This is a genomic window from Kitasatospora sp. NPDC028961 (genome assembly GCF_055564815.1).
Genome location: NZ_JBVHVO010000041.1, coordinates 1 through 55,274, shown reverse-complemented (window position 1 = coordinate 55,274; position 55,274 = coordinate 1). Strand labels below are relative to the sequence as shown.

Here is a 55,274-nt window from a genome sequence, read left to right as displayed (position 1 = left end):
CCCCCCCCCCCCCCCCCCCCCCCCCCCCCCCCCCCCCCCCCCCCCCCCCCCCCCCCCCCCCCCCCCCCCCCCCCCCCCCCCCCCCCCCCCCCGCGCCCGGGATCAGACGCCGTGCTCGGCCGGGAGCCGGCCCGCCCGGACGGCCGTGACCAGGTCGGCGTGGTCCGCCTCGGTCCGGTCCGCGTACGCCACCGCGAAGGTGGCGACCGCCTCGTCCAGCGCCTCGTTCTTGCCGCAGTAGCCGGTGATCAGGCCCGGGTCGGCGGTGTGCGCATGGGCCCGGGCGAGCAGGGCGCCGGTGATCCGGGCGTAGTCGTCGAGCTGGGCGGGCAGCAGCGCCGCCGGGTCCACACTGCCCTTGCGGTTGCGGAACTGCCGTACCTGGTAGGGCAGTCCGTCCACGGTGGTCCAGCCGAGCAGGGTGTCGCTGACCACCTGCATCCGCTTCTGGCCGAGGACCACCCGGCGGCCCTCGTGGCCCTCCGGCGCGGTCACCGGGTACCCGGCGCGGGCCAGGTGCGGCAGCAGGACCGACGGCCGGGCCTCCTTCACCTGGAGCACCAGCGGCTGCTCCCGGTGGTCGGTCAGCAGCACGACGTACGAGCGGGTGCCGACGCTGCCGGTGCCCACCACGCGGAACGCCACGTCCTGCACCCGGTAGCGGGCGAGCAGCGGGTGCAGCTCCGCGGGCACCGTGCCGACGTAGGGGCCCAGCGCGGCGGCCACCGCGGCGGCCGTCGCGTCCGGGACCTCGCTGAGCACCGGGGGCGCCGCGGTGAACCGCAGGCCGCCGTCCTGCGCGCGGACGGTGGACTTGGCCGCGAACCTGGCGCTCGTGTTGCCCAGCGCCTTCGCGCCGACCTTCTGCAGGGCGTCGGCCAGGTCGTGCGCCTGCGCGAACGAGACCAGCTGGTCGTCGGCGACGGCGTTCCAGGCGTCCAGGACGGGCAGCTTGGCCAGCGCGCGCATGGTGCGGCGGTACGAGCCGGCGGCGTCGAACGCGGCCTGGCGGGCGGTGGTCTCGTCGGCCCCGACCTCGCGGCCGGCCAGTACCAGGCTGGCGGCGAGCCGCTTGAGGTCCCACTCCCACGGGCCGGGCACGGTCTCGTCGAAGTCGTTGATGTCCATCACCAGCTGCCCGCGGGCGTCGCCGTACAGGCCGAAGTTGGCCGCGTGCGCGTCGCCGCAGAGCTGGGCGGTGATCCCGGAGGTGGGCGTCGGGGCGAGGTCGGCGGCCATCAGGCCGGCCGAGCCGCGCAGGAAGGCGAACGGCGTGGCCGCCATCCGGCCCAGCCGGATCGGGACCAGCTCGGTGATCCGCCCGGCGTTGGACGCCTCGATCGCCGCTATGGCGGTCGGACGGCCGTCGGCGGTGGCGAACTCGGCGTGCCGCTCGCGCGGGATGCGCTCGCGCAGGGCCTTGCCGCGCTCGCGGGAGCGGCCGTCGTGGTGCGGCGCGAACCCGTCGACGGCGAACCGCCGCCCCCGGCCGGCCGCTTCCGCCCGCACGCCGGACTCCTCCACCGCTTCGGTGAGCTGCGTCATGGTGCCCCGCCCCGTCCTCTGTCGTTCCCGCCCGCGACCTGCGCGGACCCGGCCCGTCGGCGGGCCGGGCAGCAGGTTACCCGCCCGCCCGGACAACCCGTCGGGAGGGAGGGGCGCCCGGGGCGGTACCGCGGTTGCGGGGGCGGGGCGCGGCGTCAGCCCCCGAGAAGTGCTTTGTGGGCGCCGTACGCCTCGATGAAGCCCTGGACGGCCCGCAGGTCGCCCGGGAAGGACGCGGACCGCCACTTCGCCTTCGTGCCGTCGCGGTACTGGAGGTCGATCCACACGGTGAGGTTCACCATGGTGCTGTCGGAGAAGCTCTGCCCCCTCACCTGGAGGGTGATGTCGGTGAGGGCGTAGAAGTCGACGACGGCCGGCGGGTGGCGCTCGTCCGTGTACTCGACGGTGCCGTCCGGGGTGATGACCAGCAGCGGGTCCGGATCGTCCGACGTCCCCCGGAAGAACCCCTTCAGCTTGCCCCGCCTCTTGGTGAAGACGTGCCAGTCCGTCGGCACGGGGCCTTGGCGTGCCTGCCAGAGGATCGTGCGCGGATCGGTCATGTCAGCTCCGGATCGTGCCACCACCGCCGACCGGTGGACGCCCCCGAGGAGGCGCGCGCGTACGGGTCGGCGACGGCGCCCGCCGACCGCGCGCGGGGCGGCTCCGGACCAACCGGGACCACCAAGGATTCTCCGTCCCCCACCGACCGGGCGCCACCGCGGCACCGGGTGGTCCCCGGCTCGTGACCGGCCCGCCGGGTGACCGTCGGGGGTGCGGCGGGGCCCGGGGCGACGAGCCGGGCGGCGCGCGGTGGTCGGGGCAGCTCCATAGCTCAGCAGTCGAAGCGCGGGTCGGCGGCGTCGTAGCGGTACATCCGGGACAGCACGTGGGCCACCTCGGCCTCACGCTGGGCCGAAGCCCAGCCGTCGAGCAGCGCCAGAACCGCGCCGTGGCGCTCGGCGACTTCGCGCAGCGGGACGACGACCTCGGCGCACACCTCGCCGTCCCCCACCGCGACGGCGTTTCCGTCGGCGTCCGCGGCCCAGGTGCCGCCGTCGTCCACCGCGGTCACGCGGACCCGGCGCGGTGCGCGGGGCATTGCGGGGAGGGGGGTCAACCGGACGAAATAGGAGCCTTCGAAGAAGTAGAAGTCGACGGTCTCGCCGTCGAGCGCGCCGGCCACGGCCCGCCCCAGCGAGCCAACCACGGAGAGGGCCGAGTCGCTCCACCGGGCTGCGGGGAACTCCCGGCCGTCCATCGTCAGCCATACCCGGCCGTCGACGAACAGCGGCCGACGCGAGTCCACTCGGAGGTCGTCGAGAGGGACGTGCAGATCGAACATGTCACCGTTCCCGAGGTGAGGATCTGACCCGTGTCCCGGGCGCCGTCCAAGCCTAGACCCGGCCGACCGGTCGGCACGAGGTTCGGCCGCCGTCCGCTCACTTGCCCAGGAGCTTCCAGGGCGACTTGGGATACAACGACCGGATCAGGCCGCCGCCCTTCGGGATCTGGAACTGGATGACCACACCGTTGACAACGGCGGTCGCCTGGATCATGCGGCTGTCCGGGTCGAAGCCGATCACCGTCGGATTGTTGTTCAGCAGCTGCTGGCCGATCCACTCCAGCTCGGTGTCCGTGATCTCCGCCGGCCAGAGGTCGGAGCGCGGGTCGACCGCGCGGCCGCCCGGGACGTGCCGGTCCCGGGTGTGCGTCAGGTCGACGCCCTCGAAGCCCCTGGGCAGCTTGACGTTCTTGAGGTCGTTCGCCCCGCGCTTCATCGGGCAGTTGTGGACCAGGACCGGCGCAGTTCCGGCCAGGACGTAATAGGTGTGCAGCTCGTCGACGGTCAGGTTGAAGGCGGGCTGGACCACCTTGTGGTCCCGCACCGCGGAGATGACCACCTGTCCGCCGGTCGGGGTGCGGAGGGCGTCGCCGGCCCGGAGCCGGTCGGCATCGGTCCATGCCCGCTGCTCCACCGACCAGAACGGGTGGTGGTCGGTGGCGGTCAGGCTCCCGGCCCCGTTCTCCCCGGCGACCGTCAGGTCGGTGAAGTCGTCGTCGTCCGGGGTGTAGATGGTCGCCCCGACCCGGCGCGCGCCGGTCACCCCGGTCTGTGGATCGGTGGCGAGGACCTGGTCACCGACCCGGACCTGCTCGATCGGCTTGGTCGAACCGTCGGCCAGCAGGACCCTGGTGCCGGCCGGGAAGCTGTTCTTGGTGAGGCACGTCCCGGGGATCTTGTCGAAGAGCTTCTTGAGGAAGTCCATCACCTTCTTCCCGCCGGGGATCTTCTCGGCCCACTTGGCGAGCTTGGCGACGGCTGCGGCGTCCCCGGCGAGCGGGATGGCACCGACGCAGGACAGGATCGCGTTCTCGACGTCCTTCTGCAGGGCGTAGATCCCGCAGTTGATGAGGTCCGCGATGTCGGCGAACCCGGGGGCGAATATGCCTCCGATGCCGCCGACGAGGTCGAGCAAGCCGTGGGTGATGTCCAGGGCGGTGTCCAGCCAGTCCGACTTGTCGTTCTTGGCCTGTTGGCGGAGCGTCTCCTCCAACTCATCGACGGCCGCCTTTTTCTCAGCCTCGGCCTGCTGCTTCGCCTGGGCCTCGGCGGCCGCCACGCGGGCGGCTTCCTGCTCGGCGGCGACCTTGGTCCTGTAGGACTCGAAGGCGTTGTTCGCCGCCCGTGCCGCCGTCTCCTTGTCCTGGCCTGCCGCCGCCGCGTCGGCGCGAGCCTGGGCGGCGGACTGGTAGGCGTCCGAGGCGGAGGCGCGTGCCGCGTTGGCGGAGTCCTGAGCCTTCGCCGCCGAGTACGAGGCCGAGGCGGCCGAGTGCCGGGCGGAGGCCTCGGCGGCGGTAGCGGTCTTCGCCGACTCGGCGGCTTTCTGGGCACTGACGGCGGCCGCGTCGGCCTTGTTGCGCGCCTCGGTGGCGTAGCCGGCCGCGGCGTTGGCGGCCGCGTTGGCCTGGGCGGAAGCGGTGCCGGCCTCGTCGGAGGCGTTGCGGGCGAGGGCGGCCACCTCGACCGCGAGTGCGGCGCTCTGCTGGGCGTACGCGGTGACTGCCGATGCCTCGGCGATCATGCGCTGGATCTCGGCCACGTGGGTGGCGGCCAGCGCGTCTTTGCGTGCGGCGGTGTACTGCCCCGTCTCGGCGAAGGCGCGGAGCACCTCCGGTGGGCCTTCGAGGGCGATCTGGGCCGCAGCCTTGACCTCGGGGCCACCGGACTGGCGGAGCCCGGCAGCGACGACCTGGTCGTCGGAGAGCTGGGCCAGGTGGCGGCCACTGGTGAGGAAGTCACGCAGCGCGCTGACGCTGCCGTTGAGCGCCGCGCGGCCGGCGGCCTGGACGCCGGGGCCGGCGCCGTTGACGATTCCGGCCACGCTGACCTGGAAGTCGGCTGTGGCCGACTGGTACTGACCGGTGTTCAGGAAGGTCGCGACGACGTTCGCGTCGCCCTTGAGGGCCTGGGTCGCGGCGTCACGGACGGTGGGCAGCTCGGAGCCGATGGCGAGGTTCGACACCCGGTCCCGGTTGTCCAGGTCGATCGCCTGGCCGCGGCCGGTGCGGACGAAGGCCAGGACGGCCTCGTCGTCGCCTGCGAGCGCCGCCTGGGCCGCGGCGCTCTCCCAGGGTCCGGCGATCTTCATGGACAGGATCGCGAGCTTGCGGCCGTCACTGGCGATGGTCGCGGTGTCCGGGTTCGCCTGGGTCAGTGCGGCGGCGAGGCGGTCGGCCTCGTCCTTCGTCCGGCGTAGGTCCTGGACGGCCTGGCCGATAGCCACCTGCTTGTCGTCGTACGCGGCCTTGGCGGTCCTGGCCTTCTCCAGGGACGCGGCGGTACGGGCTGTCAGGTCCTCGGCCTCGGCACGTCGCGCGAGGTCCTGGATCCGGTTGGCCTCGTCGACCGCGTCCTTGGCTGTCTGCGCGGCCAGCACGGCGGCGTCGGCGTGGGCCTGGGACCGCTCGGCGGCCTGGGCGGCCTCACCGGCGTGCTGTGCCGCGTCCTGGGCGGCCGCCGCGGCGTTCCGGGCGTGCGTGGCCGCGGAGTTCGCGAGCACCTTGGCCTGGGAGGCGGCCTGGGCGGCCTCACCGGCCAGGGCCTTGGCGGCGGTGGCTGCCCGGGAGGCCTCCTGGGCCTGACGGCGGGTGGCCGCCGCAGCCGCCTTGGCCTTCGCCGACTGGGCGCCCGCCGCGTCGGCGAAGCCTCCGGCCTGGTCGGCCGCGACGGAGGCGGCCAGCGCGTTGCCGCCGGCGCTCAGGGCGGAGTCGGCGGCCTGCTGGCTGGCGGTGGCGGCCGCGTTGGCCTGGGTCAGCGCGCCGGAGGAAGCCTCGGCGGCCTTCGCCGCGGTCTCGGCGGCGACTGCGGCCTGGGCGGCGGCGTCGGCCTTGCCCCGGTCGGTCGCGGCGCCGGCCGCCGCGTTGCGGGCCGTCGTCGCCGCCTGAGCCGCACCCGCGGCCGCGTAGGCGGCCTGGGTGGCCGCGCTGGCCGCGGTGCGAGCGGAGTTGGTCGCCGACCGGGCGGCCTTGACCGCGGTCTGGGCCGCGTCCGCTGCCCGTCCGGCCGCTGCGGCGGCACGATCGGCGGCGGCACCGGCCTTGACCGTGTCGTTGCGTGCCGCCTCGGTCTCCGCCGCCGCCTTCGCCGCCGCTTCCTTGGCCAGTTGGGAGGCCGCGACCGCCTGGGCGGATGCCTCCTTCGCGAGCTCCGTCTCCTGGACGGCCTGCGCGGACGCCTCCTTGGCCTGCTGGGTCAGCTGCGCGATGCTGGTCCGTTCGACGTCCCGGGCCCTGGCGACGTGCTGGCCGACCTCCAGGAACTCCCGGATGTCGTCGATCGACCCGTTGAGGGCCAGCCGCGCGGCGGCCTGGGTGTTCGGGCCGCCGTCGCTGAGGATCTGGACCAGCTTCACCCGGTCGTCGGCGTCCTGGGCGGCGTACCGGCCCTCGTTGAGGAAGGCCTGGACGTCGTCAGGGGTGCCGTTCAGGGCTGCCCTCGCAGCCTCTTGGACCCCGCGGCCCGCGCCGTTCATCAGCGACGCGGCCTTCACCTGCTGGTCGGCCCTCAGGGGCTCCTGCCAGCCGCCGTCCAGGAAGAGCCGGAGGTCGTCGGGGGTGCCGGCCAGCGCCTTGCGCGCCGCCTCCCGCACCCCGGCTCCGCCGAGCGTGAAGATCTGCGCCGTGCCGACCTGGTCGTCCTGGACCTGGGCCAGCAGGCGGGCGTTGTCCAGGAACGTGCGCACATCCGCGTCGGAGCCGGTCAGGGCCGCCTCCGCGGCCGCCTTCACGGCGGCCCCGCCGTCCTTCCAGTACGCGACCACCCGGCCGCGGTTCGTGAGGGGGATCTCCGCGGTCGTCGGATCCGCCGCCACGGCGGGCGCGACGCCCAACAGGCCGGCCACGAGGGCCAGGGGCAGCAAGCGGAGGCTGACCGCCGTCGCCGTGGACGGCCTGTCCCCCCTTCCCCGCCTGGACCGGATCAATATTCCACCCACCGGAATCCCTCCCGACCTCATTTCGCCGAACGTCGGCGCGGATTGGAGCATAACCAGATTCGGCGAACCGTCAGCAGGTCGATTACCGGCCATCCGGAGGCAAAAAGATCCCAAAGATGGAGAATTGGCGTGAGGTCAGCTTCTCCATGATTCGTAGGTGTCCGTTCTGATTTGTGCGGGAGGAGTCGGACAAACTGGCTGTCGCCGACCGCACTACCGTGACCCTGGTTCGCCGACGCGGCCCGGATGATGACGTTCGAGCCAATGCTGTAAGTGATATGAGGATCAATCAGCCGTGTCCTAGACTGCGCTTCGCAAAGTCGGGCGAGGGGTCGGCCAGTGAGCGGCGATGGGTGCGCGGGTTCTTCCTGTCGCGCGTGTTCGTCGAATTCGAGCGGCTTCGGAGCATTTCTCCGGACCGGTCGTGCCATATCGCCCGGCGGTGTGGTCACAACCAACGCGAAAGGAAGTCGAGATGAAGAGCGGCATATCCCGCTGGCTGATCGCCGGTACCTTCGCGGCGGCAACCACCTTCGGTGCCACCGCGCTCGCCACCGCCGACACGGCGCCCGGAGGTGACACCGACACCCCGCCGCCGGCGGTCGAGGACTTCGTCTACCCCGGGGCCTCCCCGTACCCGCAGCTGAAGCTTCTGCGCGGCGACGGCCACATCATCCTGGCCGACTGCAACACCGTGACCCAGATCCAGCTCTGGAGCCGGGCCGTGCTGAGCCCCAGCGGTGGCCCCGGCGTCTGCTTCAAGGTCACCGGCACCACCGGCTACCTGGCGCTCGAACTTCCGCAGACGTTCATGATCCAGGCCGGTGACCGGGCGGTCCGGGCCGACCTCGTCGCCGACGGCGTCCAGCAGAGTGTCGAGGTCGCCAAGGGCGGCGCGGCCGGCGTGGGTGAGGCTCTCGGGCAGAAGCCCACCATGCTCGTCGAACTACGCGTCACCGGCTGACCCGTACGACGGGAGCGCCGCCGTTCGTTGACCTCTCGACCGATCCGGGGAGACCCATGAGACACCGCGTCCGCGGTTGGGCGGTGACCGTTGCCGTGGCCGCTGCCGGACTGCTCGGCGTGACCGCACTCGCCGTCGCCGACACCGCACCGCCGCCAGCGCCCACCGACAACTCCACGCCGCCGCCGGCGGTCGAGGACTTCGCCTATCCGGGTGCGGCGGTCATCACCAACGTCAAGCTGCTGCGTGGGGACGGGCACATTATCCTCGCCGACTGCGCCAAGCCGTCCCAGATCCAGATCTGGACCAGGGCACCCGGTAACCCCGGCAACCAGGTCTGCTTCACCGCCACCGCCACGACCGGCTTCCTCACCCTGGAACTGTCGGACGTCTTCGCCGTCCAGACCGTCGGACGCGCCCTGCACGCCGGGCTCACCGCGGCCGGCGTCTCCCAGGGCGCCGACGTGCCCAAGGACGGTTTCCAGGGTGTCGGCGAGGGGTTGGGTCGGCCGACGACGACCCTCGTGGAGCTCCGGGTCACCGGCTGACCGGTCGGCGGTGCGTCGCTCGGTGGGCGAACCCGCGTGCACGGCCGGTGCACCGGGGGCGGGTGGGAGTTCGCGGCGGGTGATCCCGCCTTCGCACGTCCCGCCCGCCGTCGGTGGGGCGCCGCCCCGGCCGGAGCCGCCGTGCGCCCGGCGGCTCCGGCCGGGGCGGACACTAGGCTGGCCCGATGGGTGAGCTTCGGGGGAGTGGCGGTGTCCGGGCGGTGGCCGGGGTGGCGGCGGTGCTGGTGGTGGGGGCCGGGCTCGGGGTGCGGGCGGTCGGCGGGGGCGAGGTCGCCAAGTACGCGGGCGACGCGCTCTACACGGTGCTGGTGTACGCCCTGGTGGTGCTCGTCGCGCCGCGGCTGCGTCCGGTGGCCGCCGGTGCGGTGGCGGCGGGGCTGAGCTGGGCGGTGGAGCTGTTCCAGCTCACCGGCGTCCCCGACGACCTGGCGCGGCGCAGCACGGTGGCCCGGCTGGTGCTCGGGTCCACCTTCAACGCGCCGGACCTCTGCTGGTACCTGGTCGGCGCGGCGGCCGCCGCGCTGCTGCACGCGGGGGCGGCCCGGCTGGTGCGGTCCGCTTCCGTGGGGAGGGGGACCGCACCCGGCCGGGCCTGACGGTTCGTCAGAGCGGGAGCAGCTCCGGCCGCTTCGCCTCGACGTGGTCGCCGGAGGACTCGCCGCGCAGTCGGCGGCCGACCCACGGCAGCAGGAACTCGCGCGCCCACTGGAGGTTCTCCCGGCGCTGGTCGGCGGCGGACTGGTACGGCAGGACCGGCCAGGGCGCCTCCGGGTCCTGCTCGGTGCGCAGGCCCAGCGAGCGGGCGGCCAGCAGGGCGACCCGCTGGTGGCCGTCGGGCGAGAGGTGCAGGCGGTCCTCGCTCCACGCCCGGCGGTCCTGCACCGCGCGCAGCGACCAGAGGTCCGCGACCTTGCAGCCGTTGCGGTCGGCGACGGCCCGCATGTGGCCGTTGTACGTGGCGATCTTGCCGCGCAGGTGCTTCAGCAGCGGCACGCCCCGGGTGTCGAAGCCGGTGCAGATGAGCACCGTCCCGGCGGACTCGGTGAGTTGGACGATGGCGCGCTCGAAGCGCTCGGCGACCTCGTCCGGGTCGCTGCCGGGTCGCAGGATGTCGTTGCCGCCGGCGCAGAAGGTCACCAGGTCCGGTTGGATGCGCCGGACCTGCGGCACCTGCTCCGCCGTGACCTGGTCGAGCAGCCGGCCCCGCACCGCGAGGTTGGCGTAGCGGAACTCGCCCGGCGGGCGTCCGTCGGCGAGCAGGCCGGCGAGCCGGTCGGCCCAGCCGGCGAAGGCGCCCCCGACGCCGGGGTCGTTGAGCCCCTCGGTGAAGCTGTCCCCGAGGGCCGCGTACGAACTGAGGTCAAGAGTCTCCTGGAGGTTCGGCATGAAGGAGATAGTTCACTGTCTCAAGTGACCTACGCCACCGTAGGTGGCCCTCGGGGGGACGTGAGATGGACCACGTACGGATTCAGCAGGTTCCGGGAATATCGCGGGGGGCGGGGCGCGCCGGGGGCGGCGGGCGCTCGAACCGACCTGATGGCCCGTCAGGGCGGTGACCCAGATAGCTCCGTCGGAGAAATGACAAGATCGCGACCCCCTTCCGCTTCCGGTCCGCCGGTGCCCACCCTGGAAGGGCCCCGCCGTTCGGCGGGCGCCCCACCCAGGAGGGCGCAAGCATGACCGACACCGATCCCCTCACCGCGTCCGGGACCCCCGGAACGGGCTGGTACGTCGACGACCGCTGCACCAACTGCGACGTCGCCCGCCAGCTCGCCCCCGATCTGATCCACGAACGCGACGGCCGCTCCGAGGTCGTCCGCCCGCCCCGAGACGAGGCCGAGCTGCGGCAGCTGTACGCCGCCGCCCACGCCTGCCCCACCCGTTCCGTCCGCCTCCGCGGCCGGCCGCTCGACCCGGCACGGGACCCGTTCCCGCTCGCGCTCGACGAGTACCTGCTGCTGTGCGGCCACAACTCCCAGCACACCGCCGGCGCCAACGCGTACCTGCTGCGCCGGCCCGGCGGGTACCTGATGGTGGACACGCCCCGGTTCGCCGAACCGCTGGCCGCCCGCTACGAGGCGCTCGGCCCGGTGACCGACGTGCTGCTCACCCATCGCGACCACGCGGCGCACGGCCGCGCGTACGCCGACCGGTTCGGCGCGCGGCTCTGGATCCACGAGGGGGACCTCGACGCCGTGCCCGACGCCGACCGGGTGCTGCGCGGCCGGGAACCCGTGGAGATCGCCCCCGGGGTCGTGGCCCAACCGTTCCCGGGGCACACCCTGGGCAGCGTCCTGTACGTGGCCGACGACCGGTACTGCTTCAGCGGCGACAGCTTCTACTGGTCGCGCACCACCGGTGACCTGGAGGTGGCCGACGGGGTCACCTGGTACTCGATGGAGGAGCTGGCGGCCTCGCTCGCCCGCGGCGTCGGGCGCCTGCGCTTCGAGTGGGTGCTGCCGGGGCACGGCGACCGGCGGCGGATGCCGGCCGAGGAGGCCGACCGGCGGCTGCGGGCGCTGGCCGCGCGGTGCGCCGGGCTGCGGACGAGGCCGGTCGACTTCGTCCTGCGCTGGTAGGCCGGCGGCCGGACGGCGGCGCCCCGGCATCGTGAGGGAGCCTCCGGGCACCCGTGCCCCGGCGCCCCGGTGCCCGGCGCCTCTACACCCGGCGCCCCCGTGCGCCGGGGTGCGCGCCGGGTGCGCGGGGGGTTGCACCCGGCGATGGTGTCCGCTCATGTGTGCGAACTGACTCGCGTGGGCAGCCGCCCTCTGGGGTGCGATACGCACCGGCACGCCCCGCGTGCTCCGGTACCCGAGGCCGCGTTCTTCACCGCCCCGGCGCCCCAGCGCACAGCATCCCGATCCCAGCAGTCCCGGACGGCGGAGGTAGCCGCATGCCGAACCGAACCCCGGAGCGCACCGCGAGGCCGCGGCGCTACCTGATGTGCCGGCCGACGCACTTCACCGTCGACTACGCGATCAACCCCTGGATGGACCCGGCCCGGCCGACCGACACCGAGCTCGCCGTCCGCCAGTGGGAGCGGCTCTGTTCGATCTACCGGCGGCTCGGCCACACCGTCGAGCTGATCGAGCCGGTGCCGGGCCTGCCCGACATGGTCTACACCGCCAACGGCGCCACCGTCCTGGACGGCCGGGTCCTGGTCGCGACCTTCCGGCACCCCGAGCGGGCCGGCGAGTCCGACGCCCACGAGGCGTGGTTCCGGTCCGCCGGCTACCGGGAGGTCCACCGGGCCGGGCACGTCAACGAGGGGGAGGGCGACCACCTGGTGGTGGGCCGCCGGGTGCTGGCCGGCACCGGGTTCCGGACCGATCCGGCGGCGCACGCCGAGGCCCGGGCCCTGTTCGGGGTCCAGGTGCTCGGCCTGACCCTGGTCGACCCGCGCTTCTACCACCTGGACACCGCGCTCGCCGTCCTCGGCGACGACCACGTCATGTACTACCCCGAGGCCTTCACGCCCGACAGCCAGGCGCTGCTGCGCAGCCTCTACCCCGACGCGATCCTCGCCGACCGCGCGGACGCCGAGGTGTTCGGCCTCAACGCGGTCTCGGACGGGCGGCGGGTCCTGCTGCCGGAGGCCGCCAAGGCGCTGGCCGGCCGGCTGGCCGAGCACGGCTACGAACCGGTGCCGGTGGACGTCTCCGAGCTGCTCAAGGGCGGCGGCGGCGCCAAGTGCTGCACCCTGGAGCTGCGGCCGGCCTGAGCGCCCCCGGCCGTCCCCTGAGCGCCCCCGGCCGTCCCCAGAGCGCCCCCGGCCGTCCCCAGAGCGCCCCCGGCCGTCCGGAAGGCACTCGGGCCGGGGGCGCTCGGGCAGCGGTTCCGGCAGTGGTCGCTCAGGCGGTGGCCGCCTGAGTTCAGGCGTCCTGTCCCAGCCAGAGGTCGGGGCCGAACACCTCGTAGTGGATGTCGGCGGCCGCCACGCCCGCGGCGAGCAGCTGGGCCCGCACCGAGCGCAGGAAGGGCAGTGGCCCGCACAGGTAGGCGACGGTCCCGGCCGGGACCGGGACCGTCGAGAGGTCGACCAGGCCGGTGCGCTCGGCGGGCCAGTCGCCCACCGGCCGCTCGTAGAAGACGTGCGCGACGGCGTTCGGCAGCTCGGCCGTGAGCCGGTCGAGCTCGGCCCGGAAGGCGTGCGCGTGCTGGTCCCGGTCGCCGTGCACGGAGATCACCGTCCGGGGGGAGCCGGTGGCGGCGAGGTGGTCCAGCATGGCCGTCATCGGCGTGTTGCCGATCCCGGCCGAGGCCAGTAGCACCGGTCCGGCGCCGTCGGCGAGGGTGAGGTCGCCGAGCGGCGGGGCGAGTTCGACCACGTCGCCGGTGTGCAGGTGGTCGTGCAGGTGGTTCGACACCTCGCCGGCCGGTGCCCCGTCGGCCCCGGCACCGACCCGCTTGACGGTGAACCGGAGCGCGCCGCCGGAGCTCCCCGAGAGGCTGTACTGGCGGATCTGCCGGGCGCCGTCCGCCATCGTCGCGCGCACCGAGACGTACTGGCCGGGCCGTGCGGGCGGGACGGGGCCGCCGTCGGCGGGGCGGACCAGGTAGGTGGTCACGTCGTCGGTCTCCCGGCGCCGGGCGATCACGGTGAAGCGGCGCCAGAGGTCGTCCGGGTCGCCCGACTGCGCGGCGGCGGTCTCGGCGCGCAGCCGGTCCTCGACGGCGATCAGCGCGTTGGCCATCAGCCAGTACACCTCGTCCCAGGCGGCGGCGACCTCCGGGGTGACGGCCTCGCCGAGCACCTCGACGATGGCGGCGAACAGGTACTTCTGGACGATCGGGTACTCGTCGTTCCGGATGCCGACCGAGACGTGCTTCTGGGCGATCCGGGCGAGCATGGCGTCCGGCCGCAGGTCGGGGTGGGCGATCAGGGTGGACGCGAAGGCGGCTATCGAGCCGGCCAGGGCCTGCCGCTGGGTGCCGTTGGCCTGGTTGCCCCGGTTGAACCGGTCGCGCAGCAGCTCCGGGTGGTCGGCGAAGAGCGTGTCGTAGAAGAGCGGAGTGATCTCGCCGATCGCGCCGCCCACGGCGGGCAGGGTGGCTTCGACGATCTCGGCGGACTTGGCGGACAGCATGGGGCTCACTCCGAACTGGTATCTGAGATGCGTATTAAAGGCCGCGCGGAGGCACGACCCGACGGGTCGGCGAACGGGGTGCGGGGGGTCAGTCGGCGGGTCTGCCGGAGAGGCTCAGCAGGACCGGCCCGGTGGGCGGGCCGACCAGGTCGTCGATCGAGAGCGGATCGAGCGAGGCGAAGAACGCCTCCTGCGCGGTCCGCAGCGCCCCGCGCAGCCGGCAGGCGGCCCGTAGCGGGCAGGGCGGCTCGTCCTCGCAGCCGACCACGTCGCCGACGCCCTCCAGCTCGCGGACCAGCACCCCGAGCGAGCCGGTCCGGCCGGCGGAGGTGAGCGCGAGGCCCCCGCCCCGCCCGCGCCTCGCCTCGACCGCACCGAGGTGCTGGAGCCGGCTGACGACCTTGGCGGCGTGGGTGTACGGCACGCCCACCGACTCGGCCACCTCGCGGGTGGTCGGGTTCGCGTCCTCGTCGAGGACCGCCAGCCGCATGGCGATGCGGAGGGCGATGTCGGTGCTCTTGGTCAGCCTCACGCCCGGCAGGCTATCGAATACGAATTCTGTACTCCAATTTGGGGTGCGCCCTCGGCGCCCGGATGGAGCCGCACCCGGTGGCACGCGGACGCGCCCCGCCGGGAGCCGGCGGGGCGCGTGGTGTGCGACGGGCGAGCGGGTGGCCCGGTCAGCTCCGGACCGCCTCCGGCCGGGCCGGCGCGCCCGCGACCGGGTCGGCGGCGGCCGGGCCGCCAATCACGAACGGTGCGGGCCGACGGGCCGGGACGAGCAGGGCGGCGACGGCCGCCGCCAGGCAGAAGGCGGCGAGCAGGGCGAATCCGTGGGTGTAGCCCGATTCGTAGGGGTGGCCGGAGGGCTGCAGGTGGCCGGTGACCAGGCTGGTCATCAGTGCGGCGCCGATGGAGCCGCCGATGGTGCGGATGTTGGCGTTCATGCCGGTGGCCGCGCCGGTCTGCGCGGCGGGCACGCTCTGGACGATGAGGTTGCTCATCGAGGCGAAGGCGAGGCCGATGCCGAGCCCGAAGACCCCCGCCGCCAGGGCGACCTGCCACGGCCGGTCGTGCCAGGCGGCGAGCATCGCGCAGGCGGCCGAGCCGAAGACGGCGCCCGCGGTCAGCTGGGCCTTGGCGGGGAACCGGCCGGCGAGGCGCCCGCTGAGGATCCCGGCCACGAACATGGTGACCAGCATGGGCAGCATCAGCAGCCCCGCGCCGGTGATGCTCGACCCGAAGCCGTAGCCGGCCGAGGTCGGCGTCTGCGCGAAGCCGGGGAGGAAGGCCCAGACCGCGTACATGCCGCCGCCGAAGAGCAGGGCGGCGGTGTTGGTCGTCCAGACCGCCGGGAGGCGCATGATCCGCAGGTCGATCAGCGGGTTGCGCGAGCGGGCCTCGACCAGGGCCCAGAGGCCGAACAGGACGACGGCCGCGACCAGCAGGCCGATCACCCCGAAGGAGCCCCAACCCCACTTCGAGGCCTGGCTGATGGGCAGCAGCAGGGCCACCAGCCAGCCGGAGAGGAGGACGGCGCCGAGCCAGTTGACACTGCCCGCGCCGTCGGCGCCCTCGGCGCGCTTGGGCGACTCCGGGACGTAGCGCTGGGCGATCACGGCGGTGACGGCGACGATGATCACCGGGAACCAGAAGAGCCAGCGGTAGTCCAGCGCGCCGACGATCGGTCCGGCCAGGACCATGCCGAGGCCGCTGCCCACCGCGATGACGGCGGACAGGTTGCTGATGCCGGTCGCCACCCGGGAGGCGGGGAACTCGTCGCGGATGATGCCGAAGGACAGCGGGAAGAGCGCGCCGGCGATGCCCTGGATGACCCGGGCGATGATCAGGACGGTGATGTTGGGAGCCAGGGCGGCGACCAGGCAGCCCACCAGGAGCGCGCCGAGCGCGGCGACCAGGGTGCGCTTCTTGCCGACCAGGTCGCCCACCCGGCCGAGGATCGGCGTGAAGATCGAGGCGGAGAGCAGGTAGGCGGTCATCACCCAGGTGACGGTGGCCTGCGAGGTGTTCATCGCGTGCTGGACGGTGGGCAGGGCGGGCGTGATCAGCGACTGGAGCAGGGCGAACACGCCCGCGCCGGTCGCGAGGACGCCGAAGGTGAGGCGATTGGACGGGCGGCTCATCGAACCTTCTCGGGGCATGGGGCGCGCAAGGGGAGCGCGCCCACGGGCTGCGGGCGGAAGCGGTGTGCGTGGTGCTGGCGTGCGTGCTGCGTGGTGCGTGGCCGTGCTGCGTCGTGCGCTGTGTGCTGGGTGGCGCGCGCTGTGCGGTGCCGGTGCCGGTGCGGTCGGAGCTGTGGTGCGTACCGCCGGACGCGCGGCGAAGTGGGAGGGGTTTGGAGAACGGGCCAACGGGGCCGGTGCGTACGGCGCGGGCCGGCGGGTGTGCTCGGGATCCGGTGCCGGATCGACGGACGTGCTGGTGCCTCCACCGGGTGTGCCGGCAGGGGCGGGGACAGGACCTCACTGCTAAAGTTGAGGCATGCCTCCAGATTAGCGGAGGCGTACCTCCGCTTCAACCCGGTGTCCGAAAAGAGAGCCCCAGTGACGGAACAGGTCGTGGTCGGCGAGTTTGTGGCGGCCCAGCGCCCGCGCCGCGCCGATGCCGCGCGCAACTTCGACGCGCTGCTGGTCGCCGCCCGCGAGGCCTTCGCCGAGCACGGCGCCGAGGCCTCGCTGGAGGACATCGCCCGGCGGGCCGGCGTCGGCATCGGCACCCTCTACCGCAACTTCCCCACCCGTCGGCACCTCTTCGAGACGGTCTACGCCAACGAAGTCAACGAACTGAGCCTGGCCGCAGGGGAGTTGTCGGGCGAGTCGCCCTGGGAGGCGCTGACCGGCTGGCTGCGCAGGTTCGTCGCCTACACCCTGACCAAGCGGGCGATCCGCGAGGCGCTGGAGGGGGAGGAGTCGGACATCTTCCTGGCCTGCCGGCAGTCGATGTTCGAGGCGAGCGCACCGCTGCTCAGGCGCGCGCAGGACGCGGGGGTGGCGCGGGCGGACATGTCCATCGACGACCTGCTGCGCCTCGTCTCGGGGGTCAGCTCGGTCGCGTTCCCCGACGAGGAGCAGCGCGACCGCGTCCTGGCCATCGCCCTGGACGGCGTGCGGACCACCGCCTGACCGGTAACCGGCGCTCCCTGGCGGGCCGTTCGCACCCGCCCGCTCGCCCGCGACCTGGGAGAAGCGGGTGCGGGCCGTCCCGGCCACCGGCGTGTCGGCGGCGTCTCCTACGATGACGGGCATGAACGCTGACGGGTCGGACGCACGGCTCATCGACGGCCGGTTCGAGCTGCTGCAACGACTCGGCGGCGGAGGCATGGGCCTGGTCTGGCGCGCCCGGGACAACGCGCTCCACCGCGAGGTGGCGCTCAAGGAGGTCCGCCCGCCCGACCCGGCGATGGCGGCCGCCAACCCCGAGGACGCGCTGGAGCTGCGCGAGCGGGTGCTCCGCGAGGCGCGCTCCCTGGCGCGGCTCCAGCACCCGAACGTGGTGATCATCCATCACATCGTCGACACCGCCGACCATCCGCACCCCTGGCTCGTGATGGAGCTGGTCACCGGCGGCAGCCTCGCCGACCGGCTCTCCCACGGCCCGCTCACCGTGCCCGAGGCGGCCCGGATCGGCCGCGGCGTGCTCTCCGCCCTGCGCGCCGCCCACGCCGCCGGCATCCAGCACCGCGACGTCAAGCCCGGAAACGTACTGCTGCGCCCGGACGGCACGCCCGTCCTCACCGACTTCGGCATCGCCGCCATGCAGGGCGCCACCGCCCTCACCAGCACCGGGGCCCTGATCGGCTCGCCCGAGTACATCGCCCCCGAGCGGATCCGCGGGGCGGAGGGCAACCCGTCGTCCGACCTGTGGTCGCTCGGCATGATGCTGTACGTCGCGGTCGAGGGCCACCACCCGCTGCGCCGCGCCACCACGCTCGCCACCCTCGCGGCCGTCCTGGACGAGCCGCTGCCGCCGCCGGCGCGGGCGGGGCAGCTCGCCCCGGTGCTGGCGGCCGTGCTCGCCAGGGATCCGGCGGTCCGGCCGAACGCGGAGCAGCTCGACCAGGCGCTCGCGGCCGCGGAGGCCGGGGCCGCCCCGGGTCCGGCCGGCGGTCCGGTGGCCTGGTCGCCGACGGGTCTCGACCTCCCGCGGCCCGTGTCGACCCCGTGGCCCGGTACCGACCCGGCGATGAACGCCTGGACCGGATCCGCGCCCGGATCCGGGTACGACAGCGGGGGCGGTAACGGCGGTCCCGGGTACGGCGGCGGCCACGGGTACGGCGCCGCCCCGGCCGACACGTTCGGTCACCCCGGCGCCACCGGGCCGGGCCGCCCCGGCTTCCCCGGGCACCCGGTCGACGCGGTCCCGGCGGACGCCGTCCCGACCGGCACGACCACGCCCGGCCCGGCGGCCCCGGAGCCTCGGGGCGGGCGGGCGCGGGCGGTCACCCTCTCGGTCGTCGCCGTCGCACTGGCGGGTGCCCTCACCTGGACCCTCCTGCCCGACTCGGGCGCCGAGAACGGCGCGGGCGCCGCCCCGGGCCCGTCGGCGTCCGGCCCGGCGGCGACCGGCAGCACGGGCCCCACCACCCCCGCCGCTTCGACCGCGCCCGAGCCGGTCGCCGCCCCGTCGGTGACGGCCAAGACCGCGCCCCCGTCCGCCGTGCCCCCGGACTTCCTCACCCCGGCCGGGGTCCGCACGACGGTCGAGGCCTTCCGCCCGTCGCTGGCGGATTCCAAGATCACCCAGCTCACCGTCTACCCCACCTACGCGAGCGCCGAGGGGCCGACCGCGGCCGACCCGACGGTGTTCGACCGGCTCAACTACCGCGACGGCAAGGTCACCCGCACCCCGGGCGGCACCATGACGTCCCGTCAGAAGACCGTCGACCTGCGGAGCTACGACTGGGACATCATCCCGGCCCTGCTCCAGAAGGCCCAGGACACCCTCAACGTCCCCAACCCGACCAGCCGTTACCTCATCATCGGTCCGGACAGCTCCGACGGCACGCCCAGCATCAAGGTCTACCTGTCCGGCGAGTACGGCGGCGGCTACCTCTCCGCCGACACCAAGGGCACCGTGAAGCGGTCCTTCCCGCGCGGCAGTTGAGCGCGGCACCCGGCAGCAGCGCCTGAGCACGGTACCCGAGACCGGTACCCGGGCGGCACCCGAGCCGCGCCGGCCTCAGACGGGCGGCGCGGCCAGTGCGCGGAAGGCCAGCAGGGCGATGTCGTCCCGGGTCTCGGCGACCTGGGCGAGCACGTGGTCGCAGAGTTCGTCCAGCGGCCGGTGGCCGACCGCGCCCGCCGCCTGCGCCAGCCGGTCCAGGCCGACGGTCAGGTTCTCCCCGGGCACCTCGACCAGCCCGTCGGTGTAGAGGAGCACGGTGTCCCCGGGCGCGATCTCGGTGCTGTGGGTGTGGCGCGGCTCGGCGGGGGCCACGCAGAGCGGCACGTCGGTCTCCTCGGTCACCAGGAAGCGCGGCTCGCCCGAGGCGGGTACCAGCAGTGGCGGCGGGTGCCCGGCGTTCGACCAGGTCATCCGCCAGCCGTCGTCGACCCGGGTCAGGTTCAGGTGGACGGCGGTGGCGAAGGCGGCCACGCCGAGGCCGTCGGCGGCCGTGTCGAGCGCGGCGAGGGTGTCGGCCGGGGTGTGCAGATGGGTGCGGTTGTAGGCGACCGACCGCAGCATGCTGCGCAGCTGCCCCATGGTGGTGGCCGCGGTGAGGTCGTGCCCGGCCACGTCGCCGATGGTCAGGGCGAGCGAGCCGTCGGGCAGCAGGAAGGCGTCGTACCAGTCGCCGCCGACCTCGGCCGCCCGGTTGCCGGGCTGGTAGCGGGCGGCGAGCTCGGCGCCGAGGACGACCGGCGGGGCGGTGAGCAGCGCCCGTTGGAGGACGAGTGCCACCTGCCGGGTGCGCTGGAGCTCCAGGGTCTGGCGCAGCGTGGCCTGGGCGCGCTGGAGGACGTCCTGGAGCAGGTCGATGTCCGGTCGGCCGGGCGGCGGGGTGTCCTCGCAGCCGGCCGCGGCGGCGAGGGCGACGGTGATGCCGTCGATGACGATCGGCAGCAGGGTGAGACTGGTGGCGCGGGCCCGGGTGAGCCACTGGGCCGACTCCCGGGGGACGACGCCCGGGGGGATCTCGCCGACCGGGAAGGTCAGGAGCGCGGGGGCCTGGCGGGCGACGACCCGCAGGGCGGCCGGCCCGAGCCGGTAGCTCTGCTGGCGCAGCGCGGGCAGCGGAGGCAGGCCGGGCCGGGCGGTGGAGGCGATCCGGGTGCCGAGGATCTCGTCGGGCCGGGTGGTGTGCTCGCGGGTGGAGAGCAGGAACACCGTGCAGGCGTCGGTGAGCTCCGGGACGACGAGGTCCGCGACGGCGGCGAAGGCGTCGTCCGGGCGGGCGGTCTCGGTCACCGCGAGGGCCCCGGCGAGCAGCCGCTCGCGCAGCCGGTTGCGCCAGCGGTCCTCGATGTCGGAGGTGGCCCCGACCCACTCCACCGGCCGGCCCTCGCGGACGATCGGTACCGCGCGGGCGGAGACGTGCCGGTACTCCCCGGTGACGGTGCGCACCCGGAAGGAGTGCTCGAACATGGTCGGCTCGGCGGCCGCCGCCTTCAGCCACTGCTCGGCCAGCCCGGCGCGGTCCCGGGGGTGGATGAGCTCGAACCAGGCCTCGTCCATGGTCTCCCGCCAGGGCTGCCCGGTGAGCCGCTGCCAGCCGGGCACGAGCTCGGCCATGCTGCCGTCCGCGCGGATGATCCAGACCAGCTGGGAGACGGCGGAGATCAGCGCCTCGTACCGCTCCAGGGTGCGCAGGCGGTCGGTGGAGAGCTGTTCCGCCTGCTGGGCGGCGTGCACCTCGGTGGTGGTGTCGATCGCGGCGATCAGGATGCCGGGGCCGAAGCGGGAGGAGATCGGGGAGCAGCTGTAGACGAAGTGCCGGTGGTCGCCGTCACCGTCCCCGGGCCGTTCCACCGTCCGGGGCGTGGTCACCTGGCGGGCGGTGCCGTCGGCGAGGACGTTGTCGAGCGTCTCGAAGAACCGCTCCACCCCGGGTTCGGCGAACAGCTCCCGGACGGGGACGCCGATCGACCGCGGCCCGAACAGCTCGCGGAAGGCGTCGTTGCGGTAGACCAGGCGGTGTTCCCGGCCCGCGGTCAGGGCGATCGCCACGATCGCCCGGTCGAAGACCTCGGGTGTCAGCTGCGGCTCGACCACCCCGTGGTGCCCCCTTGTCCGGTGTTGTGTCGTGCGGCAACCGCGCCCCCGTACCCGGGGTGTCCGGCTGCCTCCGGCCGGCTGCCCTCGGGTCTGCCCTTGCGGCGATCGCCCGCGGCCGTCCTTGGCACGATACGGTCTGGCCGGTACATCTGTACCGTTATGCCACGATTGTCGCCCTTGCCGGGGGTGACGCGTGAGTGCCCGGCGGCCGCGAGTTCGGCCGGGGCCGCCCGGGGCACCCGCTGCGCTCGCCTGCTGCGCTCACCCGGCCGGCAGCACGTTGGACAGCGGGAGGCCCTCGAAGAAGGTCACCGCCTCCTCGCGCCAGTGCGGGCGCCAGCCCGAGGCCTCCCCGGCGGCGGCCTCGGCGCAGCGGCGGATGTCGGCGCGGAGCCTGCCGTCCACGCCCAGCGACCGGGCCAGCTCGCGGACGCGCCCGACCGTCGCCGCGGAGCAGTCCGGATCGCCGAGCGCGGACTCCACCACGGCCCGCTGCGCGTCGTCCGCGGCGGCGAGCAGGGCACTCACGGCGTAGCTGCGGCGGCCGGACCGGAGGTCGGCGCCGGTGGACTTGCCGGTGGCCGCCTCGTCGGCGAACAGGTCGAGGTAGTCGTCGCGCAGCTGGCCGCCGATGCCGACCAGCGTCGCGTACCGGCGCAGGCGCGCGTCGTGCGCGGCCACGTCCTCGCCGGCCGCCAGCAGGCCCAGCCGCAGTGGGGCGAGGACGGAGTAGCGGGTGGACTTGTACTCGCAGACGGTGTGCAGGAACTCCTCCTCCGGAAGCGCCCGGAAGTCGCGTTCGAGGTCGACGATCTGGCCGGTGACCGTCTCCGCGGCGGCGTTCAGCTGCACCTCCAGCATCGCCTGGCGCAGCTCGGCGGGGACGTCCGCCTCCAGCAGGACGCGCATCGAGAGGAAGGCGGCGAGGTCCCCGGCCAGGACGGCCAGGCCCAGCGCGGTGCGGTCCGCCGCCGGGAACTCCTCGCGGTAGGCGTAGTAGGTGGAGGGGCCGCCCCGGCGTACCGGCGCGTCGTCGATGATGTCGTCGTGGACGAGCCCGTGCGTCTGGAGCAGTTCGATGCTCAGCGCGGCCTCCGTCAGACCGGGCACCGGCTCGGTGGTCACCAGCCGGGCGGCCTCGTACAGCAGGGCGACCCGCAGCCGCTTGCCGCCGCGCAGCGAGAGGTCCCGCAGCAGCTCCAGGCAGCGGGGGGTGAAGCGGCTGAGCGGCGGCGTGTCGAGGCGCTCCGGCAGGGAGGCGAAGTAGGCCTCGAAACGGAGGTCGAACCGCCGCCGGTGTCCGGCGGCCCGTTCGCGGGCGGCTGCCATGATCGTCTGGTTCACGTGCCCTACCCTCGCACCCCCGCGCCCGCGCCCGCCGACGGGGGCCGGGTGCCTCGCGGATGGCGCGCGCGGCGCGGCTACGGACAGGCGCGGCTCGTGTCCCGTGGAGCTCTGCCGGGTCGGCCGGGCTCCCCGGCCTTCGGCCGGGAGGTGCCCTCGGCACCCTTGCTCCGGCCGCGATCCCGACCTGTCGGCCGCCGCCAGCGTCGGCCTCGGGTGGTCCTGACACCGAGTCGGGGGAGTGGGAAGTCGGCGGGGCCGACTTCCCGGTCGGCCCGCGTGTATTCGGCGCTCGCCGACCGCACACGGCCGGCGAGCGCCGACGGCGCCTTGCCGAGCTCGCTCTCCTCGGCGGCCGGGTGCGCTTCCCCGGCTATTCGGTCCGCCCGCCGAGCCAGTCGCGGAGGAGGAACGCGGCCTCGGCCTCCTCCGCCTCCGACCGACGGGTGTCCTCCTCCCAGACCACGGTTCGGAAGAGTCCGGTGTCCCGCCACTCGGCCAGTGGCCGGTCGAGGTCCTCGCCGTTGGCCTCGTCGAGATACCGGCCCGCAGCGGTGTAGACCAACCGGAGTTCGGCGCCCACCACGTGGTACTGGTCGCACTGCGGAAGGAGTTCCCCCTGCATCGGCAGGGCCCTGTCCAGCTCGACGCCACCGAGATAGCTCGGCACCTCCGCCCGCATCAACTCGTCGAGGTCACTGAGCTGCCCCCTCGTGAGCCCGGTGACGGTCGACACGGCGAGGTTGCGCGAACGGATCAGCGCGGTGAGCCCCGGGACGGTGAGGGACTTCCAGAGCGGGGGCGTGCGGGCGAGCAGGTGCGCGGCGATGTCGCCCGGGGTGGCTCCCACGGCGAATGCGGGCCCCGGTGACAGGCTCGCGACGGCCACGCCGAGGTCGCGACGGTACTCCGGGGCGATCCTGGTCGACTGGGTCAGCACGGCGCGGTCGATCTGGCCCGGGATCACCCGGTCCTCGTCGAAGAGCAGGGCGATACCCGTACGGCTCACGGCAGTTCCTTCTCGGGTGCGGGGAACGGCGACCCCTTCCCCGGGGCGGGTGGAGAACTCGTTGCGGAAATCGGCGGCGGTGAGTCCGGCCGGCGTGCGCAACGTGGACGCGCCCATGTGTTTGAGGTGTGACTGGAACGGGGTCTCCGGCTGGCCGAAGACGAGCGCGGAGACGCGGATCGTGCCGTCGTCCAGGACCGCCGCCACGGTACCGAGGCCGGAGTAGACCAGCGGGTTCCGCGCGGCGTCGTGGAGCGTGCCCGAAGCGGTGGCCGTCGTGAGCCAGTGCGGGTCGAAGGTGATGACGACGCCGCGTCCGCCGATGTCGAAGTGGAGGTGAGGGTCCTTCGCGAGGACTCCGGTGGGCTCCGACGGAGGCATCGTCGGGGGATTGCGGCAGCGCATCCGCGCTTCGAAGGAGACCAGCAGGCCGCGGTGCACGTGGTCGATCGTGCTCTCGCAGAGCCTGGTCGCCGACTCGGCGTCCCACGTCTCGAACAACGGTCTGACCTGGGAGACGAAGAGCCCGGGGGCCAGCCCCTGGCCCCGGAACGGCTTGGTGGTGTCGAGCTCCGCGTTCCTCGCCGCGCCGAGGATCGCGCTGCCGTCCGAGAGCATCGCGATCCGCGGCAGGTTGACCAGATCGACGCTGGAGAAACGCGCTCGCCAGCGGTGCGAGGACTTCCGCAGCGCCTCGGCGACGGCCTCGTCGGGAGGGCCGCTCTCCGGTGCCGCGTTCACCACCACGACGTTCACGCCGCCGTGGATGTCCCCCGCCTGAACGGCTGCCCCGGTGACCCGGCCGGAGAGGTCGTTGCGAACGCTCGGCGACGCCTGGTCGTGTGTCGTGCCGTCCCCCGCCGGTTCCACGTCGCTACCTCGCTCGGACTCACCCCGGTCTGCTGGGGCACACACATTACCCACGAGAAGTCGGGTCGGCCGACTTCTCGTGCTCGGGCTGCCGCTCCGGCGGTGTCAGGAGGTGCCGAAGACCTGTTCCAGGGCCTTGCGTGCGGCGAGCCGCCCTGCTTCACGAAACGCGCGGGGGTGGGAGTCGACGGGGTGGACGACCATGTACCGCAGCACGGCCCGGCAGTGGACGGTGATCCGCCCGTCCTCGGCCAGCGCCTCGCGCATGCCCTCGTCGAGTGCTTCGAGGAGGGTGAAGACCTCGCGGTAGTCCTCGTCGCCGCCGGCGGGGCCGAAGCGGAACCGGACGTCGTCCGGGAGGGTGAGCTCGAAGCGGGTGGGGCCGGTGCACGGCTCGAAGTCGACCGTCACTATCGCCGCCCCGCCGCCGCACCCGCCGGCCTGCCGGAGGTACCGCGCCTGCACGTCGCGGAGGGGCCGGGGCGGGAAGCGCATCGGTTCTTCGGGCATCCGGCCATCGTAGGGCGGGGCTATGCGGACCGGTCGCCCCGGCCGGTCCCTTCCGGGGTGACGGCACCCTGTGGGTCCGGGGGAACGCCCGGGCGTGCACAGGAAGTCGGCCATACCGACTTCCTGTGCACCGCGTTCTGTGGGCACCGGACCGTCAGCCGTCGCCGGGGGCCTGCGCCTCGGCGGTGAGGAGGGCGAGCAGGCCGGGGAAGCGGGCGTCGATGTCGGTCCGGCGGAGGGCGGCCATCCGGCTGTTCCCCCGGTCGACCTGCCGGATCAGGCCGGCCTCGCGCAGCGCCCGGAAGTGGTGGGTGACGGTGGCCTTCGAGACGGGCAGCGCGAAGGAGCTACAGGTGCGCGCGGTGCCGTCCGGGGAGCAGGCCAGCTCGCGGACCACTCGGCGGCGCAGCGGGTCGGCGAGCGCCGCCAGCACCTTGCCGAGCTCGATCTCCTCGACGGCCGGGTGCCCTTCCTCGTCGGGCATGGGTGACCTCCCTCAGGTACGGCTTGAATCGTACCTTTCGGCAGGGGTACCGTCCTCAAGGTACGAGATTTATCGTACCTTGCATGAGGGAGAGTTCGCATGGATCAGCTGGTCACGCTCGTCGGCATCGCCCGCCCGAAGCCCGAACGGGCTGCGGAGCTGAAGGAGTTGCTGCTCTCCTTCGTGGCCCCCACCCGGCAGGAGCCGGGCTGCCTGGAGTACCACTTCCACGAGGACCGCGAGGAGCCCGGCGTCTTCGTGTTCTACGAGGCGTGGCGAAGCCAGGCCGACCTCGACGCCCACCTGGCCCTGCCGCACCTGAGCGCCTTCTGGGAGCGGCGGATGGACTATCTGGCCAGCGACCTGGAGATCCGCTTCCTGACGATGCACAGCCCCTACGGCCGGGAGTAGCCCGCTGGCGGCTGCTATTCGGCGGGGATGCCGCGGAGGAGGAAGGGGAGGTGGGCGCCGCGGGTGAGGGCGTCGAGGGCTTGGGTGACGCGGTGGTGCTGGTCGGGGTCCATGGTGTCGGCGAGGTGGTCGGGGTGGATGAAGTGGAGGCCGGTGATGTGGCGCGGGGGGCGGTGGTGGGTGGTGGTGGCTTGTTGGGCGCGGGTGAGGCGGCCGCCCCAGTAGACGAAGTCGATGGCTTCGGGGAGGAGTCGGGCGTCGGTGTAGTCGGTGGCGAGGATGCTGCGCAGGGGGAGGACGAGGCCGGTTTCGGTCTCGGTGTGACGGCGGGCGGCGAGGTGGGGGAGTTCGTTGCGTTCGGCGCTTCCGCCGGGGAGGGTGAGGCCGTTCTGGTGGGTGGTGGCGACGAGGAGGACGGCGCCGTCGGGGTCGAGGGCGAGGGTCTGGTGGCCGAGGCGTCGGCGGGGCGGGTTGGTGAGGATCTCGGGCAGGGGGTAGAGCATGGTGCGCTCCTGGGGTGGAGGGGGTTGGAGTCGCCAGGTGTAGGCGGCGGGGAGTGCGGCGACGATGCCGGTGGTGAGGATGAGGCCGAAGACGAGGAGTCGGGGGGTGAGCGGCCCGTCGCGGATGGGTCGGCAGGCGAGGGCGCCGGCTCCGGCGCTGAGCGCGGGGATGGTGAGGGTGACCGCGAGGAGCCTGGACGCCGGGCTCACGCCGCGCTGTTCGCGCGGGGCGGGCTCGGGTGCTGGACGGGGAGGTGGCGGGGCTGGTCGAGTCGCTGGAGGTCCTCGGGCCGGGTGGTCCACTCGCAGCCGCCGGCTTCGGGCCGCAGGTAGGCGGCGCCGCCGAGGGTGTCCATGTAGACGCCTTCGGCGGGCTGCCCGTTGGGGGAGCGGTGGGCCCGGTCGCGGACGACTTCGCCGATCTGGGGCTGGTAGGCGGGCGTGCGGGGGCGGCTGGGCATGCGGGCTCCTTGGTAGCTCTGTGCGTCGAGTCCCTTACGGCTCGTGTTTATGATGACCCTCGTTGGTGCAGGATCAGCCCGAGATCTGAATTTGATGCTGATGATCCACAAGTTGGTGGGACATGGTTAACCGCAGGCAACTTGACCCGACATCAGGCCCGTGGGCGCCCTTCGGTGTGCAACTGCGCAGGTCGCGAGAGGTGAAGGGGCTTACGCAGGCCCAGCTGGCGAAGAAGGTCGGATTCGACCCGTCCTATGTCTCCTACGCTGAACTTGCAACGCGCGAGCCTCCGAGTGAGAAGTTCGCTCGTAGGGCCGACGAGGCGCTGGAGACCGGAGGAACGCTGCTGCTGATGTGGCTGCAGAACAAGCACTCGGCGCTCCTGGAGGGCTTCCCCGAGTATGCGAGCCACGAAGCGAAGGCTGCCGAGATACGGATCTTCGAATCAGGCGTCGTTCCTGGACTGTTCCAGACCGAGGCCTACGCAACGGCCCTGGCCATGGCCGATGTTCGTCGTGGAGCGATCACGCAAAGGCAAGCGGACGAGCGAGTCACCTTCCTGCTCACTCGTCAGCAGTTGCTGCGGCGGAGCAGCCCTCCGCTCGTGCATGCCGTCCTCGACGAGAGCTGCTTGCGGCGGCCGATCGGTGGGTGGGACGTGATGGACGAGCAACTCGGTTTCTTGGAGCAGCAGTTCGACGTGAGTCACGTGATTCTTCAGGTGGCCCCGTTTGCCATGGCTGAGCACAGGCCGTTCGCCCTGCCTATGCGACTTCTCACGCTTCCCGATCATTCCTTGTTGGGCTATTCGGAATCTGAGGGACGAAGCCATCTTGAGCGCGATGCTGACGTACTGACAGTTTGGAAGAGACACTACGATCGACTACAGGTGGGAGCGCTGGCCGAGACGGCGACTCTCGAATGGATTCGCGCTGCTCGGGAAGGAACCGCATGTCCGACATCAACTTGACTCGCGCCGCGTGGGTGAAGTCCAGCTACAGCCAGCAGGGCGGCGACTGCATCGAGGTGGCGCCCGGGTTCCCTGGGGTCATGCCTGTTCGTGACTCCAAGGACTCTGACGGTCCTGCGCTCGTCTTCGCAGCCGATGCCTGGCGGTCGTTCGTCGCTGCCGTCCAGGTCGGCGAGTTCGGCGCCGTCTGATCGACCGTCCCCTGCGCCCTCCGATCGCATCCGATCGGAGGGCGCTCTGCGTGGGTAGCCTCAAGGTGATGGGTGGTGATCCCGTGCTTGAGGAAGGGCTTCGGCTGCGATGCTCGTCGACCTGAGTGGTGCCCGGTGGCGGAAGAGTAGCTACAGCAATGGGCAGGGTGGCTGCGTGGAGGTTGCGGACGGCTATGGCGGAGTCATGCCCGTTCGTGATTCCAAAGACCCTCAGGGTCCCGTGCTCGTCTTCTCGGCCGATGCCTGGCGGGCGTTCGTCGCGGGCGTTCGAGGTGGGGAGTTTCGGTTGTCGTCAGAGTGACGAATAGTCGCTACTCTGACCCCATGCGAATCACTCTCACACGTGCCAGTGTTGCCATGGGGGACGATGTGGACGCGCCCCACGAAGCCCTCCTGGAGGCCGACGGGGCCACCACGCTCGGCGAGTTCGTGCGTCAGGTCGCCCTCTCGGGGTACTTCCCGCAGATGGCCTGCTGGGTGGTGTTCGATGGCCGGCGGAAGCCGGCGCCGGCGCCGATCGCGATGCTCTCCGCTCCCTGGGAACAGCCGCGGTTCCTGGACGACGCGATGCGGCACCGGTCGCTCGACTCGCTCGCGGGCAAGGACGGTGAACTCGGTGAACTCGGTGAGAACGGCGAGCTGAGCCTCTTCTTCGACTACCGGGCGACCATCGCGCCGGACGTCCTGTGGCAGCGCCTCATCGGCTGACCGACGCCCCGACGCCCCGACGCCCCCTCACCCGGTGCCGAACGTCCGGCGCAGGCAGGTCGCCAGCCGGTCCGGGGTGGGCGGGTGGAAGCGTCCGGCGAGGTAGCCGTCGGGGCGGATCAGGAAGGCCTCGCCGGGGCGGGCCCCGTAGGCGCTGCGGAACTCGCCGCCGGTGTCCCGGGCGGTCGGCAGCCGCCACAGGGGCGCGGGCGCGTCCGGTGCGAGCACCGCGTAGACGTCCAGCAGCCCGTGGGCCGTGGAGAGGGCGGCGACCGCACACGTGGTGACCGGCTCCTCGGGTGTCGCCGCGTCGAGGTGGAACAGCAGGGTGTGGCGCGGGCCGCGCAGCAGGTCGAACAGCCGGACGGGGTAGTGCGCGAGGTCGCGCGCCAAGCCCCGGCTGTCGGGGGCCCGTTCGCCGGAGCCGGGCCCGTGCCCGTACCCGGCCGGTCCGCCGTCGCCCTTCGGCTCGACCAGCGGGCTGTCCGGGTAGCCGACCAGCAGCTGGGCCTCCCGCCGCAGCACCGCGTCGAGGATGTCGGGCGAGCCGGGGTCGGCCTGGACGCCGCTCCGGGAGTGGCGCACCGTCCGGCCGACCACCTCGACGCCCACCGGGTGCCGTTCGGCGTGATAGCTGTCGAGCAGGCCGGCGGCGCCGACGCCCCGGACGGCGAGCGCCAGCTTCCACGCGAGGTTGTAGGCGTCCTGGATGCCGGTGTTCATGCCCTGCGCGCCGGTGGGCGGGTGGATGTGGGCGGCGTCGCCGGCCAGGAAGAGCCGCCCGGCCCGGTAGCGGTCCACCAGCCGGTGGCTGATCCGGAAGGTGGAGGACCAGCGCAGCGCCGAGGCGTGCGTCGGCTGCGGCGAGAGCCGGTCGAGCACGGCCTGGATGTGCCGCAGTTCGGGGGCCGCTCCGCTCTCCAGCCCGTGCGCGACGCCGTCCTGGGCCCCGGCGCCGGCCAGTTCGTCCGGGACCAGCATCGACACCCGGTAGCGCTTGCGGCCGGGGAGCGGGATGCAGACCAGCAGGTCGTCGACCCGGCCTTCGGCGTCGTGGTGGGTGGCGCGGACGCCGTACCCGGCGGGGAGGTCCCAGTCGACCTCGACGTCGCCCAGCATGTACTGCTCGGGGAAGGCGTCGCCCTCGAACCGCAGGCCCGCCGCCTTCCGGACCAGGCTGTGCGCGCCGTCGCAGCCGATCACGTAGCGCGCCCGGACCTCCCGCGGCCCGGACGGTGTCGCGAGCACGGCCAGGACCCGGCCGTCGGGCCCGTCGGCGCCACCGGTGCCCGCCTCGGCCTCCTGATCGAGGGCGAGCAGTTCGGTGCCGCGCTCGACCCGCGTGCCGTACCCGGCGAGGTGCTCGGTGAGCAGCCGCTCCGTCGTGTACTGGGGGAGGGCGGCGAAGCCGTAGGGGATGTCGGGCGGCATCGTGAGCTCGATCCGCGGACCGGGCCGCCCGTCCACGAAGGGCAGCTGGCCGTGCATCGGTACGGCCTCGTTCAGCGCCGCGCCGACCAGGCCCATGGCGTCCCACACCTCCATGGTGCGCGGCTGGACGCCGACGGCCTTGGCGTAGTGCTGGGGGACGGCCAGCCGGTCGATGATCCGGCAGTCGACCCCGTGGCGGCGCAGCTCGGCCGCGGCCGTCAGCCCGACCGGGCCCGCACCCACCACCAGTACGTCGATCTCGTCCATGACCGCTCCCGGGGACGTCCTGACCGCCTCCCTCCAGGCTGCGCCCGACCGGCACCGGTCCGCCACCGCTGCCGGAGGGCCCGGCCACCGGTGCCGGAGGGCCCGGTCGCCGGTGCCGGAGCGGCCCCCGGCCACCGCCGCCGCGGTGACCGCCCGGGTCGGCGACGGAGGGCAACCAATTCCAAACACTTGGCGACAATCCCGGCCAACTCATGACGGTCCGTCAATCAGCCTTCTACGCTTCGTCCGGCCTCGGTGCGGTGGCGGAGCCGCCGCCGCACCCGGTCGCTTCCCCCGATGTACTGACGAGTCTGGAGCAGACCCCCGTGAGAATAAGCCGTTCCCCGAGCCGCACCTGGACGGCCGTGGTCGCCACCGGCGCGGCCACGGCCGCGCTGTTGGTGCAGCCCGCCACAGCCTGGGCCGCGGCGCCCGCGCCCGTCGTGACGACCACCGTCGCCGTGGCGCCCTACCCGGCGGGCGTCGCACTCGCGCCGGACGGCAGCCGGGCGTACGTGACCAGCCAGAGCAGCGGCACCGTCACCGTGCTCGACGCCGCCACCGGTGCGGTCTCCGGCACCTTCACGGCCGGTAGCGGCTCGTACGCCGTGGCCTGGTCCCCCGACGGGCAGCACGCCTATCTGACCCACCAGCTCGACGACGCGGTCAGCGTCGTCGACACCGCGAGCAACACCGTGGCGGCCACCATCGCGGTCGGCGCCGAGCCCTTCGGGGTGGCCGTCTCCCCGGACGGCGCCCACGCGTACGTCAGCAGCGCCGGCGCGGCGACCGTGAGCGTGATCGACACCGCGAGCAACACCGTGACCGCGACCGTCCCGGTCGGCGCGGAGCCGCACGGCGTGGCCGTCTCGCCCGACGGGGCGCACGTCTACGTCGCCGCCTCGGGCGCGCAGGCGGTGGACGTCATCGACACCGCGAGCAACACGGTGAGCGCGGACGTCCCCGTCGGTCACGGAGTCTTCGGCCTGGCGCTGAGCGCCGACGGCTCCCGCCTCTGGACGGGCAACGGCGGTGACGACACCGTCAGCGTGCTGGACACGGCGGGCCGCACCGTCGTGGGCACGGTGACGGTCGGGGCCAACCCGTTCTCGGTCGCGCTCTCGCCCGACGGCAAGTCGGCGTACGCCTCCAACTATGGTGACGGCACGCTGAGCGTGATCGCCACCGCGGACCGCAAGGTCACCTCGACGGTGCCGGTCGGCACCAGCCCGTACGCGCTCGCCGTCACCCCGGACGGGCGGCGCGGCTACCTGGCCGACTTCGCCGCGAACGCCGTGACGGTGCTCGGCTTCCCGCTGCCGGTGCCGGTCGTCACCGGGGTCAGCCCGGCGAGCGGACCGCAGGGGGGCGGGACGAAGGTCACCATCACCGGGACCGGCCTGAACGGCGCCACCGCCGTGAGCTTCGGCGCGGCCGGGAACGCCACCGCCGTCTCGTGCACGGAGACCGGCTGCACCGCCACCGCTCCCGCCGCCGCCGCGGCCGGGGTCGTCGACGTCCGGGTCACCACGGCCGGCGGTACCAGTGCCGTCGTCCCGGCCGGGCGCTTCACCTACACCGCGCCCACCGCCGACCTCGCGGTCTCGCTCGCCGCCACCCCGGTGGGCGGCCTGTTCTCCGGGCGGGTCGACTACATCCTCACCGTCACCAACCAGGGCCCGGAGACGGTGACCTCGGCGACGATCTCGGCCGACCTGCCGGCCGGCTTCACCGCCTCCTCGACCGACTGCACGATCGCGGCGGGCAAGCTGACCTGCGCGGTCGCCGGTCCGCTCGCGAAGGGGGCGAGCGTCACCCGGCACGTGACGGTCCACGTCGGCCTGCTCAACCTCGGCCGGACCTTCACCGTCACCGCCGCTCGCACCGCGAGCGCGCCCACCGACCCGGTGGCGGCGAACGACCGCGCGTCCCGCACCTGCTCGGCCACGCTCGCGCTGCTGATCAGCTGCAAGTGAGTCCGGCGCCGCCGGCGCTCCCCTTCGGGAGGGCGTCGGCGGCGCCGCCGTGCACCGCTTCGGCGCTCAGCCGACGGGTGCGCCGAACCACTCGGCGAGCCGGTCGCGCAACTCGCCCTGGTCCTCGCCGACCCAGGCCACGTGGCCGTCCGGCCGCACCAGCGCCGCGGGCACGTCCACCTGCGCGCCGGTGTCGGCGACCCGGTCGACCCGGTCCGCCCAGCCCGCCACCGAGAGCCGCCCGGTCCGGTCGAGCAGCAGGCCCCGGCCCTCGTGCATCAGCCCGTAGAGCCGGCCCTCCGCCAGCCGGACGTCCCGCAGCCGCCGGCCGACCAGGTCATGGCCCCCGCCGAGGTCGTAGCGGACCTCGACCGCCGTGATCATCCCGGTCACCTGGCGGTTCACCTCCTCGATGTCCATCAGCCTGGACAGCAGGCTCCGCAGCGCGGTCGCGCCCGGGGAGGTCCCCAGCAGCGTGATCTGCGCCCGGGTGTTGTCCAGCACGGCGGCGCCCACCGGGTGGCGTTCGGCGTGGTAGCTGTCCAGCAGCCCCTCCGGTGCCCAGCCGTTGACCGTGGCGGCCAGCTTCCAGCCGAGGTTGAACGCGTCCTGGATACCGGTGTTCAGGCCCTGGCCGCCGGTCGGCGGATGGATGTGCGCGGCGTCGCCGGCCAGCAGCGCCCGGCCGACCCGGTAGCGCTCGGCCTGCCGGGTGGCGTCGCCGACCCGGGAGAGCCAACGCGGCGAGTGCACACCGAAGTCGGTGCCCGCGAAGGCCCGCAGCTGCTGCTTGAACTCGTCCAGGGTCGGCGGGACCGACCGGTCCTCGGCCACCCCGGCGGCGGGCACGATGATGCGGAACACGCCCTGCTGCCCGTCGACGTCGGGGGCCACGCCGAACCGTGGCTGGGTCGCGCGGACCTGCTCGACGACGGCCGCGATGGTCGCCCGGTCCTCGGCCGCCCCCATGTCGCCCAGCAGCGTATCGACGGTGGTCGGCTCACCGGGGAAGGCGACGCCGAGCAGCTTGCGCACCGTACTGCGGCCGCCGTCGCAGCCCACGAGGTAGCGCGAGCGCAGCCGCGTTCCGTCCGCCAGCTCGACGCCGACCCCGTCCTCGTCCTGGCTCAGTCCGACCACGTCGTGGCCGCGCCGGATCTCGGCCCCGAGTTCGTGGGCGCGCTCGGCGAGCAGCAGTTCCGTCGCCGTCTGGGAGACGGCGAGTCCGTACGGGTGGGCGGTGTCCAGCGTCTCCGGCCACGCCTTGTGGACGCCGCCGAAGAAGCCGCCGATCCGGAACTTCTCGCCGGCGGCGAGGAACCGGTCCAGGAGACCGCGCTGGTCCATCATCTCGACGCTGCGCGTGTGCAGGCCGCGCCCGCGCGACCGGGCGTCCGGCTCCGTCGCCCGCTCCAGCACCACCACCCCCACTCCGGCCAGCCGCAATTCGGTCGCCAGCATCAGGCCGGTCGGTCCGCCGCCGACCACGATCACGTCAATCATCAGAACGCCCGTTCAACGAGATTGGATTTCCGGACGGTCGGCCGCCGCCCGTCCGGTGGTGCGTACACCCCGGCCCGTGCCGGATTTCCGGGTCCGCGAGCTGCGCCGGGAGTTCCGGCCGTCGTGCGGCCCCCGCGCCGGGAGCGGTGGACGGGCGCCGATCCGTCAGGGCCGCAGGTCCCGGCCCAGGTCGACCATTGTGCGGCGGCCCCGGGGTCTTGCCGCAAGGCCGGGGGTGCGCTATATCTTGGTAGCGGCGAGGAGTGGATTCACCTCCTCGCCTTCGTCATTTCCCTGCCCGCGGCTTCCTCCCGAATCGGTGCCGCCGTCCGGACGGAATTGTTCCGGGCACGGTGAACCCCCGGGCCCTTTCGAGAGCGCGCCCATTCTGCGGCCATTCCCCCGGAGTTTCGGCGCGCCGCGCCCGGCGCGCCCGTGCGGTGGCAGCCCCGCACAGTCGCTCTGGACGGAACGTCCGGGCTGGACGTACAGTCCAGATATGACCGCGGAGACCTCTGACCCACGCGTCCGGACCTGGGCGCCCGTCTGCCAGGCGGTGGCCCTGCTGCTCGGGCCGTACGCCGAGGTGGTGCTGCACGACGCCGTTCGGGACGAGGTGCTCGCGATCTGGCACCCGATGAGCGGCCGCGCCCCCGGCGACCCCTCGCTGCTCGGCGAGCTGGACGACCTGGCCCCTGCCCTGCCCGAGGTCTACGGGGCCGATGTCCTCGGACCGTACGAGAAGCTGCTGCCCGACGGTCGGCGCCTCTCCTCGGTCAGCGCCGTCCTGCGCGACGACGACGGCCGGGCCTCGGCGGTGCTCTGCGTCAATCTCGACCGGGGACCGCTGGAGCAGGCCGCCGCCCTGCTGGCCGGCTTCGCCGCACCCACCGCGCCGCGGCCCGAGCCGCTCTTCGAGCGCGACTGGACGGAGCGGATGAACGACGTCATCGGCGGCTACGTCCGCGCCCACGGCCGCCCGCCGGACCGGCTGGGCCGCGAGGACCGGCTCGCCGTCCTGCGTGAACTCGACCGGGCCGGGGTGCTCGCGGTGCGCCGGGCGGTGCCGGCCGTGGCGACCGCGCTCAAGGTCTCGCGTTCCACCGTCTACGCCCTGCTCGCCGAACTCCGGGCCGAGCCCGAGCGCATGGCCGAGCCCGAGCGCATGGCCGAACCCGAACGCCCGGCCGAACCCGCACCCGGGGCCGAACCCGAACACCCGGCCGAGCCGTAGCCCGGTCCGGGACCGGGCTACGGGCACCGGAGCCCACCGCACCGCAGAGGAACCAGTGATGACCACGCTCCCCGACTTCCGGCTCGAAACCTACTTCTCCCGCTGGGAGTTCACCGCCCGCCACCACCTCACCGCCTCCGACGCGCAGACCATGACGATGTCCGAACTCCTCGCCCTGGCGGACCAGGAGGAGCGGCAGGCCTGGGACACCCTGGCCCTCGGCTACACCGAGACCTTCGGTGACCCGGCCCTGCGCCGGGCGGTCGCCGGGATGTACGAGCAGGTCGGCGCCGACGACGTGATCTGCTTCGGCGGCGCCCAGGAGGCGCTCAACCTCGCCATGCAGGTGCTGCTCGGCCCCGACGACCACGCCGTCGTGCTGACCCCCAACTACCAGTCCGCCGAGACGATCCCGCTCTCCCTCTGCGAGGTCACCGGCGTCGCGCTGGACCCGGCGCGCGACTGGGCGCTGGACCTCGACGAGCTGGTGGCCGCGCTGCGCCCGAACACCCGGGTCGTCTCGGTCAACTTCCCCAACAACCCGACCGGCAAGGTCATCGGGGCCGACGACTTCACCCGCCTGGTCCGGCTCTGCGACGAGCGCGGCATCCGGCTCTTCAGCGACGAGGTCTACCGCGGCCTGGAGCGCGACCCGGGCCGCACCCTGCCGCAGGCCGCCGACCTCTCCGAGCGCGCCCTGTCGCTGAACGTCACCTCCAAGTCGCTCGGCCTGCCCGGCCTGCGGATCGGCTGGATCGCCTGCCGCGACCGGGAGTTGCGCTCCCGGCTGGAGCGCGCCAAGCATTACACCACCATCTGCAACTCGGCCCCCGGGGAGATCCTGGCCCGGATCGCGATCCGGAACCGGGAGCACATCCTGGCCCGCAACCGCGCGATCATCGACGCGAACCTGCCGCTCTTCGACGCCTTCTTCGCCGAGCACGCCGAACTGTTCGACTGGCGGGCCCCGGACGGCGGCTGCGTCGCCTACCCGCGCTACCTCGGACCGGACGGCGTCGAGGCGTTCTGCACCGCGCTGGTCGAGCAGGCCGGTGTGCTGCTGCTGCCGGCGAGCATCTACCGTTCCGAGCTCACCCCGACGCCGACCGACCGGTTCCGGGTCGGCATCGGCCGCCGTGACCCGGCCCCGGCCCTGGAGGCTCTCGCCGACTGGCTGAAGGGTCGGCGGTAGGGAGGCACGTTGCCGAGGTCAGCCCTGCCGGGCCTCCTTGGCCCGGTACTTGAGACCGAACAGCGCGCCGGAGAGACCGTGCGGCACCAGCCAGGACACGTCCTCGCGGTCCTCAGCTCCGAAGCGGTACTTGTAGGGCTCGGTGCCGCGCAGGAAGTCGAAGGTGGTCAGGCCCTGTCCGGCGGCCGCCCGGACGGCCTCGGCGATCACCGCCGTGCCGAGCCGCAGCGGCGCCCAGGCCTGGTCCCAACCGATCTGGTAGTAGGCGAAGGTGTCCCGCCAGCGGAACCCGTAGAGGGCGCCGACCACCTCCCCGGCGCGCTCGGCGACCAGGAAGGCCGGGCCCTCGCCGCGACCGGTGGCGGCCGAGCGCTCGATCAGGCGCACGTGCAGCGGTGCGCGGGCCTCGTCGAAGGTGGTCGGCAGGCCGAGAGCGGACCGGCGCAGCCGGTGCAGTCGGAGCACGGTGTGCAACAGGGCGATCCGCTCGGCGAGTTCGCCGTTCCCGACGGCCGGCGCCACCCAGCGGAAGGTGATCCCCCCGGCGGCGAGCTTGCGGCCGTAGCGGCGCAGGTCGGCACGGAACTGGCGGGAGCCGAGCGCGTCCGCACCCGGGGTGAGGTCGACCCGCGGGCACGGGGTGCGGCCGACCTCGACCGCACCGGCGGGCAGCAACCCGCCCTGGCCGGGGTCGAGATCGGTGAGCAGCAGGGTCGCCCGCCGGGCGCGCCGGGCCAGCCAGGCGGCCACCTCGGCCCGTCGCTCGGGTGCGACGGTGACGCCGCAGTGGTCGGCCGCGCCGGGGCCGGAGCCCAGCACCGTCAGGCAGGGGACGGTCAGCGGCGCCCGCGGGTGCAGCCGCCGCCGGGTGCGCAGCAGCGGTACGACGGCGCTCACCCGGCCGTCCGGCTCGCGCCAGACGGTGACCTCGCCGCCGCCCTGCCGTGCCCCCAGCGTCTCCCACCAGGAGAGCGCCCACTCCGGCGTGGTGAACCAGGAGCCACCCGGATCGGCGGCCGCCAGCTCCCGCCAGCCGTCCAGCACCCGCGCCGGCAGCGCGGCCGTCCGGTACCGGACCGGTCCGGACGCCGCACCGACCGCACTGTTCGCCGTGATCTCCAACGCCCCGCCCCCCAGGTGGTGTTCAGGCGCCGCCGCGCAACCGGTGCACGGCCGGGTGCAGCCCCGAGAGAATGGTGTCGAACCTGTCCCGGCTCGTGGTGGAGTTCACCCGGAGCCGGCTGATCCGCAGCGGGCGTCCGGGCAGCAGCCGGTCGTGCCGGTGGTCGAACAGGAAGCCGACCCGGTAGCCGAGCCGGCGCAGCACGGGCTCGGCGCGCTGGTCGAGGTTGCCGTTGGGGTACGCGAAGGCGGTGGGTTCCTCGCCGTCGAGCCAGCCGGTGAGCGCGTGGTGGGCGGTGGTGATCTCGTCCCGGAGGGTGTCGTCCTCGCACTGGTCGAGGCAGGGGTGGCCGACGGTGTGGTTGCCGATCGCCACCCCGGAGCGGTGGAGCGTCAGCAGGTCGTGCCGGGTGAGCTGCTCCTGCCGGGGCGCGCGGGCCCGGGCGCTCTCGCGCAGTTCGGCGAGGGCGGTGCGGCGGTCGCGGTCGGGCAGGGTCTTCAGCCGGCGCACCACCGCGCCGGGCGGGCAGCCGGCCAGGCTGCGCGCGGTGCCGCCGCAGGAGGCCAGGAACGCGGCCTCGGACCACCAGAACGGCCGGTCGCCGTCGATGAGTTCGGTGACCACGAAGGCGGCGGCCGGGATCCGGAGCCGGGTCAGCACGGGCAGGGCCTCGGTGAGCACCGTCCGATCGCCGTCGTCGAAGGTGACCAGCACGCTGCGGGGCGGCAGCGGACGGCCGGAGCGGACGGCCTGCTCGACCCGGGGCAGCGAGATCGGGCGGGCGATCCGGACCAGGCGGGCCATCTGGAGCGCGAAGGTCCGCGGGTCGTCCACGCCGTGGTAGGCGAGGACGGCGAGACGGCGGGTGGCGGCGAGCCGGAACAGCGGCTGCAGCGGGGAGTTGCGCAGCGCGGCGTCGACGCTGCTCCGGCGCCCGGCGAGCCGGCCGGGCGGGGGAGCGGCGGCTCCGGCCCCGCCGGTCGGGTCGGCCGCCCCGACCGGTGGCGGCGCGGCCCCGGTCGTCGGGCCGGCGCCTCTGCTGCTCGGACCGTTACCGGCCCCGGTCGCACGCGTGGTCCCCTCGGGCATCGACACGCTCCCCCTTCTCCCCGTGAGCACTGCCGTGAGCGACTGCCATCGGCGCTGCGGCGGCGGGAGTCGGGCATGGCACACGGGCAGCGTCCGCCCGCACGGGCGCACCTCTGCCGGGTGGGCGGCCCGCCCCGCTCCCCGAATTGCCAAGATAGTGCAAAATCCCATGCTCCGAAGAGGGTTGTGCACGGCGGGCGGGTTTCGGGGGGCAGGTTGGCGCATTGTCGGCGCGCGCCCGGCCCGAGTGCGGGCCGGGAGTCTCCTGAGTGGCCGCCGGTGGTACCGGAGAGCGGGTGGAGCCGGTCCACCGGTATGCGGGTGCGCCGCGCGGGGGTGGGCCGGCCGCCGGTTGCGGACCCGGCGGCCGGCCCCGGAGAGGGGCCCGACGGCCCCGGCTCACGGATCCCCCGTAGTCCCCGTGCTCCCCGTACTCCCCGGCGACCGGCGTCCCGGCGACGCGTGGCGGGGCACCGGGGGGTTCTCCGGTGGATCAGAAGGGGGCGGTGCAGGTGGTCACCTGGTGCTCGGCCTCCAGGGCCGGGCCGCCGACCGCGCAGATCATCTTGAGATCCCCGGTGACCACGCGCGGCGTCACGGCCTTGGCGTACCCCTTGGTGACGGTGGTCGCGGACGCGACGGTGACCCATGGGCTGCCCCAGGCCCGCTGCGTCCTGACCTCGACCTGAACCACCGTCAGCTGTGTCGAGGAGGCCGGCGAGACGTGCGCCACCCCGACGACTCCTCCGCCGTCCTTCTCCAGCCATACGCAGGGCCGGTTGGCGGCGGCGATACACGCCACCTCACCGGTCCCGTTCGTCGTCGACGCCGCCGAGGCCGGGGTGGCCATCGACGCCGTGATCCCTGCCACCGCGACCATCAGGGCTGCGATCCGAGCGCGCATGATATGAACCTCCTTGGAAATCAAGGGAATCTCACTCCGTGGGATGAGTCTTGCACATTTCATGGGCATGCCATATGTGTGCTGCGTCACACTCAAGGTGACCGTTCAACTACGCACCGCAACCGGCGGATCGGCCTCCGGTCGTGAGCGGCCCCGGGCGGCGGGGCGGGCCGGCCCGGAGGGCGCCCCGTGCGGCGCGTCGGCGACCGGCCCGGCCGACCCCGTCGTGAGCCGGTCCGCGGGCTCGCCAAGTCGACGTCGGGACAGTCCGGTTGACGCCCCGACGGGCCCGGCGGCCCCGCGCCGCCCTGGCGTTCACTCGTACGGGTGGCGGACCGGCGCGAAGCCGTTCGGACGGCTACGATCGACGCGACCTACGGAGGTGGCCTGCGTGGACACGGTCATCGTGCAACTGCCCGAACCCCGCCCGAAAGCCCCGCCCGGCGGGCGGCCCGCACCGATCGGCGCGCGGCCCGGCCCGCCCGGTGGGCGCTCCGCACCGCCCGGCAGGCCCGCGCTGCTGCACCTGGGCCCGGGCGAGGTCGCGGAGTTCGGGCGCGGCGAGCCCGGCCGCCCGCCCGCCATCCCCCTCACCGACCAGGGCGTCTCGCGCCGGGCCGGCGAGGTCACGGCCGCCGAGGACTACTGGCGGCTCTCCAACTTCAGCACCTCCGCGACGTACGTGGTGGAGAACCTCGAAGGGGCGGGCGAGCACGTCAAGGTGGCTCCCGGCCGGCTCGGCGCACCGGTGCCCTTCGAGTTCTCCCGGGTGCTCCTGCCGGCCCTCGGCGAGCCGGTCGCCTTCAAGGTGTTCGCACCCCAGCACGCCTACCTGGAGGGCGAACCGGCAGCGTCCGAGGGCGAGATGACGGTCAGTCCGTTCGCCCTCGACCCGACGTCCAAGTACTTCCTCGTCCTGCTCGCCCTCTGTGAGCCGCGACTGCGCTCGCCGTCCGCCGCCGTCGTCCCCGGGGTCACCGACGTGCTGGCCCGGCTGCGTTCGCTGCCCTCCTGCCGGGGGCTCACCCGATCCGCCGTCAACTACCACATCGACTACCTGGTGGCCACCAAGCTACGGCTGCGCGAGACGCCGGACAAGGCGCCGGACGACGCCGCCCGGGCCGGTGGCAAGCGGGAGGAGCTCGTCGCGCTGGCCCTGCGGTTCGACCTCGTCCGGGAGGAGCACCTGGCCCTGCTCCCACCCCGGCGGGGCGGCTGATCCGCGGTGCCCGCGCCCGCCCGGCCCGGCCCGCCGCACCTCGACGTCCCGGCCGGCTACACGGTGGCCGGGTACCGCATCGCCGAGCCGCTCGGCGCCGGTGCCTGGGGCAGCGTCTACGCCGCCCACCGGCCGGGCGGCGGACCGGCCGACCTCGCGGTCAAGTTCCTCTGCCCGGCCCGGCTCAGCCCCGGCCAGCGCCGCACCATGGCGCAGCTCGCGCGCAGCGAGATGCGGTTCGGCCGACGCGCGGACCACCCGAACCTGATCCGCACGCTCGCCGTCCTCACCGTCGCCGACCCCGCGCACCCGGGGCTCGACGGCGCACTGGCGCTGGTGATGGAACGCGCCGAGCGCAGCCTCCAGGACGTCCTCGCCGCCGCCCGGCCGCACACGCCCGTCCCCGACGCCGAGCGGATCCTGGCCGGGGTCTGCGCCGGGCTCGCCCACATGCACGCCGCGGGCTGGGTGCACGGCGACCTCAAGCCCGGCAACATCCTGCTGATGCCGGACGGCACCGCCCGGCTCGCCGACTTCGGCCTCACCGCCGAACTGGAGGGCACCCACGCCTACGCCCCGCCGCTCGGCTCGCCCGACCACGTGCCGCCCGAGTGGTGGTCCCAGCGCACCGGTGCGCGCGGTGTCGCGGTGCGGCCGAGCGCCGACATCTGGGCCTTCGGCGTGCTCGCCCACCAGCTGCTCACCGGCGGGCTGCACCCGTTCCTCGGGGCGACCGCCCGGGCCCGCGCGCTCGCCGCGCAGGCCTACGCGCGCGGCGTGGCGCCGTTGCGGCTGGACGACGCGCTGCCCGCGCGCTGGCGCCCGGCCGTCGCGGCCTGCCTGACCGCGGACCGGGCGGAGCGGGGGCGGGTGGACCTCGCCGCCCTGGGGGTCGCGCTGCTCGCGGCGGCGGCGCCCGGGCCCGCCGGCGCGCCGGGGGCGCGCGGCCCGGTACGGGCGCCGCGCCCGGAGCGCGCTCGCCGGCTGCTCGCCGGGGCCGGTCCGGCCGCGCTGGTCGCCGCCGTGCTGCTGCTCGCGGGCGGCCCTGAGCAGTCCGACCGGGCGTCCGACCGGGCGTCCGACCGGGCGTCCGGCCGGGCATCGGCAGGATTGGCGCCGGGTGCACCGACCGCGCCAGCGTCCGGTGGCCCGCCCTCCGGGGGAGCGGCGCAGGCGCCACCCTCGGCGACCGCCGCCCTGGCCCCGGCCGGGGGGATCCCGGCGGGCTCCGACATCCCCGAGGCGCTGCGCAGCCCGATCCAGGACGCCGCCCGGCGCTGCCCCGAGCCCGAGATCACCCCCGCCCTGCTGGCGGCCATGCTCAAGGCCGAGAGCGGCTTCGACCCGGAGGCCGCCCGCCCGGAGACCGGCGAGTACGGCGTCGCGATGTGGACGCCCACCGTCTTCAACGCCTGGGCGCAGGACGGCGACCACGACGGCACCAAGGACTACATGGACCCGGCCGACGCGATCGTCTCGATGGGCAACTACGTCTGCTGGCTCGACCAGCAGCTCAAGCGCCGCGGCTACACCCGGGACCTCCCGGCCCTGATCACCGCCGGCTACCGGACCAGCGACAAGACCGTCGCCGACGCGGGCGGCGTCCCCGACCGGGTGAAGCCGCACGTCGCGAGGGTGCTCGGCTACCTCGCGGAGTACGGGGGCTGAGCGGCCCGGAACGGTTCGGACACGGTATGACCCCGACCACATCCGTGCCGCCCCACCGGCGGGGTTGCCCGGCTACCGGGCCCCGGGAATGCGATGCTCGGCCGCATGATCACGAAGCTCCGCGCGGCCACCACGCAGTGGACCGTCGTCGTCCCGGTGGTGTCGTTCGTCGTCCTTGTCCTCACCTGGCACCGCGACCTGCCCGGCTGGGTGGTGGGCGTGATGGCCTGCTTCCTGGCCGGCGCGGTGCTCGCCGCGGTGCACCACGCCGAGGTGGTGGCGCACCGGGTGGGGGAGCCGTTCGGCTCGCTGGTGCTGGCGGTCGCGGTCACCGTCATCGAGGTGGCGCTGATCGTGACCCTGATGGCGGACGGCGGGGACAAGGCCGCGACGCTCGCCCGGGACACCGTGTTCGCCGCCGTGATGATCACCTGCAACGGCATCCTCGGCCTCTCCATCCTGGTGGCCGCGATCAAGTACCGGGTGGCGGTGTTCAACGCCGAGGGCACCGGCGCGGCGCTGGCCACCATCGGCACCCTCGCCACGCTCAGCCTGGTGCTGCCGACCTTCACCACCAGCTCGCCGGGACCGCAGTTCGCGCCCGCCCAGCTGGCCTTCGCGGCGGCCGCCTCGCTGGTGCTGTACGGGCTGTTCGTGGCCACCCTGACCTTCCGCCACCGGGACTACTTCCTGCCGGTCACCCCCGAGGGAAAGGTGCTCGACGAGGAGGACCACGCCGATCCGCCGACCATGCGCGCGACCCGGGTCAGCCTGGCCCTGCTGGCGGTGGCGCTGATCTCGGTGGTGGGCCTGGCCAAGGGCGTCTCGCCGACCATCGAGTCCGCCGTCTACTCGGCCGGGCTGCCGTCCTCCGTGGTGGGCGTGGTGATCGCCCTGCTGGTGCTGCTGCCGGAGACCATCGCGGCGCTGCGCTCGGCCCTGCGCAACCGGGTGCAGACCAGCCTCAACCTGGCGCTCGGCTCGGCGCTGGCGAGCATCGGCCTGACCATCCCGGCCGTCGCGATCGCCTCCGCCTGGCTCCCGGGGCCGCTGGAGCTGGGCCTCGGGCCGACGCACCTGGTGCTGCTCGTGCTGACCGTCGCGGTCGGCACGCTCACCGTCATCCCGCGCCGCGCGACGCCGCTGCAGGGCGCCGTCCACCTCTCGGTGCTGGCGGCGTACGTGGTGCTCGCGATCAATCCCTGAGCGGGCGGGGACCGGGCGGGAGCGGGCCGAAGCGGGCGGAACCGGCGGTCCGGCGACGAAGGGCGTCGCCGGACCGCCTTCCGCACGTCCGCCGGGCCGCCGTCCGCCCACCCGCCGCCCGGGCCCGCCGGGGCGGCGTGCGAGGATGGCCCGGACCGCCCCCGACGGCGGACCTCCGCCGACCGGCCACCCCCTTACCCCAGGGTGGCCCGACTGGGCACACGGCGACGAGGTCCGCGCTCCGTACCCCGGCAGCCATTCCGGCGCGGCGTCTCCCTGCCTGCTCCCCCTCACCTGCGAAGAAGACGCACCGCGATGCACCGCACCCGTTTCGCCGTACCCCCGTCCGGACCGAACCCCACCTCCCCGACCGCCCGCTCCCGCACCCGCTCCCGGGTACCGCTGCGCGCCGCCGCGCTCGGCGCGGGCGGGCTGCTGCTCTCCGGCTGCGGCAGCGCCCCCGTCGCCCAGCCCGGCAGCCAGCAGGACCTCCGCGCCCGCCTCCCCAAGGCCGTCAGGGACGCCGGAGTGCTCAAGATCGGCTCGTACCTGACCTACCCGCCGGTCGACTTCAAGGACCCGGCCGGCGAGCCCGCCGGGCTGGACCCGGAGCTCGCCAGGGCGATCGGCTCCCACCTCGGCCTCCGGGTCGAATTCACCGACATGCCGTTCGACAAGCTCATCCCGGCCGTCCAGGCCAAGCAGCTCGACCTGGCGATGTCGGCCGTCATCGACACCAAGCAGCGCCAGCTCGGCGCCGCCGACGACGGGCACCAGGCCGACCCCGGCGTGGACTTCGTCGACTACTTCGCCACCGGCACCTCGATGGTGGTCAAGGCCGGCAACCAGCTGAACCTCACCACGCTGGACAGCCTCTGCGGCCGGACCGTCGCCGTCCAGCGCGGCACCGTCCAGGACGAACTGGCCGGCCGGCAGACCGCGGCCTGCCTGCGGATCGGCAAGACCCTGCAGATCCACCGCTTCGACACCGACGAGCAGGCGCTCGCCGAGGTGGCCTCCGGCGCCGCGGTCGCCGATCTGAACGACTACCCGGTGGCCCAGTACAACACCACCCAGCCGGGCCGGGCCGGAGTGTTCCAGCTGGCCAACACGCATTTCCTGCAGTCCGGCCCCTACGGCATCACCGTCGCCAAGGACAACACCGCCCTGCGGGACGCCGTCGCCAAGGCGCTGGACCAGGTGATCCGCGGCGGCGAGTACGACAAGATCCTCGACAAGTGGAACGTCCGCTTCGGCGCGGTCTCCAGCGCGGTGGTCAACGGCGGCCTCTGACGCGGTGGCGCCGACCCCGCCCCGATGGCCGCAACGACCGGCGATCGGGGCGGGGCCCGCGTGTCGGGGCGCGGCACGGTGGCCGCTGTCCCTATCGTCTGAGACCGCTGAGTCCGCTGAGTCCGCAGCCGATCCGATGACCACGTGGGAGTGCGAGATGCCAGGCCCAGAGCAGCAGTTGCCCGCCGCCGGTGCCACCGGCCGCCCGGAGGACGGCGCCGACGTGATCGTGGTCGGCGCCGGCCCGGCGGGCTCCACCGCCGCCTACCACCTCGCGCGGACCGGGCTCGACGTGCTGCTGCTGGAGAAGTCCTCCTTCCCCCGGGAGAAGGTCTGCGGCGACGGCCTGACACCCCGTGCCACCAAGCAGCTGGTCGACCTCGGCATCGATGTCTCGGAGGAGGCCGGCTGGCTGCACAACCGGGGGCTGCGCCTGGTCTCCGGCCGGCGCACGCTGGAGCTGGACTGGCCGCAGCTGTCGGCCTTCCCCTCCTTCGGACTCGTCCGGCGGCGGGCGGACTTCGACGAGCTGCTCGCCCGCCGGGCCGCCTCGGCGGGTGCCCGGCTGGTCGAACACGCCAATGTGGCGGGCCCGTTGGTCGACGAGAGGACCGGCCGGATCACCGGTGTGACCGCCCGGCTGGGGGAGGACCGGCGGCCCGTCGACTACCGCGCGCCGCTGGTGGTCGCCGCCGACGGGAACTCCACCAGGCTCTCCCTCGCCATGAAGCGCTACCGCCGCACCGACCGCGCGATGGGCGTCGCCTACCGGACGTACTTCACCACCCCGCGGCACCAGGACCGCTACCTGGAGGCCTGGCTCGACCTGCGCGACCCGAAGGACCCGGCGCGACGCCTGCTGCCGGGCTACGCCTGGGTGTTCGGGATGGGCGACGGCACCGCCAACGTCGGCCTCGGCGTGCTGGACACCGCCGCGGTGGCCGGCGAACTCGACTGGCGCGACCTGCTGCGGCGCTGGTGCGCCGCGCTGCCGCCCGAGTACGGCTACACCCCCGAGGGCGTCACCGAGCCCGTCCGGGGCTCCGCCCTCCCGATGGGCCTCAACCGCCAACCCCACTACGCCGACGGCCTGTTGCTGGTCGGCGACGCGGGCGGGACGGTCAGCCCGGCGACCGGCGAGGGCATCGCCTACGCGATGGAGTCCGGCCGGTACGCCGCCGAGACGGTCGTCCAGGCGCTGGCCCGGCGCACCGACCGCGGCCGCGAACTCGCCCTGCGCGGCTACCCGCAGGCCTTGCGCTCCGCCTACGACGGCTACTTCGCGCTCGGCCGGCTCGTCGCCGACGTGCTCGGCCGCCCCCGGCTGCTCGGCGCCGCCGGTGTGCTCGGCCTCGGCCACCCGGCCCTGCTGAAGGTGGCCTTCCGGCTGATGGTCAACCTCACCGAGCCGAACTCCCGCGACGCCCTCGACAGGGTGGTGCACGCCCTCGGCAAGCTGGCACCCAGCAGCCGCTGACCGACGGCCGGTCGCCCCGGGGGCGTGACCCTCCAGTCTGCGCGCCCCCAGGGCCGGGCGGGCGCCGGTTGGCCGGATCCGGTGGGACGGGTGGTGTCGTGGGCCGTTCCGGTTGACGGGGGGTCAGGTGATCCGTTTGTCTGGGTGGCGACCCGGACACGGAGGGTGACCGACCATCCTCCGGTCCGCACCGACGCCGATCCGACGGAGACACCGTGCACCTTCGCCTTCGCCTGCTCCTCGCGCCGCTCACCGCGGTGGTGGCCCTGCTCGCCCCCGCCGTTCCGGCGTCCGCCGCCGACCCGGCCGAAGCCACCCCCTCCGACGCGTGCTCGGCGGCCGACCACCACGGCGACCCCCGCCTCGGCCCCGAGGACCTGCCGCGCACCGGCCCGGTCGGCCGCGAGCTGATCGGCTACCGGCGCACCGGCGGCCTCCCCGAGGACACGTTCCTCGCCACCTACTACGGCGCCACCGCGAACAACGGCGGCCCGGGCTGGATCTACCCGCCGGCCGACGGCTACCTCACCCTCCCCGACGGCACCCCGGTCGAGGTCGAGGTCACCCTGTACCCGAACCAGAACATCGACCGCTACGGCAGCGAGTACGGCGCCTTCCTCGCCCCCGAGGGCCTGCCCTACGCCAGCCGCTCGATCCCCCCGCAGAGCCTCGACAGCACCCCGGCGCCGAGCTGCAACTACCACGACTACCAGGTGCTCAAGCCGTTCAAGGTGCACGCCGGCCCGATCGCGCCGTGGTTCGGCCAGCCCGGTCTCGGCCTCCAGTACCAGCTCGACGCCGGGCTCGTGCCGGACGGGCCGGCCCGGCTGAACGTGCTCTGGCTCGTCGACCACGGGTACCTCGCCCGGATCTGACGCCCGCCGGAGCCGCCCGCCGGGCCTCCGCCGCCGGGAGGCCCGGCCGGGCGCGAAATTCGTTGGCGCGCCCACCCGGTCCGGGATAGGAAGGCCCGATGAGTACCACTGAGACCACCCCCGACCGGCGCGGCTTCACCGCCGTGATCCTCGACCTGGGCGACATCCAGCTCCACCCCTGGGGCCGGCTGACCGACGTCCGGGGCGGGGTGGTGCCCGGGCTGCTGGCCGCCGCCGCCGATCCGGAGATCGCCCGGTGGAACCCGCTCCGCGCCACCGACCCGGCCGGGGCCGAGGCCTACCTGGACCGCTGCGACGCGGGCTGGGCCGACGGCGCCACGGCCGCCTTCGCGGTGGTCGGCGCCGCCGGCGGCACGCTGCTCGGCAACTGCGCGCTCCGCTGGGTCGACCGCGCCGACGGGCTCGCGATGATCGGCTACTGGCTGCTCCCGGCCGCCCGCGGGCGCGGCGTCGCGACCCGGGCCGTCCGGGCCGTCACCGGCTGGGGCATCGCCACGGCCGGCACCCGCCGGATCGAGATCGCCCACGCGGTCGGCAACGACACCTCCTGCCGGGTGGCCGAGCGCTGCGGCTACCCCGCCGAGGGCACCCTGCGCGCCTCCCACCACTACGGCGACGGCGGCTACCAGGACGAGCACCTGCACGCCCGCCTCGCCACCGATCCCGAGCCGCCGCTGCGCTGACCGGTCCTCCCGGTCCGGCCCCGGCGCAGCCGTGCCCGGGCGCGCGGCGGGGGTACGGGCCTAGTCTGGAAGGGCGCGTCCGTGCGCGGTGCGGAACGGGGACGGTGGGCCATGACGGTCATCTCGGCGGCACTCTTCGGTACCGACTGGCGCACCGCGTCACCCGGCTCCGAAGCGTTGCTGCACGAGTGCGCGGCGCGAGGCTGGACGGTCCTGGTGATGGGGCCCGGGCCGACCGAGGTACCGGTCCTGGCCCTGGCGGCCCCGGGTGACGAGCCCGTCCGGGCGGCCCTCGGCCTGGTCGACGGCAGGCCCGAGCACGCGGTGGTGGTCGCCGCGAGCCTGCGCGAGGTGCTGATGGCGCGTCGCGCGCGGGTCCCGTGCGTCGCCGTGGCGGGCGACGCCGGACCGCGGTCCGAGCTGCGGGCGGCCGGCGCGGTCGAGGTGCACCGCGACGCCGCCGCCCTGTTGCGCGTGTTGGACGACAGCCTGTTGGCCCGGCCCCGGGCCTTCGGCGACTGCCGCCCGACGGCTCCGGCCGCACCGGCCGGCCGGAGCGGTTGACGTACACCCCGACCGGGCATCCGCCCGGAGACGAGGACGGCGTCACCGGAAGCGTCGGAGGTGACCGAGATGGACGGACCCGCGTTGAGCGGACGGGAGCGGCGTCTCCTGGAGGAGATCGAGAGCGATCTGCGCCAGGACGCCCGCCTGAACCGGCGGTTGAGCACGATGGGGGTCAAACAGCCGGGGCGGGTCCGGGGCGGGCTGAGTCGCCTGTGGCACCGGCTGCCCGCCGGGGTGGTGATGACGGCGCTGGTGATGTCCGCGATCTGCCTGAGCATCGGCGTGCGCACCCCGACCGTGCCCGTACTGACCGCCGTGGTACTGGTCTGGACGGTCAGCGTGGCCGTCGCGGCCGTGGTGGCGCTGCTGCTGCGGCGGCGCCGTCGCGCGGCCGGGATCCCCCCGGAGGGCCTGCTGGGCGGCGACCGCCCCGAGGGGCGGGAACGCCCGGACGGGCGGGACCGGCCCGAGGGCCGTGAGCGCCGGCCGTGGGACCGGCCGGAGGCGTGAGCACCATGACCACCGAACTGCGGGAGTACCGCCCGGGCTCCCACCATGCCGCCGACCAGACCCTGGTCGGCTACGAGGTCGAGGGCACCGACGGTCCGCTCGGGCGGGTCGAGCGGGACACCGGCGACCGGCTGCTGGTCGATGCCGGGGCGTGGGTGCCGGGCTTCCGGGTCCCGGTGCCGGTCGCCCTGGTGGCCCGGATCGACCACCTGGAGCTGGTGGTCCACCTGGACTGCCCCCGGGCGCACGTCCGCGCCCTGCCCCCGCCCGCCGTCGTCGAGGCGCGCGGGGGCGGCCGGCCGCCCCGGGGGTGATGCCGGCCCCGGGCGCGCGGATCAGTCGCCCCGCAGCCGGACGAAGGTGGCCGCCGGCGGCCGGCCGGTGACGGTCACCTCCGCCCGCAGCGGGCCGGTCAGCGGCCGCAGGCTGCCGTGGTCCGGGTCGCGCACCGGTGCGCCCAGCAGGCCGTCCACCGCCTCCGCCACCTGCCGCGCCTGCACCGCCGTGAGCCGGGGCGTGGAGAGCAGCACCGGGCCGTCGTCCAGCTCCAGGACCAGCGCCTGCGGCCGGGCGGCCGTTCCGACGACCGCCCGGACGGTCGCGTCGACGGTGTCGCTGCGCCGGTACTTGACCCAGAGCCGGCCGGCGCCGCGCGCCCGGTAGGCCGAGCCGGCGGCCTTGCAGACCAGCCCTTCGACGCCGGTGTCGGCCAGCTGCTCCATCCAGCTCAGCGCCTCCGTCCGGTCGGTGGTGGCCAGCACCGGCTGGACCGGCGGCGGGACGCCGTCGAGCGCGGCCAGCAGCAGCCGGCGCCGGTCGGTGAGCGGCAGCCGGCGGACGTCGCGCCCGGGCAGCGCGAGCAGGTCGAAGGCGACCAGCCCGAGCGCCACCCCGTCCGACGCCCGGCCCTCCCGGGTGCGCAGCAGCTCCTCGAAGGCGAACCTGCCGTCCCGCCAGGCGACCAGCTCCGCGTCCAGCACCAGCCCGGCGGGCAGCCGGGCCACGGCGGCGGCGATCGGGGGGAACTCCGCGCCGAGGTCCCGCCCGGACCGGGACTGCAGGAACGCCGGGCGCTCCCCGCGGGCGAAGGCCACACAGCGGAAGCCGTCCAGTTTCAGCTCGTACTGCACGCCGGAGCCGCCGAGACCGTCGGACGGCGGGACGGCGTTCACGGCGGCCGGGCGCATCACCTCGACGGGCGGCTCCAGCACCACCGGGGAGCCGGTGCCGCTATCGGTGTCGGTGCCGCTACCGGTGGCGGTGCGCGTGCGGGTGCTGCTGCGCGGCGGGTCGCTGCGGCCGGTCGGTGGCTCGTCCGGCGACGACGGCGCCGACGCCGGCGGGGGGAGCGGGCGGGCCCGTCCGCCGTCCAGGAGCGGCGCGAGCAGGTCCCCGAACTCCGCCAGCCGGTCCGGGAGTTCGGTGAGGTCGAAGGTCAGGTCCGCCGTCGAGCCGGCCGCCTCCAGCTCCGCCCAGGAGACCGGCGTGGACACCGTGGGCCGGGGCCGAGCCCGCAGGGTGTAGGGCGCGGCGGTGGTCTTCTTGCCGTTGTTCTGCGACCAGTCCACCAGGACCCGCCCGGCCCGGCGCGCCTTGGCCATGGTGTGCACCACCAGGTCCGGATGGGCCGCCTCCAGCGCGGCCGCGAGGGCCTTGGCGTAGGCGGAGACCTTGCTGCTGGGCGTCGGCTCCAGCGGCACCAGCAGGTGCAGCCCCTTGGAACCGGAGGTCTTCACCCAGCAGTCGAGGCCGTCCGCCGCCAGCCGCTCGCGCAGTAGCCCGGCCACCGTCCGGCAGGTCAGCACCGACGCGCCCTCGCCCGGGTCGAGGTCCAGCACCAGCCGGTCCGCCAGCCCGGGCGCGGCGGCGTGCCACTGCGGCACGTGCAGCTCCAGACAGCCCAGGTTGGCCGCCCAGAGCAGCGCCGCACCGTCGTCCAGCACCACCTGCCGGAGGTCCCCGGAGCTGCTCGGCACCTCCACGGTGCGGACCCAGCGGGGTGTCCCGGCGGGCGGGTTCTTGGCGATGAACGCCTCGCCCTCGACCCCCTCCGGACAGCGCAGGAAGGAGACCGGACGGTCCTGCAGATGGGGCAGCAGCACGGTGTGCACGGCCGCGTAGTAGCGCAGCACGTCCCCCTTCAGCGTGCCGGTGCGCGGGTAGTACACCTTGTCCAGGTGCGAGAGGGCGATCGTGCGCCCGTCCACCACCATCTGCGGCATGGCCGCCTCCGAGCTGCGCCGGGACCGCGCGCCCGTTCGCCGGGCCCGCGCAGCCAGTCTGCCCGCCCGCCCGCTACGGCGCGAGCAGGCTACGGGCCGTCCGGAGCAGCTCCTCGTCGGCGGCCGGCTCGCGCACCCCGGCGAGGCCGGAGCGGAACAGCGAGGCGCCCTCGACCAGCATCAGGAACACCTGGGCGCGGCCCTGGACGACGGCCTCCGGCAGGTCGGGCCGGCGGTCGGCGAGGAAGGCCGCGATCCGGGCCCGGTAGTCGGCGTAGAAGGCGCGGACGGCGTCCGCCACCGCCTCGTCCCGGGCGGCGAAGGCCCAGACCTCGGCGAACAGCCGCACCAGCCGGGCGTCCTCCTGCTCGGCCAGCAGGGCGCTGATCAGCGCCTGTGCCGTCCGGTCGGCGGCCTCGGCCGCCCCGGCGCCCGCCTGGTCCGCCGTCGCCGCCGGGTCCGCCGGGGCGAGCAGAGGTGCCAGCCGCTCGGCGGACCGGGTGAGCACCCGACCCAGGACGGCCGCCACCAGCGCGGCATGCGTCGGGAAGTAGTACTGCAGATGCCCCAGCCGGACCCCGGCCGCCGCCGCGACCGCCCGCATCGACAGCTCGGTGCCGCCCGCGGTCACCAGCAGGTCCTCGGCCGCGTCCAGGAGTTCCGCGCGCCGCTGCTCGCCCTTGCCGCTCACGCCGCCACCGCCGCCCGCTCGCTCCGGACGTCGACCGTGACGCCCAGGGCCGCGAGGTCGGCCAGGACCCGCCCCGGGCGGGGCGTCTGCTCGGGGAACGCCACCCCGACCGGAGCCGGCGCGCCGTCCGTCCCGAGCACCCGTCGCAGGCCCAGCAGGGCGCCGACCGCCGTCAGGTGCGCCTGCCCGGAGCGGTCCTCGACCACCGCTCCCAGCCCGGCCCCGCCGTGCCCGACGTCGATCCGCAACCGGGCCACGCCGCCCTCGCCGGGCGAGTACAGCAGGGCGCGCCGGGCCGGCTCCCAGCGGTCGCCCCGGCCCCAGCGGAAGAGTCCGGTGTGCTTGGCGGCCAGCAGCGCCGCGGTGCTGAGCGGGGAGCTGAAGCCGATCCGGGTGGTGGCGGTGGTCGTACCGAGCGTGAGGGGGAGGGTGAACTGCTCCGGTGTGTCGATCCCGGCGACCTTGGTGGCGTCGTCACCGATCCGTACGGTGCGCGGCCCGCTGAGCGGGGCCACCGACCGGCGGCGGCCGTCCCGGACCACCTCGTAGTCCAGGCCGAGCCGGTCCATGAACTCCACCGAGTCGGCGCCGGCCCGGTCCGCGAGGTCCCAGCGGATGGCGGTCTCGACCCGCTCGGCGCCGCCGAGCCGCTCCGCCAGGGCGGCCGCGACCAGGCTGGTGACCCCGCCCATCCAGGCGGAGGAGAGCAGCACGGGGCTGCTCGGGCGCAGCAGCGCCGCCACCGTGGCGGCCCGCTGGAGCCGGGCCGTCCAGCGGGTCACGTCCACGAACGGCACACCGGCCCGGACGGCGGCCCGCAGCACGCGGTCGTCCGGGTCGTTGACCACCCCCACCACGGCGCGGACGGCGGCGTCGAAGGGCGCCGGGTCGGCGAGGTCCCAGCGGCGGACGGTGACGGCGGGGGTGCCGGCCGGCTGCCCGAGCTCCTGGGCGAGCGCGGCCCCGCGCTGCTCGGAGCGGCCGGTCAGCAGCAGGGGCCAGTCGGGCGCCGCCAGCCGGGCCAGCTCGGCGCCGACGGTGCCGTAGCCGCCGACCAGCAGGACGGGACCCTCGGGATCGTGGGTCAGGTGGTCGTGGACGTCCGGGGAGAGGTTCATGGGGAAAGAATAGGTCAGTCGACCTAAAAGTTCTGTGAGCCCGTCAACGGAGCCCCGTCACCAGCGCGTACGCGTCCCCGACGTGGTCCTCGATCCGGGCCCAGTCGACCGGCGGCCCGTCGAGACGCACCCCGACCCAACCGCGGTGGCCCACGTACGGAGGTCGGAAGTACCGCTCCGGCGCCTCGGCGACCAGGAACTCCTGGGCGCCCGCCGGAGCCGGGCACCAGAAGGCGAGGCGGTCGTCGTGGTGGTGGTCGGCGAGCATCACGAACACCCGGGCCCGCCGCCCGGCCCCGGCGAACCAGGTCGGCTCCCCGTGGCTGACCCGCTCGGACACCCCCGGCAGCGCCAGGCAGAGCGCCCGCAGCCGGTCGACGGGGCCCGCCACCCCCGTAGGGGGCCCCGCCGGCCCCCCGGCCGTCACCGCGGCCACCGCCTCAGCCGGCCGACGGGCGCGGCGAGCCCGGGTAGGTGCCGAAGTACCACTGGTTGCCCTCCGGGTCGGCGGCCGCGAAGTCCCGCGAGCCGTACTCGGTCTCGTGCAGCTCCTTGGTGATCCGGGCCCCGGCGGCCACGGCCCGCGCGTGCAGGGCGTCCGGCTCCGCCGTGACCACGTACGCGCTGAAGGCGCCCGGCTGCCCGGGGCAGGGCTCGCCGCCCTCGGCCTCGGGCCGGTCGGAGCCCAGCATCACGCCCCCGCCCTCCGGCCAGGCCAGCTCGGCGTGCGCGACGAACTCGCCCTCGCCGTACGCGACGACCTCCTCGAAGCCGAAGGCCTCCACCAGGAAGCGGATCAGGGCACGGGCGTCGCGGGCGCGCAGGCTGGGCCAGACCTGCGGGGCGGGAGTCTTGTCGTTCATGGGGATCTGCCTCCTCGGGGCGGTTCGGGTCCCTCTCACGACCCCCACTCTGGCGCCGCCGCCCCCGGGCCGCCTTGGACGTTTCGGAACTTCGCCGCGTCCGGGCCCTCCTCGGCCAGCCAGAGGCTGGGCGCGCACCCGGCCAGCGCGCGGAACTCGCGGGCCAGGTGGGCCTGGTCGAAGTAGCCGCAGCGGGCCGCCAGCTCCGCCAGCCGGGGCGCCGGGCCCGCAGCGGCCAGCAGGTGCCGGGCGCGGTCGAACCGGATCACCCGGGCGGCGGCCTTCGGGGTCAGCCCGGTCTCGTGGCGGAACCGGCTCCGCAGGTGCCGGCTGCTCCATCCGGTCTCCCGCGCCAGCGCCGACACCGGGAGCGACCCGCCACTGCGCCGCAGCTCGGACCAGGCGCGGACGACCTCGGGCGGCACCCGCCCGGAGGGACGGGCGGCCCGCAGCAGCGCGCCGTCCAGGGCTGCGAACCGCTCCGGCCAGCCGGCGGCCAGCTGGAGCTCCTCCTGGAGCCGCCCGCTCGCCCGCCCCAGCACGGCGTCCGCGGGCACGTCCAGGCCTGCCAACTCCCCGGCCGGCAGGCCGAGCAGGGCCCGGGCGGCCAGCGGGTGGACGGCGATCTGGACGCCGGACTGCCGCCCGTCGTGGGTGATCAGGGCGGGCGAGGTGTGCAGCCCGCCGAGCAGGGTGGCGTAGTCGCCGCCGGGCTGGGCCGGATCCGGGTGCCCGGCGACGGTCAGCGGCTCGTCCAGGGTGAGGACGAAGGTCAGGTACGGGGACGGCAGGCCCCGGTGCACGGCGGGTGCCAGGCCGCGCTGGCGGTAGCCGGAGTACCAGGCCACGTACGGGCGCAGCGCGCCGGTGGGCCGGGCCCGTACGGACTCGTCGACCGGGTCGGGGAGGTCCTGCGTCACGCCCCCAGTATCGGTCCGGTGCCGGTCCCGGCGGGCCGGGGGCGCCGCCGTGCTGGCTCGCGGGCGCCCGGGGTGTTGCTTATGGTGAGCGCACCGGAACAGCCGGTGCTCGGGGGGAAGACCTGCGAAGGAGTCCCAGTGACCACTGCCCGAGAGATCATGCATACCGGTGCCCAGTGCATCCGCGCCGACCAGACGCTCGCCGAAGCCGCCATGATGATGCGGGACATGAACGTCGGCGCTCTCCCGATCTGCGGCGACGACCAGAAGCTGAAGGGCATCATCACCGACCGCGACATCGTGGTCCGATGTATCGCCGAGGGCAAGGAGCCGGCGGACATGACCGCCATGGAGCTGGCCGGGCACCTGCACTGCGTCCGCGCCGACGACTCCATGGAGGCGGTGCTGAAGAAGATGGAGCAGCACCAGATCCGGCGCATCCCGGTGATCGACGGCGACCGGTTGGTGGGCATGATCAGCGAGGCCGACCTGGCCATGGGCCACCGCGACGGCCACCGGCTGACGGACCAGCAGATCATCGAATTCATGGACAGCGTCTACATGATGCGGTGATCGCGCGGCGCCGGGCCCGGTGCGGGAGCGCCCCGGGTCGAGTCGGCCGGTGCCCCTCCGCGTGAGCGGTTCGGCGCCGTCCGGGTGTGCCACGACGCCGCTGGACCGGACCGGGTGGTCGGGTGCAGCGGCGTTGTCGTGCCCGGGTGGGCGGGTGTGGCGGGTGGTGGTGGGGGTGTTACTTGGTGAGGCCGGCCTTGACGGAGCAGACGGGCCAGGCGCCGGGGCCCTGGGCGGCGAGGACCTTCTCGCCGATGGCGATCTGCT

The 55,274-nt window shown here is 74.4% G+C and carries 52 protein-coding genes and 1 pseudogene; 26 read left to right on the top strand and 27 right to left on the bottom strand.

Annotated elements, in window-relative coordinates:
* Positions 1-102: 102 nt before the first annotated feature.
* The 4 genes from ACZ4UX_RS35700 to ACZ4UX_RS35685 form a co-directional block, all read right to left on the bottom strand.
* Positions 103-1,545 (bottom strand): DUF2252 domain-containing protein, encoded by a 1,443-nt coding sequence (locus ACZ4UX_RS35700; RefSeq protein WP_465709679.1) that lies wholly within the window; start codon positions 1,543-1,545, stop codon positions 103-105.
* A 155-nt stretch (positions 1,546-1,700) separates the two neighbouring features.
* Positions 1,701-2,105: a hypothetical protein gene (locus ACZ4UX_RS35695; protein WP_465709678.1), complete on the bottom strand. Its 405-nt coding sequence runs from the start codon at positions 2,103-2,105 to the stop codon at positions 1,701-1,703.
* Between the two features lie 272 nt (positions 2,106-2,377).
* Positions 2,378-2,887 carry a hypothetical protein gene (locus ACZ4UX_RS35690; protein ID WP_465709677.1) on the bottom strand — a complete coding sequence of 170 codons (510 nt, stop codon included), beginning with the start codon at positions 2,885-2,887 and terminating at the stop codon, positions 2,378-2,380.
* A gap of 97 nt (positions 2,888-2,984) precedes the next feature.
* Positions 2,985-6,947 carry a polymorphic toxin-type HINT domain-containing protein gene (locus ACZ4UX_RS35685; RefSeq protein WP_465709676.1) on the bottom strand — a complete coding sequence of 1,321 codons (3,963 nt, stop codon included), beginning with the start codon at positions 6,945-6,947 and terminating at the stop codon, positions 2,985-2,987.
* A 568-nt stretch (positions 6,948-7,515) separates the two neighbouring features.
* Between ACZ4UX_RS35685 and ACZ4UX_RS35680 the strand changes: the two genes are divergently transcribed.
* From ACZ4UX_RS35680 to ACZ4UX_RS35670, 3 genes are all read left to right on the top strand, one after another.
* Entirely contained in the window at positions 7,516-8,004 is a 489-nt protein-coding gene (locus ACZ4UX_RS35680; protein WP_465709675.1) for a hypothetical protein, read from the top strand.
* 56 nt (positions 8,005-8,060) lie between these two features.
* The gene (locus ACZ4UX_RS35675) at positions 8,061-8,552 is read left to right on the top strand and encodes a hypothetical protein (protein ID WP_465709674.1); all 492 of its coding nucleotides are present in this window, start codon (positions 8,061-8,063) and stop codon (positions 8,550-8,552) included.
* 185 nt (positions 8,553-8,737) lie between these two features.
* Positions 8,738-9,169, top strand: coding sequence for a ribosomal maturation YjgA family protein (locus ACZ4UX_RS35670; RefSeq protein ID WP_465709673.1), 432 nt, complete (start codon positions 8,738-8,740; stop codon positions 9,167-9,169).
* Positions 9,170-9,176: 7 nt separating this feature from the next.
* On the opposite strand, the gene ACZ4UX_RS35665 is transcribed toward ACZ4UX_RS35670, so the two are convergent.
* A complete protein-coding gene (locus ACZ4UX_RS35665) occupies positions 9,177-9,959 on the bottom strand; it encodes an SGNH/GDSL hydrolase family protein (protein ID WP_329491165.1) in 783 nt (260 codons plus the stop codon).
* Positions 9,960-10,249: 290 nt separating this feature from the next.
* Between ACZ4UX_RS35665 and ACZ4UX_RS35660 the strand changes: the two genes are divergently transcribed.
* Both ACZ4UX_RS35660 and ddaH read left to right on the top strand, forming a co-directional pair.
* Positions 10,250-11,152 carry a 4Fe-4S domain-containing protein gene (locus ACZ4UX_RS35660; protein ID WP_465709672.1) on the top strand — a complete coding sequence of 301 codons (903 nt, stop codon included), beginning with the start codon at positions 10,250-10,252 and terminating at the stop codon, positions 11,150-11,152.
* A gap of 317 nt (positions 11,153-11,469) precedes the next feature.
* Positions 11,470-12,297, top strand: coding sequence for a dimethylargininase (gene ddaH / locus ACZ4UX_RS35655; RefSeq protein WP_465709671.1), 828 nt, complete (start codon positions 11,470-11,472; stop codon positions 12,295-12,297).
* Positions 12,298-12,448: 151 nt separating this feature from the next.
* Here the strand turns inward: ddaH and ACZ4UX_RS35650 are convergent, their stop codons facing one another.
* The 3 genes from ACZ4UX_RS35650 to ACZ4UX_RS35640 form a co-directional block, all read right to left on the bottom strand.
* Entirely contained in the window at positions 12,449-13,663 is a 1,215-nt protein-coding gene (locus tag ACZ4UX_RS35650) for a globin domain-containing protein (RefSeq protein WP_465709681.1), read from the bottom strand.
* An 88-nt stretch (positions 13,664-13,751) separates the two neighbouring features.
* On the bottom strand, positions 13,752-14,195 hold the full coding sequence (locus ACZ4UX_RS35645; protein WP_465709670.1) for an RrF2 family transcriptional regulator: 444 nt from the start codon (positions 14,193-14,195) through the stop codon (positions 13,752-13,754).
* Between the two features lie 148 nt (positions 14,196-14,343).
* Positions 14,344-15,807, bottom strand: coding sequence for an MFS transporter (locus ACZ4UX_RS35640; RefSeq protein WP_465709669.1), 1,464 nt, complete (start codon positions 15,805-15,807; stop codon positions 14,344-14,346).
* A gap of 420 nt (positions 15,808-16,227) precedes the next feature.
* Here ACZ4UX_RS35640 and ACZ4UX_RS35635 point away from each other — a divergent pair, with 420 nt between their 5' ends.
* Together ACZ4UX_RS35635 and ACZ4UX_RS35630 are read left to right on the top strand one after the other, a co-directional pair.
* The gene (locus tag ACZ4UX_RS35635) at positions 16,228-16,806 is read left to right on the top strand and encodes a TetR/AcrR family transcriptional regulator (protein WP_465709668.1); all 579 of its coding nucleotides are present in this window, start codon (positions 16,228-16,230) and stop codon (positions 16,804-16,806) included.
* A 121-nt stretch (positions 16,807-16,927) separates the two neighbouring features.
* Positions 16,928-18,787 (top strand): serine/threonine-protein kinase, encoded by a 1,860-nt coding sequence (locus ACZ4UX_RS35630; protein WP_465709667.1) that lies wholly within the window; start codon positions 16,928-16,930, stop codon positions 18,785-18,787.
* A gap of 75 nt (positions 18,788-18,862) precedes the next feature.
* Here ACZ4UX_RS35630 and ACZ4UX_RS35625 read toward each other — a convergent pair whose 3' ends face one another.
* From ACZ4UX_RS35625 to ACZ4UX_RS35605, 5 genes are all read right to left on the bottom strand, one after another.
* Positions 18,863-20,896, bottom strand: a complete 2,034-nt coding sequence (locus tag ACZ4UX_RS35625; protein ID WP_465709666.1) for a SpoIIE family protein phosphatase — start codon at positions 20,894-20,896, stop codon at positions 18,863-18,865.
* Between the two features lie 264 nt (positions 20,897-21,160).
* A complete protein-coding gene (locus ACZ4UX_RS35620; RefSeq protein WP_465709680.1) occupies positions 21,161-22,228 on the bottom strand; it encodes a polyprenyl synthetase family protein in 1,068 nt (355 codons plus the stop codon).
* A 388-nt stretch (positions 22,229-22,616) separates the two neighbouring features.
* A complete protein-coding gene (locus ACZ4UX_RS35615; protein WP_465709665.1) occupies positions 22,617-24,122 on the bottom strand; it encodes a hypothetical protein in 1,506 nt (501 codons plus the stop codon).
* Positions 24,123-24,227: 105 nt separating this feature from the next.
* Positions 24,228-24,632 carry a hypothetical protein gene (locus tag ACZ4UX_RS35610; RefSeq protein WP_465709664.1) on the bottom strand — a complete coding sequence of 135 codons (405 nt, stop codon included), beginning with the start codon at positions 24,630-24,632 and terminating at the stop codon, positions 24,228-24,230.
* 154 nt (positions 24,633-24,786) lie between these two features.
* Entirely contained in the window at positions 24,787-25,116 is a 330-nt protein-coding gene (locus ACZ4UX_RS35605; RefSeq protein WP_329491176.1) for an ArsR/SmtB family transcription factor, read from the bottom strand.
* 99 nt (positions 25,117-25,215) lie between these two features.
* On the opposite strand from ACZ4UX_RS35605, the gene ACZ4UX_RS35600 reads away from it, so the two are divergent.
* Positions 25,216-25,527, top strand: a complete 312-nt coding sequence (locus tag ACZ4UX_RS35600; RefSeq protein WP_465709663.1) for a putative quinol monooxygenase — start codon at positions 25,216-25,218, stop codon at positions 25,525-25,527.
* 14 nt (positions 25,528-25,541) lie between these two features.
* Here ACZ4UX_RS35600 and ACZ4UX_RS35595 read toward each other — a convergent pair whose 3' ends face one another.
* Both ACZ4UX_RS35595 and ACZ4UX_RS35590 read right to left on the bottom strand, forming a co-directional pair.
* Entirely contained in the window at positions 25,542-26,240 is a 699-nt protein-coding gene (locus tag ACZ4UX_RS35595; protein WP_465709662.1) for an NUDIX domain-containing protein, read from the bottom strand.
* Positions 26,237-26,491, bottom strand: a complete 255-nt coding sequence (locus ACZ4UX_RS35590; RefSeq protein ID WP_465709661.1) for a hypothetical protein — start codon at positions 26,489-26,491, stop codon at positions 26,237-26,239. Before ACZ4UX_RS35590 ends, ACZ4UX_RS35595 begins: the two co-directional genes overlap by 4 nt.
* Before the next feature lie 122 nt (positions 26,492-26,613).
* On the opposite strand from ACZ4UX_RS35590, the gene ACZ4UX_RS35585 reads away from it, so the two are divergent.
* The 4 genes from ACZ4UX_RS35585 (at position 26,614) to ACZ4UX_RS35570 (ending at position 28,382) form a co-directional block, all read left to right on the top strand.
* Complete coding sequence (locus tag ACZ4UX_RS35585) at positions 26,614-27,462, top strand: helix-turn-helix domain-containing protein (protein WP_465709660.1); 849 nt, start codon at positions 26,614-26,616, stop codon at positions 27,460-27,462.
* The gene (locus tag ACZ4UX_RS35580) at positions 27,444-27,653 is read left to right on the top strand and encodes a DUF397 domain-containing protein (protein ID WP_465709659.1); all 210 of its coding nucleotides are present in this window, start codon (positions 27,444-27,446) and stop codon (positions 27,651-27,653) included. The genes ACZ4UX_RS35585 and ACZ4UX_RS35580 overlap by 19 nt, the downstream gene beginning before the upstream one ends.
* Before the next feature lie 109 nt (positions 27,654-27,762).
* Entirely contained in the window at positions 27,763-27,975 is a 213-nt protein-coding gene (locus ACZ4UX_RS35575) for a DUF397 domain-containing protein (RefSeq protein WP_465709658.1), read from the top strand.
* 23 nt (positions 27,976-27,998) lie between these two features.
* Entirely contained in the window at positions 27,999-28,382 is a 384-nt protein-coding gene (locus tag ACZ4UX_RS35570) for a hypothetical protein (protein WP_465709657.1), read from the top strand.
* Positions 28,383-28,409: 27 nt separating this feature from the next.
* Here the strand turns inward: ACZ4UX_RS35570 and ACZ4UX_RS35565 are convergent, their stop codons facing one another.
* Positions 28,410-30,080, bottom strand: coding sequence for an FAD-dependent monooxygenase (locus ACZ4UX_RS35565; protein ID WP_465709656.1), 1,671 nt, complete (start codon positions 30,078-30,080; stop codon positions 28,410-28,412).
* A gap of 326 nt (positions 30,081-30,406) precedes the next feature.
* Here ACZ4UX_RS35565 and ACZ4UX_RS35560 point away from each other — a divergent pair, with 326 nt between their 5' ends.
* Positions 30,407-32,056 carry a YVTN family beta-propeller repeat protein gene (locus ACZ4UX_RS35560; protein ID WP_465709655.1) on the top strand — a complete coding sequence of 550 codons (1,650 nt, stop codon included), beginning with the start codon at positions 30,407-30,409 and terminating at the stop codon, positions 32,054-32,056.
* A 66-nt stretch (positions 32,057-32,122) separates the two neighbouring features.
* Here ACZ4UX_RS35560 and rox read toward each other — a convergent pair whose 3' ends face one another.
* Complete coding sequence (rox, locus tag ACZ4UX_RS35555; protein WP_465709654.1) at positions 32,123-33,559, bottom strand: rifampin monooxygenase; 1,437 nt, start codon at positions 33,557-33,559, stop codon at positions 32,123-32,125.
* Positions 33,560-34,058: 499 nt separating this feature from the next.
* On the opposite strand from rox, the gene ACZ4UX_RS35550 reads away from it, so the two are divergent.
* On the top strand, positions 34,059-34,793 hold the full coding sequence (locus ACZ4UX_RS35550; protein ID WP_465709653.1) for a helix-turn-helix transcriptional regulator: 735 nt from the start codon (positions 34,059-34,061) through the stop codon (positions 34,791-34,793).
* Positions 34,794-34,851: 58 nt separating this feature from the next.
* Positions 34,852-35,985, top strand: coding sequence for an aminotransferase class I/II-fold pyridoxal phosphate-dependent enzyme (locus ACZ4UX_RS35545; RefSeq protein WP_352290871.1), 1,134 nt, complete (start codon positions 34,852-34,854; stop codon positions 35,983-35,985).
* 18 nt (positions 35,986-36,003) lie between these two features.
* Here the strand turns inward: ACZ4UX_RS35545 and ACZ4UX_RS35540 are convergent, their stop codons facing one another.
* The 3 genes from ACZ4UX_RS35540 to ACZ4UX_RS35530 all read right to left on the bottom strand — a co-directional run bounded on the left by ACZ4UX_RS35540 (position 36,004) and on the right by ACZ4UX_RS35530 (position 39,101).
* Entirely contained in the window at positions 36,004-37,107 is a 1,104-nt protein-coding gene (locus ACZ4UX_RS35540) for a GNAT family N-acetyltransferase (protein WP_465709652.1), read from the bottom strand.
* A gap of 22 nt (positions 37,108-37,129) precedes the next feature.
* Positions 37,130-38,197, bottom strand: coding sequence for a polysaccharide deacetylase family protein (locus tag ACZ4UX_RS35535; RefSeq protein WP_465709651.1), 1,068 nt, complete (start codon positions 38,195-38,197; stop codon positions 37,130-37,132).
* 493 nt (positions 38,198-38,690) lie between these two features.
* Positions 38,691-39,101 (bottom strand): hypothetical protein, encoded by a 411-nt coding sequence (locus tag ACZ4UX_RS35530; protein WP_352290874.1) that lies wholly within the window; start codon positions 39,099-39,101, stop codon positions 38,691-38,693.
* Positions 39,102-39,492: 391 nt separating this feature from the next.
* Here ACZ4UX_RS35530 and ACZ4UX_RS35525 point away from each other — a divergent pair, with 391 nt between their 5' ends.
* The 10 genes from ACZ4UX_RS35525 (at position 39,493) to ACZ4UX_RS35480 (ending at position 48,934) form a co-directional block, all read left to right on the top strand.
* Entirely contained in the window at positions 39,493-40,320 is an 828-nt protein-coding gene (locus ACZ4UX_RS35525) for a serine/threonine protein kinase (protein ID WP_465709650.1), read from the top strand.
* 6 nt (positions 40,321-40,326) lie between these two features.
* Positions 40,327-41,988 (top strand): serine/threonine-protein kinase, encoded by a 1,662-nt coding sequence (locus ACZ4UX_RS35520; RefSeq protein ID WP_465709649.1) that lies wholly within the window; start codon positions 40,327-40,329, stop codon positions 41,986-41,988.
* 105 nt (positions 41,989-42,093) lie between these two features.
* Entirely contained in the window at positions 42,094-43,194 is a 1,101-nt protein-coding gene (locus ACZ4UX_RS35515; RefSeq protein ID WP_329491194.1) for a calcium:cation antiporter, read from the top strand.
* Positions 43,195-43,509: 315 nt separating this feature from the next.
* Positions 43,510-44,487 (top strand): ABC transporter substrate-binding protein, encoded by a 978-nt coding sequence (locus ACZ4UX_RS35510; protein WP_465709648.1) that lies wholly within the window; start codon positions 43,510-43,512, stop codon positions 44,485-44,487.
* Positions 44,488-44,644: 157 nt separating this feature from the next.
* A complete protein-coding gene (locus tag ACZ4UX_RS35505) occupies positions 44,645-45,964 on the top strand; it encodes a geranylgeranyl reductase family protein (RefSeq protein ID WP_465709647.1) in 1,320 nt (439 codons plus the stop codon).
* Positions 45,965-46,179: 215 nt separating this feature from the next.
* Positions 46,180-46,839 carry a TNT domain-containing protein gene (locus ACZ4UX_RS35500; protein ID WP_465709646.1) on the top strand — a complete coding sequence of 220 codons (660 nt, stop codon included), beginning with the start codon at positions 46,180-46,182 and terminating at the stop codon, positions 46,837-46,839.
* A 98-nt stretch (positions 46,840-46,937) separates the two neighbouring features.
* Complete coding sequence (locus ACZ4UX_RS35495; RefSeq protein ID WP_329491198.1) at positions 46,938-47,543, top strand: GNAT family N-acetyltransferase; 606 nt, start codon at positions 46,938-46,940, stop codon at positions 47,541-47,543.
* 111 nt (positions 47,544-47,654) lie between these two features.
* On the top strand, positions 47,655-48,107 hold the full coding sequence (locus ACZ4UX_RS35490) for an HAD family hydrolase (RefSeq protein WP_465709645.1): 453 nt from the start codon (positions 47,655-47,657) through the stop codon (positions 48,105-48,107).
* A 69-nt stretch (positions 48,108-48,176) separates the two neighbouring features.
* Complete coding sequence (locus ACZ4UX_RS35485; protein WP_359839705.1) at positions 48,177-48,620, top strand: hypothetical protein; 444 nt, start codon at positions 48,177-48,179, stop codon at positions 48,618-48,620.
* 5 nt (positions 48,621-48,625) lie between these two features.
* Complete coding sequence (locus ACZ4UX_RS35480; protein WP_329491201.1) at positions 48,626-48,934, top strand: hypothetical protein; 309 nt, start codon at positions 48,626-48,628, stop codon at positions 48,932-48,934.
* 21 nt (positions 48,935-48,955) lie between these two features.
* On the opposite strand, the gene ligD is transcribed toward ACZ4UX_RS35480, so the two are convergent.
* From ligD to ACZ4UX_RS35450, 6 genes are all read right to left on the bottom strand, one after another.
* Positions 48,956-50,842: a non-homologous end-joining DNA ligase gene (ligD, locus tag ACZ4UX_RS35475; protein WP_465709644.1), complete on the bottom strand. Its 1,887-nt coding sequence runs from the start codon at positions 50,840-50,842 to the stop codon at positions 48,956-48,958.
* A gap of 73 nt (positions 50,843-50,915) precedes the next feature.
* On the bottom strand, positions 50,916-51,533 hold the full coding sequence (locus ACZ4UX_RS35470) for a TetR family transcriptional regulator (RefSeq protein WP_465709643.1): 618 nt from the start codon (positions 51,531-51,533) through the stop codon (positions 50,916-50,918).
* A complete protein-coding gene (locus tag ACZ4UX_RS35465; protein WP_465709642.1) occupies positions 51,530-52,651 on the bottom strand; it encodes a saccharopine dehydrogenase family protein in 1,122 nt (373 codons plus the stop codon). The genes ACZ4UX_RS35470 and ACZ4UX_RS35465 overlap by 4 nt, the downstream gene beginning before the upstream one ends.
* 43 nt (positions 52,652-52,694) lie before the next feature.
* The gene (locus ACZ4UX_RS35460) at positions 52,695-53,042 is read right to left on the bottom strand and encodes an MmcQ/YjbR family DNA-binding protein (RefSeq protein ID WP_465709641.1); all 348 of its coding nucleotides are present in this window, start codon (positions 53,040-53,042) and stop codon (positions 52,695-52,697) included.
* Positions 53,043-53,091: 49 nt separating this feature from the next.
* Positions 53,092-53,514, bottom strand: a complete 423-nt coding sequence (locus tag ACZ4UX_RS35455; protein WP_465709640.1) for a VOC family protein — start codon at positions 53,512-53,514, stop codon at positions 53,092-53,094.
* A 35-nt stretch (positions 53,515-53,549) separates the two neighbouring features.
* Complete coding sequence (locus ACZ4UX_RS35450; RefSeq protein ID WP_465709639.1) at positions 53,550-54,434, bottom strand: helix-turn-helix domain-containing protein; 885 nt, start codon at positions 54,432-54,434, stop codon at positions 53,550-53,552.
* A gap of 138 nt (positions 54,435-54,572) precedes the next feature.
* Here ACZ4UX_RS35450 and ACZ4UX_RS35445 point away from each other — a divergent pair, with 138 nt between their 5' ends.
* On the top strand, positions 54,573-55,007 hold the full coding sequence (locus ACZ4UX_RS35445) for a CBS domain-containing protein (RefSeq protein ID WP_329491208.1): 435 nt from the start codon (positions 54,573-54,575) through the stop codon (positions 55,005-55,007).
* A 181-nt stretch (positions 55,008-55,188) separates the two neighbouring features.
* Here the strand turns inward: ACZ4UX_RS35445 and ACZ4UX_RS35440 are convergent.
* Positions 55,189-55,274, bottom strand: a pseudogene (locus tag ACZ4UX_RS35440) (transglycosylase family protein); the annotation flags it as partial.

Coding starts and splice junctions, on each gene's coding strand:
- ACZ4UX_RS35700 (WP_465709679.1), bottom strand. CDS start 1,545: ATGACGCAGCTCACCGAAGCGGTGGAGGAGTCCGGCGTGCGGGCGGAA.
- ACZ4UX_RS35695 (WP_465709678.1), bottom strand. CDS start 2,105: ATGACCGATCCGCGCACGATCCTCTGGCAGGCACGCCAAGGCCCCGTG.
- ACZ4UX_RS35690 (WP_465709677.1), bottom strand. CDS start 2,887: ATGTTCGATCTGCACGTCCCTCTCGACGACCTCCGAGTGGACTCGCGT.
- ACZ4UX_RS35680 (WP_465709675.1), top strand. CDS start 7,516: ATGAAGAGCGGCATATCCCGCTGGCTGATCGCCGGTACCTTCGCGGCG.
- ACZ4UX_RS35675 (WP_465709674.1), top strand. CDS start 8,061: ATGAGACACCGCGTCCGCGGTTGGGCGGTGACCGTTGCCGTGGCCGCT.
- ACZ4UX_RS35670 (WP_465709673.1), top strand. CDS start 8,738: ATGGGTGAGCTTCGGGGGAGTGGCGGTGTCCGGGCGGTGGCCGGGGTG.
- ACZ4UX_RS35665 (WP_329491165.1), bottom strand. CDS start 9,959: ATGCCGAACCTCCAGGAGACTCTTGACCTCAGTTCGTACGCGGCCCTC.
- ACZ4UX_RS35660 (WP_465709672.1), top strand. CDS start 10,250: ATGACCGACACCGATCCCCTCACCGCGTCCGGGACCCCCGGAACGGGC.
- ddaH (WP_465709671.1), top strand. CDS start 11,470: ATGCCGAACCGAACCCCGGAGCGCACCGCGAGGCCGCGGCGCTACCTG.
- ACZ4UX_RS35650 (WP_465709681.1), bottom strand. CDS start 13,663: ATGCTGTCCGCCAAGTCCGCCGAGATCGTCGAAGCCACCCTGCCCGCC.
- ACZ4UX_RS35640 (WP_465709669.1), bottom strand. CDS start 15,807: ATGAGCCGCCCGTCCAATCGCCTCACCTTCGGCGTCCTCGCGACCGGC.
- ACZ4UX_RS35630 (WP_465709667.1), top strand. CDS start 16,928: ATGAACGCTGACGGGTCGGACGCACGGCTCATCGACGGCCGGTTCGAG.
- ACZ4UX_RS35620 (WP_465709680.1), bottom strand. CDS start 22,228: ATGGCAGCCGCCCGCGAACGGGCCGCCGGACACCGGCGGCGGTTCGAC.
- ACZ4UX_RS35610 (WP_465709664.1), bottom strand. CDS start 24,632: ATGCCCGAAGAACCGATGCGCTTCCCGCCCCGGCCCCTCCGCGACGTG.
- ACZ4UX_RS35605 (WP_329491176.1), bottom strand. CDS start 25,116: ATGCCCGACGAGGAAGGGCACCCGGCCGTCGAGGAGATCGAGCTCGGC.
- ACZ4UX_RS35600 (WP_465709663.1), top strand. CDS start 25,216: ATGGATCAGCTGGTCACGCTCGTCGGCATCGCCCGCCCGAAGCCCGAA.
- ACZ4UX_RS35590 (WP_465709661.1), bottom strand. CDS start 26,491: ATGCCCAGCCGCCCCCGCACGCCCGCCTACCAGCCCCAGATCGGCGAA.
- ACZ4UX_RS35585 (WP_465709660.1), top strand. CDS start 26,614: ATGGTTAACCGCAGGCAACTTGACCCGACATCAGGCCCGTGGGCGCCC.
- ACZ4UX_RS35580 (WP_465709659.1), top strand. CDS start 27,444: ATGTCCGACATCAACTTGACTCGCGCCGCGTGGGTGAAGTCCAGCTAC.
- ACZ4UX_RS35575 (WP_465709658.1), top strand. CDS start 27,763: ATGCTCGTCGACCTGAGTGGTGCCCGGTGGCGGAAGAGTAGCTACAGC.
- ACZ4UX_RS35570 (WP_465709657.1), top strand. CDS start 27,999: ATGCGAATCACTCTCACACGTGCCAGTGTTGCCATGGGGGACGATGTG.
- ACZ4UX_RS35565 (WP_465709656.1), bottom strand. CDS start 30,080: ATGGACGAGATCGACGTACTGGTGGTGGGTGCGGGCCCGGTCGGGCTG.
- rox (WP_465709654.1), bottom strand. CDS start 33,559: ATGATTGACGTGATCGTGGTCGGCGGCGGACCGACCGGCCTGATGCTG.
- ACZ4UX_RS35550 (WP_465709653.1), top strand. CDS start 34,059: ATGACCGCGGAGACCTCTGACCCACGCGTCCGGACCTGGGCGCCCGTC.
- ACZ4UX_RS35545 (WP_352290871.1), top strand. CDS start 34,852: ATGACCACGCTCCCCGACTTCCGGCTCGAAACCTACTTCTCCCGCTGG.
- ACZ4UX_RS35535 (WP_465709651.1), bottom strand. CDS start 38,197: ATGCCCGAGGGGACCACGCGTGCGACCGGGGCCGGTAACGGTCCGAGC.
- ACZ4UX_RS35530 (WP_352290874.1), bottom strand. CDS start 39,101: ATGCGCGCTCGGATCGCAGCCCTGATGGTCGCGGTGGCAGGGATCACG.
- ACZ4UX_RS35515 (WP_329491194.1), top strand. CDS start 42,094: ATGATCACGAAGCTCCGCGCGGCCACCACGCAGTGGACCGTCGTCGTC.
- ACZ4UX_RS35510 (WP_465709648.1), top strand. CDS start 43,510: ATGCACCGCACCCGTTTCGCCGTACCCCCGTCCGGACCGAACCCCACC.
- ACZ4UX_RS35505 (WP_465709647.1), top strand. CDS start 44,645: ATGCCAGGCCCAGAGCAGCAGTTGCCCGCCGCCGGTGCCACCGGCCGC.
- ACZ4UX_RS35495 (WP_329491198.1), top strand. CDS start 46,938: ATGAGTACCACTGAGACCACCCCCGACCGGCGCGGCTTCACCGCCGTG.
- ACZ4UX_RS35490 (WP_465709645.1), top strand. CDS start 47,655: ATGACGGTCATCTCGGCGGCACTCTTCGGTACCGACTGGCGCACCGCG.
- ACZ4UX_RS35485 (WP_359839705.1), top strand. CDS start 48,177: ATGGACGGACCCGCGTTGAGCGGACGGGAGCGGCGTCTCCTGGAGGAG.
- ACZ4UX_RS35480 (WP_329491201.1), top strand. CDS start 48,626: ATGACCACCGAACTGCGGGAGTACCGCCCGGGCTCCCACCATGCCGCC.
- ligD (WP_465709644.1), bottom strand. CDS start 50,842: ATGCCGCAGATGGTGGTGGACGGGCGCACGATCGCCCTCTCGCACCTG.
- ACZ4UX_RS35465 (WP_465709642.1), bottom strand. CDS start 52,651: ATGAACCTCTCCCCGGACGTCCACGACCACCTGACCCACGATCCCGAG.
- ACZ4UX_RS35455 (WP_465709640.1), bottom strand. CDS start 53,514: ATGAACGACAAGACTCCCGCCCCGCAGGTCTGGCCCAGCCTGCGCGCC.